Origin of the sequence: Anaerococcus faecalis, assembly GCF_013371425.1 — a bacterium.
In the GTDB taxonomy this organism is placed as follows: Bacteria; Bacillota; Clostridia; order Tissierellales; family Peptoniphilaceae; genus Anaerococcus; species Anaerococcus porci.
In genome coordinates, this window is record NZ_JABVBA010000002.1 from 112,885 (window position 1) to 170,555 (window position 57,671).

Here is a 57,671-nt window from a genome sequence, read left to right on the forward strand (position 1 = left end):
ATTTAGCTTTCTTTTTTCTGTTGCAATTTTAAGACTGTCATCTCCATGGCAACAATAGTCAATATCTTTTTTGTTGAAATAATCTATACTTTGTGGTAATTTTTTTACTATATCATTTAATCTATCATCTAATTTTATTTCATTCATAATACTTCCTTTCTTTTTCTATATATAGAATAATATAAATATAAAAAAATTTCTGTAACTAAAGTTACAGAAATAGATTGTAGAAAGATTAGATAAACATCTTAGTTTTATTTAATTTTTTTGTTTCACTTTAGTGAGTTAAGCGAGCACGAGTGAAACAAAAAACCACCTGCTATGCAGGTGGGGGAATTAAGCTTTAGCTTCAAGCAACAAAAAAACTACAAAAACTATAATTGTTATATTCTAAACTGACCTTCCAAATTGTTTTTTTATGTCCGACTTTTGGGGCTAAGTTCATTGTCCAGTAAAGAGGGTAAATATCAAAATTTGGATATTGTTGCCAGTATTCATATTTTATAGGTTATTCAAACTACCAGCTAAGCTGATAGTTTTGTTTATTTATTTTCTTTAATATATGATATTACATCTTTAATTAAATCTTCTTTTTTATGATAAATTCTTGGTTTTTCAAATATATTTCCCTTCTTGTCAGCATAGGAAAGTCCTGTAACAAGTTTATTTATATATAAGAAATCATTCTGAAATATATCATTTTTCATTTCATTAAATTTATCATCTTTTTCATTTCCTTCAAGTCTAATATCAGTATAAAGTTGAAAAATAGCCATACCTCTCTCAAAGGCTATGCCCATTTCTGCTGCAAGACCCAAATCTTTGGTATCCATAAGGCCTATTAATATATCAGATTTTTTAAGTCTATCATAATCTGCTAAAAGTATCTCATAATTTGCAGCGAATCCTTTTGATTTATCATTTATATCCTCATTATCTGCAGGATTGTATAAATCAATTTCTGGAAATTCTTTTTCTATTTTTTCTTGTAATTCTTTAGCTTGCCATCTTTGACCTTCTGTGAAAAGATCACATCCTAAATATACTTTCATTTACTTATCCTCCTTATAATCATATACTAATTATATTATATCAAAAAAATTTTTAAAATTTACTATCATTAACAATCAAAGTATAATGTTATAAAAATAAATATTATAAAGGTGGGATTCAATGAATAAAATTGATTTTCTTAAAAGAATTGGACTATTTATTTTAGGTCTTTTTATTATGAGTGTTGGAATTGCAATGATAAAGTTTGCAGAACTTGGAGTTACTCCAATATCATCAATACCTAATGTTTTTAGTATAAAAACGACAGATATTAGCCTTGGAAAATTCATTATTATATGGAACATATTATTAATTATAGGTCAAATTTTGATTCTTAGAAAGAATTTTAAAATATATCAACTTATACAAGTTCCAATTTCGTTTTTATTTGGATACTTTACAGATTTAGGACTCTATTTTATATCTAATTTCAGAATTGACTCTTACCTACAATCTCTAATTTTTCTAATTATAGGTATTCTTATCCTAAGTCTTGGTATAAGTATAACTGTTGTAGCAGATGTTATCTTAAATTCTGGAGAGGCTTTTGTCAAAGTTATATCTGAGAAAAAAGATTTAGATTTTGGTAAGGTTAAGATTGGATTTGATACATCATGTGTAATACTTTCAGTTATTTTGTCACTAATATTTTTTGGAAGTATAGAGGGAACAAGAGAGGGGACAATTCTATCGGCCCTACTTACAGGTTCCATAGTAAATATTATCTTAAAACATATAAATGATCCTTTGCTTTCAATACTAAATATAAAAAAATAAGGGAGGTATCCCTTATTTAAAACTTATATTTATTTTATACTCTTCAAGATTCGCATCTACATTAAGTATCTCTTCAATTGCTTTCTTGCATTTTTTATTGGCTTCATCAAGTAAGCCTTTATCTATAGCTTTTTTTTCTACGACTTTCTTTTGAGTTTTAGAAAAATCATTATAATCTTCTACCTTAATTGGATTAAAAATAGAAGTTTTTTGATCAAAAACTTTCAAAGAATCTTCATAAATTTCATGGGAAAGAACCTTTGAATCAGGAAGACTTATATCAATATTCTTTCCTCTAATACTTATGTCCATATCATCTAAGTCGACTCCAAAATTAATAAGACCATCATATGCTACTATAAATTTCTTTTGGGTAAAGGGTATATCAAATCCATTAAATTTATTTGAATTTTCAAATTGAGCCATATTTGTATAAGAATATTTAAGTGTAGTTAATTCTTTAACTCCTTCAATTTTACTTGTGATTATTTTATCATCTATTCTAGTTTTTTGATTTTCCTTATAATATTTAAATCCAAGAAATATAAGAGCTAATAATAAAAGTATTGTTAATATATTTTTGATTTTTTTACTTAATGAATTTCTCATAACTCCTCCTCCAATTATTTATCACTATACCCTTATCTTAAAATTTTCAACTTGAGAATTTTAAGATGTTTTAAAAAGTTTGAAATTGTTCTTGACTTTTAATTTTTACCTTGGTATTATGAACATGAACTAAGGATAAGCTCAAGAAAATTGGGCGAAAGTGTACCTAGGGATCTGTTAATTCAAGACCAAGCGGTACGATATTTTTTTGAAAGTATTACACCAGAGGGATAAAAGCCCAGGAGGATAGGTTTCTTAGCCTATCCTTCTGGGTTTATTTTGTGCACTTTAGTGAGTTGAGTGAGCGAATGCGAGCGAAATAATAAACCACCTGCTATGCAGATGGAGGAATTAAGCTTTAGCTTCAAGCACCAAAAAATCCTCCAAAAAGTATAATTGTGATAGTCACATGCACAATTAAATAAAGGAGGATAAGTTGGACAAAAACACTTTATCACATACCAAATGGAGATGCAAATATCATATAGTTTTTGCACCGAAATATAGAAGACAAGTAATATACAAACAATTAAGAAAAGATATAGGAAGTATACTCAGAGAACTATGTACAAGAAAAGGAATAAATATAATTGAAGCAGAGCTTTGCCCAGATCATGTGCATATGCTATTGGAAATCACACCAAAATATTCGATATCACAAATAATGGGATATTTAAAAGGCAAAAGTTCACTGATAATCTTTGATCGTTATGCTAACTTAAAATATAAATAAGGAAATAGACACTTCTGGTGCAGAGGATATTATGTAGATACAGAAGGAAGAAATGAAAAGAAAATAAAAGAATATATACAAAATCAATTAAAAGAAGATTACTATGCAGACCAAATAAGTATAAAAGAGTACTATGACCCGTTCACGGGAGAGTCAGTAAATAAAAAAAATAAAAAAACTGCTTAAGCAGTAGTTGGGATAGTGTTGCATGTGACAGAATACTCGACAGCCCCAATAGGGGCGTGCCTATATTCGCGCCTTATAGGAGCTGTGCAAACTACCAGCTAAGCTGGTAGTTTTGATTTATATATAATCAAAATCTTATTAGAAAAAATAAATGACAAATTAATTGCAATATGATATAATACAATATATTAATATATTTAGAAAGGAAAAACTATGAGAATAAATACAATATGGATAACAGGTGCTCATGGTAGATTAGGCTCTACCTTAGTTAGATACCTAGATCCACTGGAAGCTGAAATTATAGCTACAGATAAAGAAGAAGTAGATATTACAAATCAAAATGAAGTTAATTTATTTATAGATAGAAATAGACCAAAAATTATAATTAACTGCTCTGGACTTTCTAAAAGACAAGAATGTGAGGATAATCCAGATAAGGCATATTTATTAAATGCGTTGGGAGCAAAACATATTGCCATATCATCCAATAGAGTAAGGGCAAAATTAGTTCACTTATCGACAGCCGATGTATTTGATGGAGAAACAATTCATCCATATAAGGAAATTGATACACCAAAGCCAAAAACAGTTTATGGAAAAAGTAAATATTTGGGTGAAGAGTTTGTAAAAACATTTGCTAATAGTTATTTCATAGTTAGAGTATCAAGACTTTATTCTAGAGAAAATAACTTAGTTGAAAAAATTATTGAACAAGCCAAAAGTGGTCTTGTTAAAGTTCCTAAATCAAGATATGGATCACCAACTTCCACTTACGAACTTACGAAATTTTTATTATCCATAATGGGTACAAATGCTTATGGAATATATCACGCTTCATGTGGAGGAACTTGTTCTTTTAAAACTTTTGCCCAAAAAATAATAGATTTTACAAAGATAGAAGCAGAAATTGAAGAAATTAGGGATAGTGATAGGGTAGAATTTGAACCTGCTTTTAGGGGGATGGATAATTACTTACTAGACTTACTAGGTAAAAATACTTTTAAATCTTGGGAAGATGCCCTAGAAGACTATCTAAGAAAGGAGTACGGCTATGGAGCGTAAAGTAAATAAAAAAACAGGTCTTACTTCAAAAATATTTATAGCACTTATATCTGGTATGATACTAGGAATTATAATGCACTACTTTGTACCAGCAGGACATATCAAAGATGACATCCTAATTGAAGGGGTCTTTTATGTGATTGGACAAATGTTTATAAGGGCTATGCAAATGCTTGTTGTCCCTCTAGTATTTTTCTCAATCGCAGATGGTTGTAGAAATATGGGAGATACGAAGACTTTAGGTAAGGTTGGTATAAGAATAGTATCATTTTATCTATTAACCACAGCTTTGGCTATAGTTATTGCATTAATTATAGCATCAATAATTGGACCTGGTAAGGGAATGAATATGAGTCTTGGATCAAATGAATTTGCAATGGAGACAGCTGAGAAAACTTCAATGAAAGATACAATTCTTAATATGATTCCAACCAATCCAATAGAAGCCTTAGCAAAGGGAAACATGCTACAAATAATAATATTTGCAGTTATAGTCGGACTTTTGATAGCTGGAATGGAAGATAGGATGGAAACTTTAGGAAATATTATAACTGAAATGAATGATCTTATGATGAGCATGACCATGGCAGTTATGAAAATTGCTCCAATAGGCGTATTTTTCCTTATTGCAAGAACTTTTGCAAATTTAGGATATGATGTAATCTTATCCATGTTATCCTATATGGCGTCAGTTATATTAGGTTTAGGATTCCAGCTTTTTGTAGTCTATTTATTATTACTTACCGTTTTTGTAAGAATAAATCCTTTTGTTTTCTTGAAAAGGTACTTTCCAGTAATGACCTTTGCTTTTTCTACAGCTTCATCTAATGCAACTGTACCAATAAATATACAAACCTTAGAAGACATAGGTGTAGATAAAAAAATATCATCATTTACTATCCCATTAGGAGCTACAGTAAATATGGATGGTACAGCAATAATGCAAGGTGTAGCTGTTGTATTTATAGCAAATGCTTATGGAATTAACTTAAGTTTAAATGACTTTTTAACAGTAATATTAACAGCAACTATAGCATCAGTTGGTACAGCTGGTATACCATCAGTTGGTCTAGTAACACTTTCAATGGTACTTACTTCAGTAGGACTTCCAGTTGAAGGTATAGCAATGATTATGGGTATAGATAGAATTCTTGATATGGCAAGGACAGCTATTAATATCACAGGAGATGCTGCAGGTACAATAATAGTTGCAAATACTGTAGGAAATTTCGATAAAGAGAAATTTAATAAAAGAACATAAAAATAGGTTTTTAATGCTTTCATAGTATAGATAAATTTATAATGAGTTAGAAGTGAAATTCTAGGAGACTGTGTAAAATTTTGTGTATATAGACCTCCTGATTGGGATAAAGAAAAGCTAATCAGGAGGAATTTTTATGCCAAGAAAAAGACCATAAACAAGAGTAAGTAAAATAGCGAAAATATTAATTTAAGAATATCAATCCCAAAATATACAAGATATTCAACAAGAACCTAAAGAACTTTTAGATAGCACAATGGAAGGAAATATTAAAGTCCTAACTTGATGAGCATATATACTATAAATACCGTCAAAAAACACTAAGTATAAAAACAAGAAATGGTTCCAGCAAGAAAAGAGTTAGGTCATCATATGGCAACATAGATATATCTATTCCACGAGATAGAGAAGGAAGTTTTAAACCATAGACTTTAAGGAAATATGAAAAAGATATTTTCAACATAGAAAATCAAATAGTATCAATGTATGCAAAACACATGGAACATAGTCAAAAAAGTAGACAAATAAATAGAACTGTAGGTCATTTGTCTAGACAAATGATGCGAAATATTTTATTGTATTGTTAGGAGGTCTTTTAGGACTATTAAACGTTATGATGAAGATTTTAAAATGTCCATTGTTTCTCTTCATGAGAATGGTCGCTCCATTAATTCTCTCGCTAGAGAGTATGGTGTTTCAGTTTCTACCGTTGCTAAATGTACTAAGCTGTATGCTAGTGTTTCTACTGAGACTGGCGAGGTTTTTACTGCTAAGCAAATTAAAGTATTGCAAAAAAGAAATGCTATCTTAGAGAAAAAAATTTAATTTTAAAAAAAGCCATTGCCATATTCAAAGAACGATTAAATGCTATTCACACTCTTAGGTTTGAGCATAAATTATCTACTCTTTGTAGGGTTTTAAATGTTAATGGGTCTACTTATTACAAGCATTTTTATGCTCCTGAGTCTAATAGAAGGGTTAGTGTAAATGATAGTGCTTCTAGATAAAATTTAGTTAAACAAGATTTTTCTTCCAGTATGCCTAATTGTGTTTGGGTTTTAGATATTACCTATCTTAAAGTTAATGGAAGGCATGCTTATCTTTGTGTTATTATTGACTTGTTTTCTAGGAGTGTAGTTTCCTAGAAGCTTGATTTTTCTATAAAATCAAGTCTTGTTTGTGATACTCTTAAGTCTGCCTTTATAAGAAGTGGTAATCCTGAAAATCTTATCTTTCATTCTGACCAAGGTAGCCAATATACGGGCATGATTTTAAAAATTTACTTGATGAATTAAGCATTACAGCTTCTTTTTCTAAAAAGGGATATCATTATGATAATACTGTTTTGTGAGTCTTTCTTTAAGTTTTTGAAGAAGGAATGTACAAATAGAAGGTCATATGAGTCTTTGGATGAGTTAAGAACTGATTTATTTGACAAAAAATTATACTGAGTGGGTCTGTAAATAGTTTTGTGTATCAATAGATGTTCATTCCTATAGGAATGGAGCCTATCTTAATTTTATATGAACTTAACAAACTGTCAAATTTTCATGAAAATTTGCAGCTGATTTTATAGTTTTTTTACCTGTTTTTAAAACCTCCCTTCAAAAAATATTGATAATTGGGATAAGATTTGATCCCAGCCACAAATTCTACTTGCCCATTTGCTTGAGGCATCTACCATTGCAAGGTACAAGCTTTTTTGTAGTGCGCAGTCATTTGGAAATATTGTTTTATTTTTAGTTACTTTTCTTAGTTGTCTATTGAAGTTTTCCTTTGTCTTTGTTGTATGTATTAATTTTCTTATTCCTTCTGGGTATTTGAAGTAGGTTAGAAGTTTAAGTCCAATTGTTTTGCCATGAATTTACACACATAGGATACTTTTTACATCACTTATCTTCAAATATGTCTAGGTTTGTTAAGACTAGTTCTTCTGTTGGTGCTTTACACAATCTCTTTGTCGACAATCTGAGGCCATCTGGCCTAATTTTTTTTGAGCTTTTTTTGGCAATCAGGACATATTCCTGTAAATTCAAAATTGTGTCCTTTTATCAAAAAGCCTGTTTCTGATTCTATTTCGTCTTCTATATTATGTATAGGACAATTATCTAAAATAAACCTCCTATTACAACTTATGCAAGTTATGAAGTGTTTATGGTTAATATCATTTAATTGAAAATATGATATACCGTCTGAATTTGTATTTTTTAATAGAAGATTTTCATCAGCCATTGTATTTAGATTTCTATAAATAGTTGATAGATCTAGATTTTTATTCTTTTTTTTACATATATCAAAAATTTCTTCAGCAGAAACAGGTTCTTCATTTGCAATAATAATTTCTAAAATTAATATTCTTTTTTTGGTAACTCTCAACTTCTTGTCTCTTAGTATTTCTTCTATATTCACCATTTTCACCTCTATTTTAATAATATACCATATTGACAAAAAATAAAATAATAATATAATATTCACTGCAAATGATTTGCAAGAAGGAGGTTATATGAAAAGAAAATTACTAGGTATCTTGTTAGTGCTTTGTGTATTTATAACAGGGTGTGCAAAAAATGAAACGAAAGATAAAATAAATTCAAATGAAGTAAATAAAAGTGAAAACAAAGAAACTATTTATGCATCTTTTTATCCTATATATAATTTAACAAAACAAATTGCAGGGGATAAGTATAATGTAGAATCTTTTACTAATCTTAATACAGAAGTTCATGATTTTGAACCATCAGCAAAAGAAATGGCAAAACTTTCAGGTGCAAAGCTTCTTATCTTAAACGGAGCAGGTTTGGAATCATGGGCAGATAGTGTGAGAAATTCAGTAGATGTAGAAATTTTAGACTCATCAAAAGGTGTTGATTTAATAAAATCAGAAGAAGATGACCATCACCATGAAGATAAACACGATAATCATGAAGATGAGGATAAACATGATCACCATGAAGAAGGGGATCATCATGAGCATGGTTTATACGATCCACACATTTGGTTGTCTCCTAAGAATGTAATAATTCAAGCTAATAATATAGCTAATAAATTAGGAGAAATAGATTCAACTAACAAAGAATATTACCAAGAAAACTTTGAAAAAATAAAAAAAGAACTTGAAGAAATTGACAGTAAGTATAGTGACTTATTAAAAAATAAGAAGAATAGAAAGATTTTAGTTGACCATGAAGCTTTCTCATACCTTGCAAGAGATTATAATCTCGAACAAATTGCCTTAACTTCAATTACATCTACTAATGAAACAGATGCTAATACTATGAAAAAAGCTATAGACTACATTAAGGATAATAATATAAGTGTTGTATTTTATGAAAAAGGTGGTTCTGATAAAAATGTAAAAACTCTTGCCGATGAATTATCTATTGATATAAAGCCTATAAACACTATAGAATATGCTAATGATGAAGATTTGAAAGAAAATAAAACTCTTCAAGAATTACTTAAAGAAAATCTCGAATTAATAGAAAGCAGTCTAGAATAAATGAAAGAGGTAGAAGTTAAAGACTTATATTTTTCCTATAATAAGGAAGATATCCTTAAAGGGTTAAGTTTTGACCTTTATCAGGGAGATTTTTTGACGATTCAAGGTGAAAATGGATCGGGAAAATCTACTTTAATAAAATTGCTATTAAATGATTTAAAAAAGAAATCTGGAGAGATTAAGTTGTTTGGAGAAGCTATAGAAGACTTTAATGACTATACAAAAATTGGTTATGTACCCCAAATCAATGATTCCAGTAAATTGTCCTTTCCCATAACTAGCAGGGAATATGTAGTATTAAACTTATATAATAAGTTCAATATTTTTAATAGACCAAGTAAAAAGTGCTTTGAAAAGGTAGATGATATTTTCGATATTTTAAATATAGGGAATTTGATAGATGAGCCCTTTAACAAGCTTTCAGGAGGACAGGCTCAAAAAGTTATGATAGCTAGAGCTATGGTCAATGATCCAAAAGTACTTCTTTTAGATGAGCCTACAGTTGGGGTTGATGAAAAATCTAAAAGAAAATTTTTAAAGCTTCTAACACACTTAAATGACAAACACAATATCACAATTCTTATGATAAGTCATGAGATGGATATTGTAAGAGATTTTTCAAAAAGAGAAATTAGACTTAAGAATGGAAGGATAGTAGATGCTTAGTTATGCATTTATGCAAAGAGCCCTACTTGTAGGACTAATGCTTTCTATAATAATACCTATGATTGGTATTGTGATGATAAATAGAAGGACATCAATGATAGGTGATGCTCTTTCTCACTCATCACTTGCAGGGGTTGCCCTAGGACTTATAATTGGTATAAATCCTATATTTACATCTGTATTAATATGTATTATAGCAAGTTTTGCAATTGAGTTAATAAGGAAAAAATTTAATAGTTTTGGAGATATGGCAACAGCAATTATAATGAGTCTTGGTATAGGACTTGCAGCTATTATGTCGGATTTTACACCTGGTGGAACGAGTTTTGAATCATTTTTATTTGGTTCAATAACAAGTGTATCTAAGGAAGATTTAATTATAGTAAGCGTGATTTTTTTACTAGTATTATTATTTAGTCTTTACCTTTATTATCCACTTCTTTATAATTCTATTAGTCCTTTAATGGCGAGACTTTCTGGAGTTAATTCAAAACTGGTATCATCTATATTTACATTTTTAACTGCAATAACGGTTGCTATTTCAGCAAAAACAGTAGGAGCTTTGATGATATCATCTTTAATGGTTTTACCTGTTGCAAGTTCACTTATGATATCAAAATCATATAAGGAAACTTTTATAAAGTCTATAATTATAGCAATAATTTATATGATGTTAGGTATATCAGCAAGTTTTTATCTAGGAATAAAGCCAGGAGGGGCTATAGTTGTTATAGCAGTAATTGGAATGGTACTTTCTTTAATAATCCAAAAATTCAAAAAGATGGGTTGATGCAAATTGAATTAATCTTTGCAAAATCAATTACAAGTCTCTCTAAGATAGTTTGATCTTAATGAGAAAGTAAGTTTGTTAGCAAATTATCTAAGAGAAACGTGTAATATTGCAAAGATAGAAATTTACAATATGCATTGACTCTTTTTTTGTGCTTATTTTTCTATGTTATAATTATTAAAAGAGATAAATAGAAAGGTTAGATATGAAGATTATAATTTCACCTGCAAAAAGGTTTATACAATATGATAGAGAAAAAACAGAAGATTTAATATTTGAAAGAGAGACAAGAGAGCTTGTAGAAATGATGAGACAATATAGTATTTCGGATCTTGCCAATATGTTTTCTTGCAACGATGAGCTTGCTATAAAGGCATATTATGACTATAAGGAGTTTGATTTTGATAATTTAAAAAATCCAGCTCTTTTTTCCTATGATGGTTTAGTTTTTAAGCAATTTAATAAAGAAGATTTTAATGATCTAGATTATTTAAATAATCACGTTTATATAATATCAGCACTTTATGGTTTATGCAGACCCTTTACAGGTATAAGTGATTATAGGCTCTACATGGATTCTAAAAAATTAGATATGCATGGATTTTGGGCTGATAAGATTTATAAAAAAGTATATGAAGATGAAGACTATATAATTAATCTTGCCAGCAAAGAATATTCCTCTCTATTAAGAAAATATCTAAAAAAAGGGCAAATCCTTCTGACCTTAACATTTAAAGAGAATAGAAATGGCAAGATAAGGTCAATAGTATCTTATACAAAGCAAATGCGTGGAAAGATGTTGAAATATCTTATTAATGAAAAAATAAGTGATATTGAAGATATTAAAAAGATTCAGATAGATGACTATATTTATGATCAATATAACTCAACAAAAGATGAACTTATTTTTGTGAGGGAAAATTAATGAGAATTCTTCACTTATCAGATCTTCATATAGGTAAAATGATTGGAAATTACTCTCTACTTGAGGAGCAAAAGTATGGATTGGATCAGATTCTTGATATTGTTAAAAGAGAAAATGTAGATTTAATTATCATTGCAGGAGATATTTTTGATACATCCATTCCAAAAAATGAAGCTATGAAAGTTTATGATGACTTTATAAATAGTCTTGTTTTCAAATTTAAAAAGAAAGTAATTGCTATAGCAGGCAATCATGATTCAGGAAAAAGGTTAGAAATTTCTAAGAGTTTTTTTGAAAAATCAAATTATTTTGTTTATGGAGACAGTTTTTTTAACAAAATTAGTTTTGAAGATTCATTTGGTACTATTAATTTCTATCCTATACCATTTATATCCCTTGCTCGTGCAAGAAGTGAAATAGATCCAAATATAGAAAGTTTTAATGACTTATATAAGATACTACTTAAAGATATTGATTATGAGGATAGAAATGTTCTTATAAGCCATTGTTATGCTAATGAAAGTGCAAATGAAGATACATTAGAAATACAAGAGGGAGAAAAACCCTTAAGCATTGGTGGAAATGATGCAATGGATGCTCATTTATTTATGAAATTTGACTATGTAGCATTAGGACACCTCCATAGAAAGCACTTTGTTCTAGATGAAAAAATAAGATATTCTGGAAGTTTTATGAAGTATTCTTTTTCAGAAGTAAATCAAAGAAAAACTGTGAGTATAATAGACTTAAATGATAATCTAAAGATAAAAGAAATAGAGATTAAAGCTTTAAATGATTTTAGAGTAATAGATAATTATTTTGAGAAAATCTTAAAAATGAAAGATTCAAATGATTATATACAATTTATCTTAAAGGATAAAAACCCAATTGATTCACCGATGGCAAAGTTAAAGCTTAAATTTCCAAATGCTGTTAGTATAAAATATCAATATGATCAAAACCTAGATATAAGTGACAAAATTGATATAGATATCAAAAATTTATCAACTCTTGAAATAATTAAGAAATTTTATGAATTTAAAATGGATGAGAAAATGCCGGAAAATGAAGAAAGTATACTAAAAAGGGTGCTAGAATGAAGCCTATAAGTTTAGAAATGTATGGTTTTATGACATACAAGAATAAAACTTCTATAGATTTTACAAAGCTATATGATTCAAAGATATTTCTAATATCAGGAGATACTGGTAGTGGAAAAACTTCAATTTTTGATGCTATTAGTTTTGCCTTATTTGGAGAAATTCAAAGAGAAGGTTTTGATAAAAAAGATATAAGAAGTGATTTTTTAAGTGGCAATGATAAAGAAACTTATGTAGATTTGAAATTTGAAATAGATAGAAAACTTTATAGGGTAAAAAGAATTCCAAATCAAATAGCCAAAAAGACAAGACATAATGTAAGTGTAAAACATAGTGCACAATTGTATGAATATAAAGATAGTAAGGAAATACTATTAGCTGATAAGATAAATGATGTTGATAGGCTTATAAAAGAAATTATTGGCCTTGATAACAATCAATTAAATAGGGTCATGATTCTTGCCCAAGGAGAATTCTCAAAGTTTTTAAAATCCTCATCTGATGATAAGGCGGAACTTTTATCAAAAATATTTAGAACTAATATCTATAAAGATATAGAAGAATTATTAAAGAAAAAAAGTAGGGACTCTAAAAAAAACCTTGATAACATATCAAAAAGTTTGAAAATAGAAATAAGAAAAAATGAATTTCTTGATGATATAATTACTGATGAGCAAATAGAGCTTAAAGACTTTAAGATAATCTATGATATTATAGATAATTATAGTAAAAAAGCAAGAGAAAAATTATCTAAAATAGAAATTGAAAAAAATAAGGTAAATATTAATCTTGAAGATAAAAACAAAGAATATAGTTTATACAAAAATCAAAATGATCAAATTAAAAATCTTAATAACTTAAAAAATGATAAAAGTAAACTATTAATAAAAAAAGAAGATTTCTTAGAAAGAAAAGAAAAATTGTACTTAAGTCAAAAAGCAGATATGCTTTATCCTTACTACAAAAACTTGTGTGAAAGTAAGAAAAATATTAAAACATATGATGAGAAAAAATCTCAAAATAGAAAAAAATTAGAGTATTTAAAAATATCAAAAGAGTCTTTGGATAATGAAAAAGATGAGATAGATAAAGTAAAATCATCACTTGGTAAAAAAAGAGAAAATATTTTAAAGGCTAATGAGATATTAAAAGACTTTGATGAATTAAAAATATTAGCAGATGAAGTAAATAAATTTAAAAAAGACTTTGAAAAATCGAAAGAATTAAAATCCTTGATAGAAAAAAAAGATGAAGAAAGAAATTTACTTAAAGATAAAATCAATGAAAAATCAGATATTATAATTAAGCTTAATGATAAAATTCAAGAATTAAATGATAAGGGACTTAAAGCAAATAAGATAAATCATGAAAATAAAAATTTATATAATCTTTCTGTAGAAAATGATAAAAAAATTGAAGAATTTAATATATCTAAAAAAAATATTGTAGACTTATCTAAAGACTTAGAAAAGTCTAAAAGCTTACTTAAAAAAGCTAAAAACATAAGAAGAAACAAAATAATTAATACTTTTAGAAAAGAGATTGATGAAAGGGGAGTCTGCCCAGTCTGTGGAAGTATCCACTATGAAAAGATTACCTTTCTAGATATAGAAGATTTAGACTTTGATAAGATAAATGAGGAATATATAAGTATTAGAAACAATATAGAATATGAAAAAAATAGAAAGTTTTCTATAAATTATGACCTAAAAGAATCTAACTTTTATAAAGGAAGACAAATAGAATTAGATAAAAATCTAGACAAATTAAAAGATGAAATAAAGGAAGCAAGAGAGAAGTCAAAAGCTATAAGTGATGAGAAAGAAATCTTAGATAAAAAATTAAATGACTTAAATGAAGAAATAGATTCTTATAAAAAAGAGCTTTTAAGATTTAAAAATTTTGATGATATTGAAAAACTTGAGCAAAAATATGATATAAAAAAAGAGGAATTAGGGATTTATAATAATGATGAGATTTTAGAAAAATCAAAAAAAGAAAAATATTTACTAGAGCAAGATGAAAAAATGATTAAAGATTATGAGGAAAAACTTTATGCAATAGATAAAGAATATGAATCATTAATCTCTTTAGATAAAACATATGATAGTTTTATAGAGGAAAATAAAAAAAGAAGAGACTTACAAGAGGGGGAATTTAAGGAGAAATTGAATAAACACTTTGAAAGTAAGAAGGAGTTTTTATTAGTACTTAGTAAGGCTAAAGAATATTTATCTAAAAAAGATGAAATTGAGGAATACTTTAATAAGCTTAAAACTATTGAAATAAAAATTGAAAGTTTGGAGCAATATAAAGATAAGGAACCAATTGATTTAAATATTGTTTTAGATAGGATAAGTTTATTAAAAAGTAATGTTAAAAAAATAGATGATAAAATATTTGACTTAAAACTAAGATTATCTAAATTATCTAATACTAAAGATCAAATAGAAAGTATAGATAGAAACCTAAATGAACTTCATAAAGAAGATGCAATTTTGTATAAGTTATCAAAGATATGCGATGGTTCATTGTCTAAGAAAAAAGGTGTAGAAAAACTTAATCTTGAAACATTTGTCCTTACTAATTATTTTAGAAAAATTTTACATTATGCAAATATTAGGCTTAAAGATATGACTGATGGACAATTCATTATGAAAAGAAAAACTGAAAGTTCTGACAAAAGAAAAAACTTTGGTCTTGATATAGAAATATTAGATGCCAATACTGGAAAACTTAGGAGCGAAGCTTCACTTTCTGGTGGAGAAAGTTTTATTGCATCACTTTGCTTAGCCCTTGGTCTATCAGATGCTATTAGTCAAGAAAATGGTGGTATTAAAATAGATACTTTATTTATAGATGAAGGTTTCGGAACATTGTCTGATGATTATTTAGATAAGACTATAAGAACTATAGAAAAACTATCTTATAACAATAAATTTATAGGTCTAATTTCCCATGTTAAGGAATTAAAAGATGCAATTGATGCAAAAATTGAAGTCACATACTCAAAAACTGATGGTTCAAGTTTGGAGGTCATTGTATGATTAATATAATTATGAGTAAATTTCCAGAAGAAAATTCACTTTATATATATAAGGAAATAGAAAATAAACTAGAAAATAAGGAAAAATCTTTTTTAATAGTTCCAGAACAATATACTCTTGAAAGTGATATGGATTTTATAAATAGCATAAAATTTAATGCTGTTATGGATGCTAAGGTTTTATCATTTAAGTCTTTAATTACTTACTTAAAACAAAGACTTACTATAAATAAAAAAGAGAGCTTGAGTAAAACATCTAAGACAATTATTATTACATCTATTTTATACAAATTAGATGATAAGCTAAAACTTTTTTCTAATAAAGCTGATGATGTAGATTTTGTAAATGAGTTATCTGAATTTTTTTCAAATATCAAGGAATACTATTTTGATGATGATTTTTTTAAATCAATAGAAGAAAATGACAATATAGACTCTATGACAAGACTTAAATTTAAGGAAATTAAGCTTATTTATGACAAATACTGTGAGAAGATTAAAAAAACTTATCTTGATAGTGAAGATGAGTTATCTTTTATAAAGGAAAATATTAAAAATTGTGAATTTTTAAAAAACACTAATTTTTATTTTGATAAGTTTGATTTATTATCTGATTTAAGACTTGATTTTATTAAGGAATTAATAAAAATAGGAGCAAAAATAAGTGTATCTATATCTGTAGATAAGGAATATTATGAAAATAATATGTCAAATGACTTGTCCATATTTGATCAAGGATTTAATTTCATAGAAAGATTAAAAGAACTTGATAAGATAAGGATTATACCAATAAATAAAAGAGATTCTTTTGAAGATATAAAACATCTTTATGAAAATTTTGAAAAATATAGGCCAAAAATTTATCCTAAAGAGCCTCAAAATATATATTTTCTCGAGTCTATTTCATCAACAAATGAAGTCGAAAATGCAGGTTTAATTATAGAAAAACTAATAAGAGAAGGAACTTCTTTTTCATCAATAGCCATAGTAATGGCAAATGCCAGTGAGTATGAAAATATTATAAAAAGAATTTTTGATAGGCTTAATATAGCTATATTTATAGACAAGTCTAAAAAAATGACAGAAAATTCTGTTCTCAAAACTTGGCTATCTTTACTTAGGATAATCGTCTTTAACTTTAGAAAAGAAGATTTAGAAAGCTTTATTAGAAGTGGTTTGCTAGATTTTGGAGAAAATTCCCTTCAAAGAGTAATTAGCTTTCAAAATTATATGAGTGAGAGAAAAATAAAAGGTTCTATGATTTTCGAAGACAAGTATTTTGAACTTGATGAAGAATATTATGAAGGGAAAAAAGAGCTTAAAGATGAGAAGCAAAAAGAACTTTTAGCTGTAAATTCTATTAGAAAATCAATAGTTGAGCTTATAAAACCACTTTATGAGTATAGGAAAGACATACATAAGGCAAGTGAACTTGTAAATCTTATATATTATACACTCGACAACAATCTTATAAAAAATGGATTTAGACATTATCAAGACAATATTAAAGAAAAAGATCTTTCTATATATGAAGAAAATAGTCAAATATGGAATAAGTTTATGACTATATTAGAGCAAGTTGTAGCTATTTTAGGTGAAGGTATGATTAGTTTAAATATGATATATAAGCTTATAGAAAAAGCTTGTGAAAATACTACAATATCAATCATTCCACCTGCCATAGATCAAGTATTAATTGGGGATTTTGATAAAGATAGAATCAATGATAGGGATATTAAAATCTTTATTGGTATGAATGACCTATATTTTCCAAATTCTAACAATTCATATACTTTAATTTCTGAAAAAGAAAAAAATCAACTAAAAAATGAAAATATAAATCTTAAAATATATGAAGACAATAAGGATGATAAGAAATTACTTAATTTATTGAGGATGATAACTACATCTAAGAAAATTTTCTTTTCTTATTCTCTCATAAATAAGTCAAATGAAGCTATGAATATTTCATCAAGTCTTGCTGATATCATACAGATTTTTCCAAAAGCAAGTATAAGAAAAATAACAGGCCAAAGATATGACCTATTGAAGTATTCAAAAGATAAGCTTGATGAGTTTTCTTATGCAAATCTGTGGAAGGTTAAAAGAAATGAAAAAATAAAGGATGATGAGAAAAATATAACAAGAACCTATCTAAAATTTAAAAAAGATTCAAAGGAAGATAAAATTTACAATGATGCCAAAACAAGATCTTATGGCTTATTTTTAAAGGGCTTTAATTATAGTAAAGATAAAAAGATCTTAAATAAAAATATAGCATTTAATTTATATAATAAAAATAAGTTCACTGTATCAGAAATAGAAGCATATGCCAAGTGTCCTTATAAGTATTTTGTAAATTATGGACTTAAAGCAAGAGACTTAGAAAGCTTAGATATTGACTATATGGAACTTGGTAACATAGTTCATTATAATATGGAGAAGATTTCTAGAAAACTTATAAATGAAGATATAGATAAGATAGATAAGGAAAGTTTAGATAAGCTTGTAGAAGATAACTTTAAGCAATCCATTAAGCTTTCACTTGATAAGGTTAGGGCAAGTGATAATAAAAACAAATTTATTCTATCAAATATATATGAATCTAGTAAGAATTCATCTAAAAAAATACTAGAACAAATTAAACAAGGTGAATTTAAGATAGATACTGTTGAAGAAAAGTATGGAAAAAATCAAGCCTACCCAGAAGTCTATGTAGATGGTAAAAATTATCTTGAAGGAAGAATAGACAGAATAGATAAGTATGGCGACTATATAAGAATAATAGACTACAAAACTGGTTCAAAAGATATAAAAATTGAAAATATCCTTAATGGAATTGAACTTCAATTGTTTGTATATATGATTTCTGTAAAGGGAAAAATTTCAGAGAAAAGTAAAGATTATTTAAAACCTGTAGCAAGCTTTTATCTTCCTCTAAAAGATGAGGTCAAAAGTCTTAAGTCAAGTTATGATAAAGAAAATATAGAAAAAATTTATAATGATAAACTTAAAATGAATGGACTTATAATTAAGATAAATGAAGAAGTTTTAAAACTTCTTGATACAGATTATGATGGGAAAAATTCAGATATATTTAAAATTCAAAGAGGAGCAAAAAATATATTTACTGTAGAGGAAGAAGAAGTTCTTGAAAGGTTTATTAAAAAACTTATTTCAAATTATATAATAGAAATTAAAAGTGGAAATATAGCCCTAAATCCTATAAGGATAAATGAATCTACTTATGAATGTCAGATTTGTCCATATAGATCTATTTGTAAATTCGACTATAGTATAGATCAAGACAAATTTAAGGATATAGATAAGAACTTAAGTATTAAAGATATAAAAAAGGAGCTCGATAATGAGTAAGTTCAATCCTACAAAAGATCAAGCCTTAGCCATTAATGAAAGAGGTAAAAATATAATTGTTTCGGCTGCTGCAGGAAGTGGTAAAACGAGAGTTTTAGTTGATAGGGTAGTAGGACTTATGCTTGAAGAAAAAATCTCAATTAAGGAGATGATTATAGTTACCTTTACCAACAAGGCTTCAGTTGAGATGAAAGATAGGATAAGACTTAAATTAAATGAACTTTTAAATAAAGAAAATTTTGATAGGTCTTTTATAAAAGAGCAGATTAGATCATTAAATGATGCTTATATAAAAACTCTTCATGCTTTTTGTGCTGATATGTTAAGGGAGAATTTTTATCTAGTAGATAAACTATCTCCTAGCTTTAAGATAGCAAGCGATTCACAAGAAGCTATATTAAGAAAAGATGCAGTAGATGAATTATTTGAAGAAAATTATGCCAAAGATTATGATTCATTTAGGCAATATTTACATAATTTTGCTAAAAGTCGTAATGATGAAGATGCTAAATATGTAATAGAAAAAGTCTATGATTTTAGCCAAAGTCAAATTAATCCAGAAAATTGGCTTGATGAAAAGCTAAATATAGATAATGATTTTAATAAATTTACTGAATTCATAGAGAAAAAGGTAAAAGATTTACTTAAAAAAGCCATAGTCCTTGAGACTTATATAATAGATAGGGCTATGAGAGATAAGTATATTTCAATGATTGAAGAAGATAGGAAATTATTTGAAAAAATATTAACTCATATAAATGATGGCAATTGGGATAGAGTGGTTAATTTATTTGATAATTCGCTAGCACGTATGGTAACAAAGTCAAAAGCAGATGATCCTTATAATAACTCCTATATAAAGCAAAAAAAGAATTCATATAAGGATGATTATAATGCTTTAAAGGAAATGATTAAAAATACAGATTCTATTACAAGGTCATTTTTTAATCCTTTAGAAGAGAGATTACTAAAAGAGATAAATAGACTAGTAAAAGATTTTTCGAAGATATACAAAAGAAAAAAAAGAGAGAAAAATTATTTGGATTTTTCTGATATGGAGCATGAATTTATAAATTTATTAGAAAATGAAGGTTTAAGAAATAAACTTAAATCTGAGTTTAAATATATATTCTTTGATGAGTACCAAGATTCAAATGATATACAAAATTATATAGTTGATAAAATTAAAGGAGATAACAATTTGTTTTTTGTAGGAGATGTTAAGCAGTCAATTTATGGCTTTAGAAATGCAAGACCAGAATTGTTCTTAGAAAAACTTGACTTATATGAGAAAGATTCAAAATCTACAAGGATAAACTTATCTAAAAACTTTAGAACTGATAAGGATATAATCGATTTTAATAACTATATATTTGATAGGCTAATGACAAAAGATTTATCAAATATAGCCTACAAAGATGATAATCATAGGTTAAATCCTCACAATAAATTTGACGATCCATATCCTAAGGTTTCTATAAGAGCATTAAATAAAAATATAAAAGAAGAAACATATATAGTAAATGAGATAGAAAATCTTATAAAATCTGGAATCGAATATAGAGATATAGCAATCTTACTTAGGTCATCATCAAAGTCCTATCTAATTGAAAATGAGCTAAAAAAAGCGTCTATACCTTTTGTATCTGATATATCTAAAATATCATTTAACACAATAGAAGTTGATTTCTTTATTAATATATTAAAATATATAGCAAACCCAAAGGATGATATAACCCTTTTAGCTATACTTAGAAGTGAGATATTTAACTTTAGTGAAGATGATTTATCTCTTATAAGGCTAAAAGGTGAGGGAAGAGAATTTTATAAGGCTTTTGAATCCTATCATGAAATGTTTGATGATGAAATTGCCTTAAAGATTTCGGATTTTTTAACAATCTTTACAGACTTTACCTATATATTATCTTTATCAAACCTTTTTGATTTTGCTAATACTATTTTTGAAAAATCAGGACTATATGATTTTCTTAAGGCAAGAGATAGGGGTGATGAAAGGGTAAAAAATATAGAGGCTTTTATAGAACTAATGGATGATTATGATAAGACTAATGATAATTCATTATTTGGATTTTTATCATATGTAGATAATCTTAAAGGACAAAATAAAGGAAATCTTCAAAGTTCAAGAGATTTATCAGATGAAGAAGATCTTGTAAGAATTATGACAATACACAAGTCAAAGGGTCTTGAGTTTAAGGTTGTAATTCTTGCAGATTCAGCTAAAAGATTTAATACCCAAAATAGCAAAGAAGATTTACTATTAGATAAGGATTTAGGAATAGGAATAAATGTAGCTGATTGGACTAATAAGGTTAAAATCTCATCAATAAGAAGAGATTTAATACTTGAAAAGTCGAAGCTTTCTGATAAAAGAGAAGAAATGAGAGTGTTATATGTAGCCCTAACTCGTTGTGAAAGAAAACTTATAATAGTTGGTAAAAAAGATTTGGATGAAGACAGCCTATTAAAACTTGATAGTAAAGATTCTCTTCTAGATTTGAATTCCTATATGGATTGGATTATAAAAATTCTTATGGAAGATAAGATTATGGGTGAGTTTATTGATAAGGATTTTACAACAGATTGCTTTTCAGGAGGTTCTTTAGAAATTTCTTATATAAACGAAGAGATTAAGGGTATAGAAAAAGAATACTTGTCTGTAGATGATTTCATAGATTCAAAATCAATTGATGAAAATATTTATAAGGATCTTAAAAAAATCCACGATTTTACTTATCCTAAACTTGATGAAACTAATAGATCTTTGAAAAAATCAGTAACAGAAATTGCTAAAGATTTTGATAAATCTAGTGAAGGGTATGAAAAATCATCTTTTGATATAAAGGAGATTGAATTGGATTTTAGAAAACCATCTTTTATTGATGATAAGATTAAACTAACTCCAACAGATAAGGGATCTTTAATTCATAAAGTTTTTCAAGAACTAGAAGTGAAAGTTTACAGTGAGAATGAAGTTAAAGAACAGCTAAATAAGTTGGTAAATTTGGGAAAAATCAAAAAAGATTATTTAGCTTATATAGAAATTGATAAGATTTTGGCTTTTTACAATTCAAAAATAATAAAAGATCTTATAAAGAAAGATATAAATATAAAGAAAGAAGAATCTTTTCTTATGAAATATTTTGACTTTTATGTAAATGGTCAGATAGATATGATGTTTGAAAAGGACGACGTTATACTTATAGATTTTAAAACTGACACTATAAAAAGAGAAGGCTTTTATGATAGACAACTTCAAATATATAAAGAAGCTATCGAAAAAGCCTTATCTAAAAAAGTTTCAAAGTTATATATATACTGGTATAACTTTAAAGAATTTGAGGAAATTAATAAAATCCACCATTAATATCAAAAATAGAGCCAGTAATATAAGCTCCTTTATCTGATATTAAAAATTCTATAAGATTTGCAACTTCTTCTGAATTTGCAAATCTTTTTTGGATTAAATCTTCTTTAAGATATAATATATCCTCATATGTAAGGTCATTTTTTGTCATGTCTGTATCAACTATACCAGGAGCTATGGCGTTTACCCTTATATTTGATGGTATAAGTTCTTTTGAAAGAGCTTTAGTAAAAGCATTTATACCTCCCTTCGACGCTGAATAAGCAACTTCCATACTTGATCCGAACTCACCCCATATAGATGAAATATTGATAATGACCCCATCTTTATTTTTGATCATATTTGGAATAGCTCTTTTTGAAGTAAGGAATATAGAAGAGAGATTTGTATCTATAAGTTCCCTCCATTTTTCATATTTCATATCTTGTATTAGTCCAAAGTATGAAATTCCAGCATTGTTAATGAGTATATCAACATTGTTGAAGTTTTTTTCAGCTAAATCAAATAGTCTATTTATGTCTTCTTTCTTTTTTACATCACATTTAACAGCTATAACAAAAGGATTGTCCTGTCTAAGTTCTTCCATAAGCTTAATAGCTTTTTCTTCACTTTTATTATAAGTTAAGACCAATTTATAAGATTTATTTAATTTTCTTGCTATAGCTTCACCAATTCCTCTTGACGAACCTGTAATAATTACTGTTTTCATACTTTGATTATAACATAAGAATAAGGGTAATATATAAAAATAGGAGGTTTATATGAAGTATATTAAGTTAAATGATAATAAAAAGATACCTCAAATAGGTTTAGGAACTTACAAAATAACAGAAAGAAAAGTGATGGCAAATGTTATAGAAGCTGCCTTTGAGTCTGGCTATGAATATATAGATACAGCCAAATTTTATGATAATGAAGATATAATAGGGGCTGAGCTTAAAAACTCCAATAAGAAAAGAGAAGAATATCAACTTGTAACAAAGGTTTGGCCAACATATTTTGGAGAAGACTTAACAAAAAAATCTATAGATGAATCACTTGAAAATTTGCAGACAGATTATATAGATATTATTTTATTACATTGGTATGGTAAGGATTATGATAAGGCTTGGAAGGTTTTTGAAGAATATAAAAGGCAAGGTATTGTAAAATCTATTGGAGTATGTAATTTTGAAATAAAGCAACTAAAAGAGCTTTTAAAAATAGGAGAAGCTCCAGTTCTTGATCAACTAGAATCAAGCCCTCATTTTCAAAACTCTAAAACGCTTGAGTTTTTAAAAGAAAATAAAATTGTCCACCAGGCATGGTCACCTCTTGCTAGGGGAAGATCTAATCTTTTGGAAGAAGATGTAATAAAGAATCTTTCTAATAAATATAATAAAACACCTGCCCAAATAGTTTTGCGTTGGCATATAGAAAGAGGAACCATGGTTATACCAAAATCATCTCATCCTGCAAGGATAAAAGAAAATATAGATATATTTGATTTTGAACTTAGTGATGATGATATAAAGGCTATTAAATCATTGGATATCCAAAAAAGATATTCTAATGATCCTGAAGATGAAATTTGGCTTAAAGAGCTACTAACTAAATAAGTTGATAAATTGTTTAAATTCACTTGTTTTAGTTGAATATTTATTAATTAAAAGTTTTTAAAAAAAGGTTATTTGGATCTGTAAACAATTCACAGATCCTTTTTTAACCTCAAAAACACTTTAAGTTTATAATAGCAGTAGTTTTCGGATTATTTATGATTTAAATTTATCTCATTTCATAGATTTCTTTTATTTCATTTTCATTTATTCCAACCATGGCTTCTCCCAAATCTTTTGAAATCTCAAGAATTATCTCGGGATTATCATAGTTTTCTACAGCTTTTACTATAGCTTTTGCTCTCTTTTCTGGATTTCCAGATTTAAAAATACCACTTCCTACAAAAACGCCATATGCACCTAATTGCATCATGAGGGCAGCATCAGCAGGTGTTGCAACTCCACCAGCAGAAAGATTTGCTACAGGAAGTTCTTTATGTTCTCTTACATATCTTAATAGATTAACATCTACTGCCAAGTCTTTTGCATAAGAATAGATTTCATCATCATTAAGAACTGAGATTCTTTCAATTTCTCTATTTATTTCTCTCAAGTGTCTTACAGCTTGAACTATATTACCAGTTCCTGCTTCTCCTTTTGTTCTAATCATAGAAGCACCTTCTGAAATTCTCCTTAAGGCTTCTGATATGTTTCTTGCTCCACAAACAAAAGGAGTTTTGAACTTTGTTTTATCAATATGGTTATAGTCATCTGCTACTGTTAAAACTTCTGACTCATCTATATAGTCAACTCCTAGAGCTTCAAGAATTTGAGCTTCAACAAAGTGCCCAATTCTTACTTTCGCCATAACTGGAATTTTGACAGCTTTCATAATTTCTTCAATCATCTTAGGATCACTCATCCTAGATACACCACCAGCTACACGTATATCTGCAGGAACTCTTTCAAGAGCCATTACAGCACTTGCACCTGAATTTTCTGCAATTTTTGCTTGTTCAACATTCATTACGTCCATTATTACTCTTTTTTTATATCTTTCATTTAAATTTTTACTAGTCATAATTTTCTCCTTTCTTTAATTACCTATAATTATATGTTAAACTGTAACTAATAAAAGCAACAATATATAGAAAATAAAGAGGTACAGATGTATTTAAATTTAAAAAATGATGAATCTTTCCTATATGAGAAGATATATAAAGCTTTAAAAGAGAAGATTATTAATGGGGATATTATGGCATATGACAAGCTTCCTTCTATTAGAAATTTATCAAAGGACATAAATGTTTCTGTTAATACAATAAAAAAAGCTTATTATAAATTAGAAGAAGAAGGTTATGTTGAAGCAGAGGATAAGAGTGGCTTTTATGTAAAAAAAATTGATGATTTAATTGTCTTAGATAAGAGAGAAAATTTTAAAGAAAGTGATTATATAAAAGTTTATAAGTATGATTTTGGTATAAGTGGGGTAGATTATGAAAACTTTCCTTATAAGATTATGCAAAAATACATGAAAGAAGCTATCGATAAAAAAGATATTAAAATTTTAGATAAGGGATCTTTTAAGGGATATAAACCTTTAAGGGCTGCTATATCAACTTATCTTAAAAGTGCAAGGAATATAGATATATCTTATTCAAATATCATTATATCATCATCAACAGAACACTTATTTACCCTAGTGAAAATGCTTTTAAATGACCAAAGTCTTTATGCCTTTGAAAATCCAGGTTATGCTTTTGGTAATAAGTTTTTCACCTTTGATTTAGAAAATCCAATTCCTCTTGATATGGATAAGGATGGGGTAAGGATAGATAAGATATCAGACTTTAAGTCAATTTGCGTTTTTGTAACCCCATTTCATCAATTTCCTATGGGTACAGTTATGTCTATTCAAAGAAGAGTGGAGTTACTTAATTGGGCTTCAAAGTCTGAAAATAGATATATAATTGAAGATGACTATGATTGTGAGTTTAAATTTAGAGGTTTTCCTATAGAAAGTTTAAAGTCTATGGACAAAAACTCTGATGTTATATACTTTGGATCTTTTTCAAAGCTTCTAGCCCCATCTTTAAGAATTTCTTATATGGTTTTACCTGATAAGTTACTTAAAAAATATGAAGAAAATTTTAAAGATTTATCAAATACAGTTTCCAACTTTTTACAAAAGGCCCTAGCATCATTTATAGAAAGTGGTGAATTTGAAAAACATATAAATAGGATGAAAAATATTTACTATAAGAAATTCGAATTAATAGTAAGAAAAATTGGAGAAATTAATGAAATTAAATTTATTTCAAAACCAAATTCACTTATACTTCCCATTGAAATAGACGAGTCTGTCGATATTGGTAAATTTATGTCCTTACTAGAAAAAAATTCCATAAGGATAATACCTTTAAGTAGGTTTTTATTTAATAAAAAATTTAGCCTAGATTGTTTTTTTATATTAGGTTTTGCCAATTTGAGCGAAAAAGAAATTATGGAAGGATTTGAAATTATAAAAGATATAATTTCAAAATCAAAAAAGAATAGGACCTAAACCTATTCTTTTAAATTATTTATTCTCTTTGTTTTTGATGTATTTATCAATATTTTCAGCAGCTTTTTTACCAGCTCCCATAGCAAGGATTACTGTTGCAGCACCACTTACTGCATCTCCTCCTGCAAATACACCATCTTTTGTTGTCATTGTTGAATCATCTATTATAATTCCACCCCAAGATTCGGTTTCTATATCATCATTGGTTTGTTTGATAAGTGGGTTAGGGGATTGACCTATTGAAATTATTACAGAATCGAAGTCTACTTCTTCATATTTTCCAGTAGGTATTGGTCTTCTTCTTCCAGACTTATCTTCTTCTCCTAATTCCATTATTTCAAGTTTAACTTTCTTAACCCAACCATTTTCTCCTTCTATTTCGACAGGATTGTGAAGGTTCATAAAGTTTATTCCTTCTTCTTTGGCGTGGTGACTTTCTTCAGCTCTTGCAGGCATCTCTTCAAATGATCTTCTGTAAACAACAGTTACATCAGCACCCATTCTTTTAGCACTTCTTGCAGCATCCATTGCTACGTTACCACCACCTACAACACATACTTTCTTACCTATGTGAACTGGTGTGTCATATTCTGGGAATTTATATGCCTTCATTAGGTTCATCCTAGTTAAAAACTCATTTGCAGAGTAAACTCCATTTAAGTTTTCACCCTCAATTCCTAAAAATTTTGGAAGTCCTGCACCTGTTGATATATAAACTGCCTCATATCCTTCTTCAAAAAGTTCATTTATCTCTTTTGTTCTTCCTATTATAGTATTTCTTTGAAGCTTAACTCCAAGACCAATTACATTTTTAAGTTCTTTTTGAACAAGGGTTTTTGGTAGCCTAAATTCAGGTATACCATACATTAATACTCCACCAGCAGTGTGAAAAGCTTCAAATAAAGTAACCTTATATCCAAGTTTAGCAAGATCTGCTGCACAAGAAAGTCCTGAAGGACCACTTCCTACTACAGCGACTTTTTTATTTTGTCCTGTAACTTCAACAGGTTTATTATAATCTTTATTCATATGATAATCTGCTACAAATCTTTCGAGTCTACCTATTGCTACCGCTTCTCCGTTTTTAGCCCTAGTACAAACACCTTCACATTGATTTTCTTGAGGACATACTCTTCCACATATGGCAGGAAGGTTATTTGTACTTGCTATTATTTCATAAGCCTTATCAAGATTACCTTCAACAACTTGATGGATAAATTCTGGTATTCTTACAGATACTGGACAACCACCTACACAAGGTTTGTTTTTACATTGAACACATCTTTGAGCTTCTTCTTGAGCCATTTCTAAATCATAACCTAAGGCTACTTCCTCAAAGTTTTTATTTCTAACACTTGGATTTTGTTCAGGCATAGGAACCTTAGTTTTACTCATATTAAATTTTGCCATTTCTTATATCTCCTGTTAGTCTACAAATGTGTTCTCTTTCTTCTTGTTGGTAATTACGACCCCTATTCATAGCTTCATCAAAGTCCACTTCAAAGGCATTAAAATCAGGTCCATCTACACAAGCAAATTTCATTTGACCACCTACAGTTACCCTACAGCATCCACACATACCAGTACCATCAACCATAATTGAGTTTAAAGATACTATAGTTGGTATATCATATTCTTTTGTTACAAGAGCTGTATTTTTCATCATAATCATTGGACCTATTGCCAAGACTAAATCATATTTTTTTCCATTTTCTATATTTTCTTTTAAAACTTCTGTAACAAATCCTTGTTTTCCATAAGAACCATCATCTGTTGTAATATATAGATTATCAGAAGATTTTTTTAGTTCATCTTCAAGTATAATTATGTCTTTGTTTTTAAAGCCCATTATTACATCAGTATGGGCACCTATTCTATGTAAGTATTTTGTTTGAGGATAAGCTATAGCTGTTCCAAGTCCTCCACCGACTACACACACGTTTTTACCCTTATATTGATCAAGTTCAGTTGGTTTTCCTAAAGGACCTACAAAATCTAAGAATCCATCTCCTGCCTTTAATTCATTCATCCTAATGGTAGTTCCACCAACAATTTGAACGATAATTGTAACATTTTCATCATCGGTTTCAGAAATAGTAAAGGGAACTCTCTCACCCTTTTCATCTATTCTTAAAATTATAAATTGACCAGGTTTTGCTCTTTTAGCAATATCTGGAGAATTTACAACAAACTTAATGGTTGAATTATTAAGGTTTGTTTTTTCAATTATCCTTGCCATGTTTCCTCCTATATGTTTCTCATTAATATTTTAACAATATATCAAAAAAAATCAAGTGAATTACTTAATATTATATAGTAAAATAGTATAATATCTATGATAAGGAGGAGAAATGGAAAATAGAACATATTCTGATAAAGAATTAATCAAAAAGTTTATTCCTTATTATAAAAACTATAAGGATATACTTGCTAAAGATTTGTTTTCTGCATTTTTGACAACTGTATGTGAACTTTTGCTTCCTATACTTTTATCAATATTGACAGACAATGCATCAAACTCTAGTTTAACTTTTGATATTATTATAAAATTAACATTACTTTATATTTTGACAAAATTAGTTGAAGTAGCAGGTAGGTATTTTATGCAATCATATGGACATATTATGGGAGCTCATATAGAAAAGGACATGAGGGCTGATATATTTAAACATTTTATGACTATGTCAACAGCCTTTTTTAATGAAACAAAGATAGGTCAGCTAATGAGTAGGATGACTACAGACCTATTTGATATAACTGAATTTTCTCACCACTGTCCAGAGGAATTTTTTATAGGTTTTATAAAATTAAGTATATCATTTATTGTTTTAATGACTATAAACATACAACTTACACTTTTGATATATATAATAATTCCGATTATGGTTTATGCAGCGAGGATTAAAAGAAGAGCCTTTTCAAAATCTGTAAAAAGTGAGAAAAAACAAATAGGCGAAATTAATGCTTCGATTGAGGATACTCTTTTAGGAATTGATGTTGTAAAATCTTTTGCTAATGAAGAACTTGAAAAGAAGAAATTTAAAAAAGGAAATGATAAGTTTGTAGATATTAAAAAGGTAAAATACTACAACATGGCAAGCTATAATTTGATTAATCAATTATTTGCAGGACTTATGTATGGAGTTTTGATCGTAGTCGGGGGATATTTTGTTATCAAAAAAAGCATGAGCCCAGGTGACTTGGTTGCATTTGTTTTATACCTTAATACTATTATTGCTACAGTAAATAGACTTGTGGAGTTTACTGATCAATACCAAAAAGGTATAACTGGTATAGAAAGATTTAATGAGGTTATGAATCTTAGAAGTGATATTTTTGATAGAGAAGATGCGAAAGAGCTTAAAAATGTTAAAGGTAGCATTGTATTTGATAAGGTGTTTTTTAAGTATCCAGATCAAGCTGAAGATGATCCTTGGATATTAGATAATATATCCTTTAATATAAATGTAGGAGAAAATATTGCCTTAGTAGGTCCATCTGGTGCTGGTAAGTCAACAATAACTAAGCTTATACCAAGATTTTATGAAGTAAATAAAGGTGAAATTAGAGTAGATGGAATAAACATTAATAATTTAACTTTAGAATCTTTAAGAAATAATATCGGTATAGTTCAACAAGATGTTTACCTATTTGGGGGAACCATAAGAGAAAACATTGAATATGGTAAGGAAAACACCACAGATGAAGAAATAATTGAAGCTAGTAAGCTAGCAGGAGCCTACGACTTTATTATGGATCTTCCATATGGTTTTGATACCTATATTGGTGAAAGAGGAGTCAAGCTTTCAGGAGGTCAAAAACAAAGGATATCAATAGCAAGGGTATTTTTGAAAAATCCGCCAATATTAATCCTAGATGAGGCTACATCATCGCTTGATAACACAAGCGAGGCAATAGTTCAAGAATCTCTTGAAAAGCTAACCAAGGGAAGGACTACTCTTACAATAGCTCATAGACTTTCCACAATTATTAACGCAGATTCAATTATTGTATTAACAGAAGATGGTATAGCTGAAAGAGGAAGCCACCATGAACTCTTAGATAAAAAAGGTGTATATTATAAGCTTTATAATTCTAATAACGAAGATTTATTTGGTTAGACATTGAAATTATAACTTGGTATAATCAAATAATAGGAGAGAAAAAATTGAAAATTATATTTGGAAAATTCATCCATAGTATAGCTTGTGCATTAAATTCAATATTTAATTTATTAATTAATATATTAAATGCTATAGTTATGATTTTTGAAGGATTAGGCCAAGTTCTTATGCTAATAGGTTGTTCGGTTATTTTTATATTTCCGATATTTTTCATAGCCTTGCCATCTGAGCTTGTGTTTTTAATCTTACTTATAGCAGTAGTTCCCTTTTTAGGAAAGTCCTTTATTTCACTTTTAAGGTATGGAAACTATACCCTAATAGAGTGGATGTATGATAAGGCGGATAGCCTTATTACTGGAGATAAAAAGGGTTTTGATAATATATCTGATTATGCTAATAAGTATAGGATGGAAAAAGAAAGAGAAAGAAGAAGAAAAGCTGAAGAAGAAAGACAAAGACAACAAGAAGAATTCAATAAAAGATTTGAAGAATTTTTCAAAGGATTTAGCTTTACAGGCTATGATTCTAATGAAGGCTACAGTGGATATAGGAATAATAATGGATATAAGGGTGCCTTTGTAAATGATTTAGGCTTTAAGGAAAAGTATGAAAATTATTGTTCTATTTTAGGGGTTAATCCTAATGCAGATCAGTATGAAATAAAACTCGCCTATAGAAAGCTTGCAAAAAAATACCACCCAGATGTAAGTGATGATCCAAATGCCACAGAAAAGTTTCAAAAAATTAATGAAGCTTATAATTTCTTATCTCAAGAAAATATTAAAAAGTATAAAAATATGTAGGACTATATCTAAAACTTTCCTTATTTTTTTGAGGAAAGTTTTTTATATTAGAAAAGGAAACTAATATGAAACATAATGAAGATGATATAAATAAACTTTTAGAAATTTCGTCAAGAGCAGGAGCTATGATGCTTAAAAATGGAGCGGAAATTTATAGGGTTGAGGATACTGTAGAAAGAATTATAAGATCTTTTTATGATGCAAGAGATATAGATGTATTCGCAACCTTCAATGCTATGATGTACTCATTTAATGTGGATGGTAAAACCTATGCAAATGTTAAGCGTGTAAAAAATAGGGGTAATAATCTTATCTTGGTTGATAAAGTTAATACTTTTTCTAGAAATTTTTGTAACCATGAATACAGTCTTGATCAAGCTCTATATGAATTAGATAAGATTAGGGATTCATCAAAAATTAAAAAATATATAAATATTATAGGAGCTGTTCTTGCATCAACGGCCTTCCCTATTTTAGTTAATAGCAAGAATCCTAATTTTATAGACTTACCTGTAACCTTTATAGTTTCTTTAATAACTTATATCCTCTTTATAGGAGTAGAAAAGAAAATGTTCGGTTATTTTATAGAAAATTTCATTGCAGGGCTTTTAGTTTCAATCTTAACTATTATAATAGGTAAGTTTGTTGTAGGATTTAATTCGGCAAATGTTATAGTATCTTCAATGATGCCTTATGTTCCTGGATTTACCTTAACTAATTCAATAAGAGATTTAATGAGTGGAGATTCTACAAGTGGACTTGTTGGAATAACTATGAGTTTATTTGTATCCTTAGCCTTGGCTATAGGTGTTGCAGTACCAATGACGATTTTTTAAGGGGGAAATATGCACTTATTTTTAGGATTTATCTTTTCTTATATTTCATCAGTAGGATTTGCTATGTTATTTTCATCCCCAAAAAGAGCTATTAAATTCTCAGCACTAGCTGGTGCAATAGGATTTTTAATCTATAACATAGCAGGAGATTTAATAGGAGGGGTTTTTCTTCCAATATTACTTGGAGCTTATGTTACAGGTATTCTTGGAGAGATATTTGCAAGAGTTTTTCACATGCCTGCTATATTATTTATAATTCCGGGCATAATAAACTTAGTTCCAGGAAAGGGAATATATAACACCTTATTTTATTTTGTAGATAACCAAAAGTCCTTAGCTTTCACAAATCTATTTGAAACACTTGTAACAGCAAGTGCAATTTCATTTGGGATTTTATTAGCGTCATCTATATCTAAGTCACTCATGGGTTTTAAATTTAGAAAACCAAGTAAAAAATATGATTGGAGAAAGAAAAAATGAAAAAAATAATATATTTAGCAGGTGGATGTTTTTGGGGAGTTGAAGCATATTTTAAGGACATTAAGGGAGTTAAAAATACTAAAGTAGGTTATGCTAATGGAAATACTGAAAAAACAAGTTATGAAGATTTAAAACAAACAGACCATGCTGAAACTGTAGCCGTTCAATTTGATGGAGATGAAAAAACACTTAAAAGAATACTTGACTATTTTTATTACATTATAGATCCATTTTCTATAAATAAACAAGGTAATGATGTAGGACGTCAATATAGGACAGGTATCTATGCTGATGATGAATTAAATTTATCATTTGCTAAGAAATTTTTAGAAGAAAAGCAAAAAAATGAAGATAGAAAAATAATGGTTGAAGTAGATAAACTTTTAAACTTTGTAGTAGCTGAAGACTATCACCAAGATTATTTAGAAAAAAATCCTAGAGGATATTGCCATATTGATTTATTAGATAAACCGGATCTAGACTAATCTAGGTCCTTTATTTTTTCCAAAGTTTGCTTAAAATAAATCTTTTGAAATTTTTATTAAATATCTTTCTAATACTTAATATATAATAATATACAAAGAAATTTTGCTTTTTAAAAACTTTACCATACAATGCTTGTACTAGAATATTTTTTGTGATATTATTCTAAAAAGAAAGGATAGTATGGATTATATCAATAGAAATAATTTAACTCAAAATCAAATAAAATTAATGGATTTAAAGGTTCGATTAGTTAAGGCGTTTTTTGAGCTTAACTTTTCAATTACAGGTTACAATAAACTTAGTCAAAAATCTTATGATTCCAAAAGTTCAAGCGATAGGATATTTATGGATTCTTATATTTACTTGTCTAAAGATAGGCTTTTTGATTTTGTTTATAAATTTGATAAAAATAAATTAGATAATTTTTCTTACAATCCAAATGACCCATCTATTGCAAGTTTCTTAAAAGAAATTGAAGATATTAAAAAGTTAGATGATGATGAAATTAAGATATTAAAAACTAAAATAGAAAGAAGAATTAAAAAAATAGAGGGGGCTGCAAATGATATTGAATATATGTTATTGGGTTCTCTTCCAAAAAATTACTATAAAAGTTAGGAGAAGATTATGGCAATTAAATATGATATAGTTGAAAATTTAGGTGTACTTTCCACAAATGCTAAGGGTTGGACAAAAGAATTAAACCTTGTTTCATGGAATGAAAGAGATCCAAAATATGATATTAGAGACTGGAATGAGGATCATACAAGGATGAGCAAGGGTATTACCTTAACAAAAGAAGAAGCTGAAGTGCTAAAAGAAGTATTAATTGATGAATTCAAGTAAAAAAGAGGCTGTTGCGAAATTATGAACTTCTATCATTTCATCATTACAAGCGACTAATAGACAGTTTGAAAATAGCCTGCCAGCTCATGGAGGCCAAATTGTCATTGTAATGATTTTGGAACTATTAATTCATTTTGCATCAGCCTCTAAATTTTTATTTTAAACTCGCTTTTATAAACCAAATTTCTTTATTATAAGCTTCAATGTGCTCTTCCATAGTATTAGTTATTTGAAAATCATCATTTTTATCTGCTTCTTTTCTTATTTCTAGAGCAAGTTCTTTAAATTTATTTAAATCTTCTAGATAAATTTCTAAAGCTTTTCTAATTTCTATATCTTCAGATTTTGAAATTTCATCAATTGTTGTAAGATTAAGATATGATTTTAGGTCTGCGTTTGGATAGTAACCTTGCATTTTTTGAATTTCTGCAATTTCATCATATCTTTCAAAAAATGCATTATATTGGCTTTCAAAGTATTCGTGTACTCTAACAAAACTTTTGCCTACTATATTCCAATGAAGATGGTGTAGTTTTATGTTTTCAACCATTATGTTTGCTAAATATATATCCAATTTTTTATTCATTATATACTCCTTTTTTAATTTGATTTTTAGAATCATTTTAATTATAGTATGATTATATTATAATAAAATATATTCAACAAGGAACAAATATGTTAGTTAAAAATAGGAGATTTATGAAAGAATATAGTAAAGGTTTAGAGCTTATTGAAGATTTATTTAGCAAAAGATGGGTGCCTGAAATAATTCATTCTATAGGAATAGGTAATAATAATTATAAAAAAAGTCTAGATTCTATATCTTATATTTCTCATACAGAGTTAAGTAGGAAGATAAAACTTTTATTAGACTATGGAGTCATAAAAAGAGACGATAAAGATAAGGCGTATAAGCTTACTCAATTTGGCTTTGATGTAGACCATGTTTTTGGTCATATTTATGACATATCTGACAAGTATTTAAAAAGGGATTAAGATTTAAATTAAGAGATTTTAAAGTATAATACAGCTTAGGTGATATTATGATTTATTTTGATTATGCTGCAACTTCAATAAAAAGAAATGAAATACTAGAATATATTTTAAAAAATAAGGAAAATTTTGATGGGAATCCAGATTCTCTTCATACATATGGAAGAAAAGCTAAAAAAATCCTAGAGGACTCAAGAAGAAAGATTGCAAAGTCTATCAAAGCAGATAGCAATGATATAATTTTTACATCTTCTGCTTCGGAGTCTAATAACACAATCTTATCTAATTTTAAAGATGATTTAATTATAACATCTAAGATAGAACACGATTCTATCTTAAATGCTGTTAATAAGGATAAGACTATTTATTTAGATGTGGATAAGGATGGATTTTTTACACTTGATGATTTAAAAGAAAAGATGACAAGCGATGTCAAGCTTGTATCTTTGATGTTTGTCAACAATGAAGTAGGCTCCATTGAGCCTGTTAAAGAAATAGGGAAGTATCTAAAAGAAAGAGATGTTTTCTTTCATATCGACTGTGTTCAAGCTTATGGACATATAGACATAGATGTTAATGAACTAGCTTGTAACTCTCTTTCTCTTTCAGGGCATAAGATAGGCGGTATCAACTCATTTGGAATACTTTATGCTAATAAAAGTATAAAACCTCTTATAAGAGGAGGAGAGCAAGAAAAGAATAGGCGTGCTGGAACAAGTTTTGTGATGGGAGCTTATTCTATGGCAGAATCTATAGAAAAAACCATAAAAGAAAGAGGGAAAATAAAAGAATTAAAGACTTATTTTGTAGAGAAATTAAAAGAATCTAACTTTATTTTCGAAATAAATGGAAGCCTAGATAATTCGTCAAATCACATACTAAACTTATATTTTCCTTATGTTAAAAATGAATTTTTGTTAACATTTTTAGATATGCATGGTGTATGTATATCAGTTGGTTCTGCTTGTAGAGCAGGAAGTATAGAAGCAAGCAATGTAATTAAGGCAATGTATAATGAAGATAGGGCCATGCATTCAGTAAGATTTTCTTTTGGTTTTACAAATACAAAAGAAGATATAGATTATACATTTGAAATTCTTAAAAAGGTTAGGGGTATAGATGGAGAAAACTGATAAGAAGGATATAAAGGTGGTAGTTGGCGTAAGTGGTGGTGTTGACTCATCAGTTGCAGCCTTACTTTTAAAGCAAGAAGGTTACGATGTAACTGGAATATTTATGAAAAATTGGGATGAAGAAGATGAAAATGGGGTTTGTACTGCAGAGGTTGACTATGAGGATGCAGTTAAGGTATGTAATCAGATAGGTATTCCATATTATTCTATAAATTTTGAAAAAGAATATTATGATAGAGTTTTTTCATATTTTCTAGATGAGTATAAAAAAGGAAGAACTCCTAACCCTGATATAATGTGTAATAAGGAAATTAAGTTTAGAGCCTTTCTTGATTATGCCAAAGATTTAGGAGCAGACTATCTTGCTACAGGTCACTATGCAAGAGTTGAAAGAGATGGAGAAGAAGTTAAAATGCTAAGGGGAGTTGATAAAAATAAAGACCAAACTTACTTTTTATCTCAACTATCCCAAGATCAAATAAAAGACGTTCTTTTTCCAATAGGAGAACTTGAAAAGAAAGAAGTAAGAAAAATAGCCAAGGAAAATAATCTTGCTACAGCAGATAAAAAGGATTCAACAGGAATTTGCTTTATAGGCGAGAGAAATTTTAATGAGTTTTTATCAAACTATCTTCCTGCTAAGAAAGGCAAAATTGTAGATATAGATGGAAATGTTATGGGAGAACATTATGGACTAATGTATCACACCATAGGTCAAAGAAGAGGTCTAGGCATAGGTGGTGAAGGAGAAGCGTGGTTTGTTTGTGGTAAGGACTTAGAAAAAAATGAACTTATAGTATGTCAAGGAAAGAATAATGAGAGATTGTTTTCAAATAGGCTAATCGGATCTTTACTTTCAAGTTTGTCATCTAAGGGCTTTGCTAAAGAATTTGATTGTACATGTAAGTTTAGGTATAGGCAAAAAGATATAAAATCTAGGGTAAAAATCTTAGAGGATGGTAGGGTTGAAATAAAATATGATAAGACAAAGGCTGTAACTCCAGGTCAAGCTGCTGTATTTTACGATAATGATATTTGTCTTGGTTCATGCATAATAGATGAAGTTTACAATGATGATAAAAGATTGAAAGTTTAAAAGAGTAAGTTTGCTTGCTCTTTTTTATTTATTTAAATATCTTAACTTTGGACAAAAAGTCTTAAAATGCTATAATTTATATATGAATATACTAGCAGATGAAAATATTAGAATAGACAAATACATATCAAATAAATTTGAAGAAATCCCAAGAGAAAAAGTAAAAGATTTTATAAAGGATAAGAAAATCCTGGTGGATGAGAAAAAAGTAAAGCCGAGTTATAAACTTGAACTTGGAGATATGATAAATATATCAGATGAATTATTTAAAAAGCCAGAAATAAGGCCGGAGAAGATGGACATAAAAATCATCTATGAAAATGAGGATTATGCAATTATTGATAAAGACGAGAATGTAATGGTCCATCCTGCAGGCTCTATAGTAACAGCAACCCTAGTTAATGGCTTATTAGAGAAGTTTGGTTATGACAATCTGTCTCATATTGGTGGAGATGATAGACCTGGTATAGTTCACAGACTTGATAAGGATACTACAGGTTTAATGCTTATAGCCAAAAATAATAAATCATATAAATATTTTAAAGACTTATTTGAAAAGAGGAAAGTAGATAAGGAATATTTTGCCATATGTCATGGGATTTTTGACAATAAAAAAGATACAATTGAAACCTTTATTGACAGGGACCCTAATAATAGGAGAAAAATGGCAGTTAGACCAAGTGGAAGAAAGGCTATAAGTAAGTATGAGGTTATAAAAGAAGCTAATGGTTTTTCTCTAGTTAAGGTAAAAATTCTAACAGGAAGGACTCATCAGATAAGAGTCCATATGACCTATATAAATCATCCTATTTTAGGAGATCCTGTTTATGGAAATGTGGGGCATAAGTTTAATTTAGAGCACCAATTATTACATTGCCATAAACTTGGTTTTGTTGATCAAAGCGGAGAATATAAAATCTTTGAAACAGAGGTTCATGACGATTTTAAGAAATATCAAAAAGTTTTAAAATTAGGAGATTAGCATGTATTCAAAAATTAATACTGTAAGTCTTCTTGGCCTTGAAGGTAAGGCTATAGAAGTAGAAAGCGATATCACATCAGGGTTACCTGCCTTCAATATCGTAGGTTTACCAGACTCATCTATAAAAGAATCTAAGGACAGAATAAGGGTAGCCTTAATTAACTCAGGTTATAAATTTCCCCAAGGTAGGATTACTATAAATTTATCTCCTGCAGATATAAAAAAAGAAGGTACCCAATTAGACCTTCCCATAGCAGTATCTCTTTTAAGAAGTATGGGAGTAATAAAAAAAGAGAGAAACGACTTTATCTTTATAGGGGAACTTTCTTTAGATGGAAGAATCCTTCCTATAAGAGGAGCACTTGCTATGCTTATATCTATGAGAGAAAAAGGATTTAAAAATTTTATTATTTCTGATGGAAATAAGGATGAATGTTCAATTATTAAAGATTGTAATACTTATCCATTTATTAATATAGAAAGTCTGGTTACTTATCTTAATGGTGAAGTAGAAAAAAATCCATATAAAGCTAGATTAAATGATAATATTGAAGAAGATAAGTATGACTATGATTTTTCAGATATAAAGGGGCAAGATTCTTTAAAAAGAGCTTTGCAAATATCAGCAGCTGGAGATCATAATTTATTGATGATAGGTGCTCCAGGAAGTGGAAAAACTTTCTCTGCAAAACATTTACCGTCAATATTACCTGATATGGACTTTGAAGAAAAAGTAGAAGTTACAAAAATATATTCTGTAATGGGACTATTGGATGAAGGAAAGCTTATAAATAAAAGACCTTTTAGGTCCCCTCATCACTCTGCAAGTGAAGTTTCTTTAATAGGTGGAGGGGCAAATATACCAAAGGCAGGAGAGATAACACTTGCTCACAAGGGAGTATTATTTTTAGATGAATTTCCAGAATTTTCAAAAAAAACTATTGAGGCCTTAAGAGAACCTTTAGAAAATAGAGAGATAAACATATCAAGGTCAATGGCTAGTATAAAATATCCTGCAGATTTTATTTTGATAGCAGCAATGAATCCATGTCCTTGTGGAAACTATGGAAATCCTTTAAAAGAATGTACATGTAGTCACAATGAAATTAGAAGATATTTATCAAAATTATCATCTCCAATCCTTGATAGGATTGATATACATATTGAAATTAAGCCTGTAAAATATGAAGAATTAAAAGATAATATGAAGACTAAATCATCAAAAGAGATGAAGTTTGAAGTCCAAAGGGCAAGATTAATTCAAGAAGAAAGGTATAAAAATGAGTCCATATCTACAAATGGAGCCTTAAATACTAGACTTATGAAAAAATATATAAAATTAGATGATAAATTAGAAAAAATAGGACAAATGGCCTTTAACAAATATAATTTTTCAGTAAGAAGCTATAATAAAATAATTAAGATGGCAAGGACAATTGCTGACCTTGAAAATTCTGACATGATTTTAGATAAGCACTTATTAGAAGCCATAAGGTATAGGTCACTTGATGGTAAGTATTGGAGTGTCTAATGGATAATAATTTAATAAATATTAATATTGACCTTTATATAAATGATCTTATAAAAAAAGCTCTTAAATATAATTCATCAGATATTCATATAGAACCTATGGATAAGACTTTTGCTAGAATTAGGTTTAGGGTAGATGGGAAGCTTATAAATATAACCGAGATGACATATGAAGAATATAAGAAGCTTATAACAAGAATAAAGCTTTCTTCAAAGCTTGATATAGCTGAAAAGAGAAGACCTCAAGATGGGTATTTAAAGCTTGATAGGTTTCCCCATATAGATTTTAGAATATCATCCTTAAATACTATAGTTGGTGAGAAATTAGTTTTAAGAATTCTTTCTCTAGATTATTTTAAAAAATCTTCCAACCTTTTAGGCTTTAGTGAAAATTCAAAAAATATATTACAAAAAGCCATAAAAAATAAGTCGGGTATGATTATTTTTACAGGTCCCACAGGTTCTGGTAAGTCAACTTCTTTATATTCACTTCTTAATCATTTAAATGATGATAGTGTAAATATAGTTACAATAGAAAATCCAGTCGAAATAAATGTTATGGGAATAAATCAAATATCTGTGAATAACAAGATAGATTTTAGCTTTGCAAATGCCCTAAGATCTATTTTAAGACAAGACCCAGACATAATAATGATAGGTGAGATAAGAGATCAAGAAACAGCGAAAATGGCTATAAGGGCGGCAATTACAGGTCATTTAGTGCTTTCAACTCTTCATACGACTGATGCCATATCATCGATAGCGAGGCTTAGAGACTTGGGAATTGAAGACTATCTTATAGGTCAATCTGTTTCAATCTTAGCAGGGCAAAGGCTCGTAAGGAAACTTTGTGATTGCAAGATAAAAAGAAAGATAACTATAAGTGAATATAATTTGTTAAAAAGATATTTTGATATTAAAAAAGATCAAGAAGTTTATGATGCATGCGGTTGCAATAAATGTAATGACGGATATTTAGGAAGGGAGGCAGTAGAAGAGGTATTGGTATTTGATGATGATTATAAGAAGCTTCTTTTAGAAAATAAAGACTATAGTAAAAATGAACTTGATAGGTTGTACAAGATTAAGGATTTCAAGTCTATGACTTACAATGGTCTTAGGAAAGTTCTGGATGGAGTTACAAGTTTCAGTGAAGTTTTTGATTCCATATATTATATTGATTAAAGAAAATTATATTAATCAAAAAGGGTGAAAATTATTATATAAGTTTTGATAGCATAATATTAAACTATATTAGTTAATATGGGTAAGGTTTGGTGAAATTATAAGAAGATTTTTATAATATAGTATTAATCTTATAGTAATAAATGTCTATTATAGTCATATTTGATATATTTTTATCTTTTGTAAAACGTAAGTTTCAATACTTGCGTTTTTTTAGTTTAAATTTAATATTTTCTAATTTTCATACTATATTAATATATCAACTATTATACTTTTAATTTGTAAAAGTTCTGAAATACATTGGAAATAGTAGTTTTCAGATGTTTTTTTAGAAAAAATGTAGCACTATTTACTATTTTTTATAAAGTTTGCAGTATTTACTCATGTATTTAACTTTAGGATGAAATAAAATAAGACTACAAGGTGGTGAAAATATGAAACCTGAAATAGTAGCAATGGGAAATGGTTCTAAGCTATGTTCGTTCTGTATGTTTATTTTTAGTACCAACTCTCATTGAATTTGATGGAATTGTTGAATTTGTAGCTTTCTTCTGATAAATAGAAGACTTTTATTTTACAAAAATTAGATTTAAAATCTTATTTATGTAGTCTCAGATATAAAGATATTAAAAAATTATTATAAGCTCTTATTAAAAACTATGAGAGATTTTAAAAAATTAAATAAAGTCATTACAAATATAAATAATAAGTATAATTTTTTATCAGATGAAAGACTGAGTTCCTAATGTTAAAAATTGTGGGTAGTTTAATAATAAATTAAATTATAAGTTTAGGAGACTATTTATATGAATATAATTGAAGTTAAAAATATGAGCAAAAATTTCAAAAGTAAAAAGTTATTTAATGATTTTTCTATAGAAATTGAGGCAAATACAGTCCATGCAATAGTAGGTCCTAATGGTTCTGGGAAAACTTCTCTTTTAAGAATACTAACTGGACTATATGACAAAGATGATGGAGAAGTTAAAGTTAAGGGAAATCATACAATGCTTCTTGAAAATGACTATTTGTATGAGGATAAGACAGGACTTGAAAATATTAAGATATATGGATTATATTTTGGATATGGTCTAGATAATTATCAAAAATATTCTGACTTGTTAGAAATTACAAATGATCTGGGTAGAAATGTTTCTACATATTCTAAAGGTATGAAGAGGAAATTGTCTTTACTAATTATTGTAATGATGAATAGAGAGATAATATTTTTAGATGAGGTTACTAGCGGAGTAGATCCAATATCAAGAGTTGAGATAAGAAAGCTCATAAAATTACTAAAGGATGAAGGTAAGACCATAGTAATTACTAGTCATGACCTGTCAGAAATTGAAAAAGTAGCAGATAAGGTTTCCATGATAAAATCAGGAGAGCTACTTTTTTCGAAGAATATAGACGAAATAAAGGGAGAAAGCTTAGAAGATTTATTTATAGAGGAAGGTAGAAAATGAAAAATAAGATGAATATTAATAGGGCTTGTCGCTACTATTTAAGTAAAGACAGGGATTTTATTTTAAATTTATTATTATTTACTTTGATTTCCCTTGGCTTTATTTTTTTACTATATAAGGGGATCTTTGATTCAAGAGGAAATGATTATATTATATTAATGCTATATGTACTAATGCTTGGAATTTCACTAATTATGTCTAATTCTATGGTTGTCAATTTAACAGTCAAGGATAAATTAAATAAACGTATAGAATTTATTCTAGCATCAGGAGTAGATATAAAAGATGTGATTAAAGCCTATGGGGTAGAAATGTGGAGACTATCTTCCATTGTTCCCTTTATGTTGTTTTTTCTAACTTATGTCCTAGTAGACTTTCAAATCGAATTTAAGTGGATTGTGGGTATATTTGTGACAATGATAGGAATGACATATTTTGAAATACTATTTTTTAATATTATAAGTTTATCCCAAAAAAACTTTAAGTTTTTCAAAAATATAGTTTTCTTTGGAACAACAATTTTAATTTACATGATAGGCACATTTTCAGAGAAGATTCTCTCTTTAATAGAAAAATATAATCTAAACCTTATCTATATAATATTAGGGATAAATCTAGGATTGGGATTAATTTTTGCAATCTCGTCCATGAAAGATTTAAGCAAGATAAACAATGAATCTGTAATTAATAAAGAAGGGTCATGGTCATGAAATTAGTTATTGATGATCTAGGAAAGCTTTTAGATAAAAATGCCGTATTAATGTCGATTATGGCACTTATCTGCTCCTTTATGGCTCTGTTTTTTACTGATGAAGGAAGCCAAGAAATAAACAATATTATAGATATAATTAAAATTGATGGGATTGTAATACTTTTCCTGATTTTTGGAATAGAACTCGCTAAAAATACCTTGGTAGCAGATAAAATTAGCAAAAAGCTTGAATTTTTACTTGCAAATGGATTTTCTATGAAAAAAATTCTAGCCAAATATTTGTTTAGTATCTATTTAGGAACATTAATTATAGTTCTTCCAAGCTTAATATTAAATTTACTAAAACTTGAGATTAGCTTAATTATTATTTTAAATTTGATTGTATCAAGTTTTCTTTACAGTCTAATAATCGTCTTGATAATACTTGGTACTATAAACATGAATAAAGTAAATTCTCTCCAAATTCGCTTGATAGGACTATCCTTAGTAGTCATGATATCTTCTGTCCTAGTATATAATTTTACAAATTCCTTGCTTTGCTACTTGATGACTAAGCTTTTGATTTTAGGATCAATAATAGTATTTTTGGGTATAAATATCAATAAAGAAAGGATTGTAGTTAGCTACTATTGAGATATGTATAAGAAATTAGAAAAAATTGTGATCAGCCATTTAATGATAATTTTATTTTGGGGTCTTCTTTTTAAAAACAAGATGTTAGTAAAAGAAGGCCCGATTTTGAATGCAGTTTCACTTATTTTAGTTTTTACTTTATATGGACTTATATACACAGAAATTTCAAATAAAAAAATACCTCAAAGATTTTCTGTTTTGGTAATTTTTTCGTCACTTTTGCCTTTGGGTTTGATTCTAATAAATGATTTACCTTATAAGCTTGCCTTTTTTCTTATAAGTCTTATCTCAACAAGCCTATTTATTAAAAGATACATAATTTTAGATAATGTAAAATATATAAATATCTTGCCTATATCTAGAAAATCCACCCAAATATTTACTATTGGACTTGTATTTTTTATTTTTGTGGTGATTTATTTATTTGATATAGATACGGTAATGATAAATATATTTATCCAAATAATTTTCCTTATTACAGAATTTTTCTTTATCTTATTTTTAAAGGAAAAAGAATTAGCTTTTGAGAAAACTTTCAAACTTTATTACCTGTCAGACTATATGGCGAGTGAAAGAGATGAATTTGCAATGATTATCCATGATGATATTATCCAAGATATATATGCAAGTAAAAATTATTTGTCTTCAAAAAATCCTGATATAGAATACACTAAAAACATTCTAAGAGAACTTGAGAAGAAAACAAGAAATATAATGAAGTTCTACCAGTCTTCTTTATTTGAAAAGGCAAATTTAGAAACATCTCTTTTAGCCATATTTGATAATGTAAGGTCCCTATATCCAGATAAAATTATTGGAATTACTAAACTTATCAATAGTGAAATAACAGAAGATAAAAGATTAATTAGGTTGATTTCAATAATATCAAAGGAACTTATAAATAATGTATATAAGCATTCCGATGCGAAATATTTATCTTATGAGCTCTATAAAAAAGAAAATTTTGTTTATATAGAGATGGAAAGTGATGGTGCAAGTCTTGTTGATTTTAATAAAATTAGGGAATCAAAAAGAGGAGTTTTGCTTCTTAATCTATTAATAGATTCAAATTCAGGAAATATTTCTTATGGATTAAATAAGGATATACTTACAACTAAAGTTTCCTTGGAGGTGGAAAGAGATGAAAATTATTTTGTTAGATGACCATAAAATATTTGGGGAGTCCCTTAAGATGCTTTTAGAAGAGCAAGATGTTATGTATCAAAAGCTCAAGAGTTTCTAAAAATGATAAAAAAAGAAACTTATGATATTTTCTTAATTGACATAAATCTAAAAGATGATAAGACTGGTCTTGATTTAATTAAAGATTTGCTAGCTGATAACCCCAAACAAAAGATAATAGTTTTAACATCTTATGATTTAGATAATTACAAGGATATGGCCTTTAAGTTAGGAGTAAAAGATTTTATAAATAAGTCTGTAGAAACCCACGAACTATTAGAAAGAATCAAAAATGTATATAAAGGAAACTATAAGATAATAGACAAATATATAGCTGATCCTCTAACAAAACGTGAGATTGAAGTATTAAAAGAGTTAATAAAAGGAGAAAGTAAAAAGGAGATTGCAAAGAAGTTATTCATAAGCGAGAGAACTCTTTATAATCATATAGCTAATATCTATGATAAGTTGAGAGCCAAGAATATAGTTGAAGCTTATAATAAAGCAATGGAAATTGGATACATTAATCCAGTTATGTAAAAATCATTTTACAATTAATTAAGAAGATATTAATACATAATTAAGTAATCAGTTGATAATAAAATTTTCAAGTCTATCTTAAGCAAAATCTTCAATCTATTAATGGAAAAAGAAGGAGATAAGTATTTAAATAATAAAGCATATCGAAAAAACTACTGGAAAATCGTATCTTAATTGATATCCTAAATTAGACTATATAATAATCAGCTATGAGATGGATTTTTAAGCTGTTAGTTTACTATATATCACCGTTAATTGTTATAAATGAGCAAGTTGGTAAGATCTTTTAGAATTTATATAAGGCTCTAATTTTAATAAACGATATTAGTTAATATGGTAATAGCTTATGGAATTATGGAAAGATTTTTATAATATAGTATCAATTTTTCTAGGAATAAATGTTTATCACAGTCATATTAGATATGCTTTTATCTTTTGTAAAAACGTAATTTCCAATAATTGCGTTTTTTTAAATTTAAATTTGACTTTCTCTGACCTTCATAGTATATTAATATTAGCAGTTGAGATGTATGACTGCTAAACAATATGGAAAAATAATTTGATGGAGGACAATATGGCAAATTTAAAGAAATATGACTATGGTTTTTTAGACAATAATTTTAATGACTTCTATAATATGATTGATTCATTCTTTAATGGAAATGATAGAAGATCATCTTTGGTAAATAATACTACTTTTAAGGTAGATATAAAAGAGGATGATGAATCATATAAAGTTATAGCTGAAATGCCAGGATTTACAAAAGATGATATAAACATTGAACTTGATGATGATAGGTTAACACTTAGTGCAGAGAAAACAGAAGAAAAAGATGATTCTAATAATGAGGAAAAATATATCCATAGGGAAAGAAGATCATCTAAGATGACAAGAACAATGCATTTTGAAAATATAGATTCTGAAAATATTGAAGCAAATCTTAGTGATGGACTTCTAGAAATTAAACTTCCTAAATTAAATAAAGACAAATCTAAAAAAACTATTGAAATAAAATAATTTATTTAATATTTTAATAATTTTAAACATACTCATAAAAGTGCAGGCTAATACCTGCATTTTTTTATGCCATTTTTTAGAATACATTTATGGTATAATTTAAAGTAAGAAATAAAAAAAGGGAAGAGGACTTGATGAAAGATAAGAAAAAACTTGAGCATTTGGCCATAATTCTTGATGGAAATGGAAGGTGGGCTGAAAAACGATCACTTTCAAGATCTTTAGGACATAAAGAAGGCTCAGAAAATGTTGTAGATATAGCACTTTATGCAAAAAAAAGGGGTATAAAATACCTCACCTTATATGCCTTTTCTACAGAAAATTGGAAAAGACCTAAAATTGAAGTTAATTATTTAATGAAATTATTAGCAAAATTTATAAAAGATAAAACAAATTTGCTAATGGAAAATGATGTAAAATTAAATATTATTGGAGATATATCTAAATTGCCAGATAAAACTATAAAGTCCTGTCTTGATGTGTGTAAACTCACAGAAAATAACAAAAGTCTTGTTTTAAATATGGCAATAAACTATGGTGGAAGAAGTGAACTAGTTAAGGCTTTTAAAGATATGGCTAAGGATGGTTTAGATTTTAATAATATAGATGAAAATACTATTTCATCTTATCTTTATACTAAAAACATGCCAGATCCTGATCTTTTAATAAGAACAGGTGGAGACTTAAGAATTTCAAATTTCTTAATATATCAGCTTGCCTATACAGAATTTTATTTTACAAAAACTCTATGGCCTGATTTTAAATACAAAGACTTAGATGAGGCTATTGATTCTTATTTAGGACGTGATAGGAGATTTGGAGGATTGAATGAACCTAGCTAAAAGACTTTTTGGAGGGGGGTTAATTTTAATTTGCTTAATTCTTATAACATATTTTGGAAGACCATACTTTGCTGTAGGCTTTACTATTTTTTCATCTATAGCAGTATATGAGCTTATACAAGCATTAAGAAATATAGACTATAATGTTCCAAAAAGATTTGCTCTAATAATTAATGCATTTTTTATGGTAAACGCCTATTTTGGAGATCCTAATATATTTATAGTAGGTATTATTGCCATTCTTATATCTATATTTGTATTTATGATATTTAACAAAAAGTTTAAGATGCAAGATTTTTTTGCCCTTCTTTTTGTAGTTACCTATATATCTATATTTATGTCAAATGCAATTCGTATAAGGGATGTTAGATATCTATATATGCTATATGTTATAGCTTGGGGTTCTGATACTTTTGCCTTTATTTTTGGAGTAAGTATTGGAAAAACTAAAATTAAGGCAATTGAGAAAATATCTCCTAATAAGACTTTAGAAGGTTTTATTGGTGGAGTATTTGGAGCTATTTTATTGAATTTAATTTATATAAAAATAATAGGCTTCGAACAAAGTCTTTTATTGGTCGTTTTATTTACCATAATTTCAGCAATCCTTTCTGAGACAGGTGACTTGGTAGCTTCATTTATAAAAAGAAAATGTGGGATAAAGGATTATGGTAACTTAATTCCTGGACATGGGGGCATACTCGATAGATTTGACTCTATTTTATTTATAAGCCCTTGTATGTTCTTATTTACCCTTATATAGGAGAGAAGATGAAATCAATAATTATATCTATAATAATGTTCTTATTTTTGATATTAATTCATGAATTTGGACATTTTATTGTTGCTAAGAAAAGTGGGATAAAGGTAAATGAATTTGCCATAGGTATGGGACCTAAAATTTTTTCTAAACAAAAGGGAGAAACCTTATATTCTATAAATTTATTACCTATAGGTGGTTATTGTGCTATGGAAGGTGAAGATGATACTAGTGATGATGAGAGGTCGTTTGATAAGGCACCAGCTTATAAAAGATTTTTAACTATTCTTGCAGGTCCTCTTATTAATCTGATATTTGCAGCTTTTATTTTTACTTTTGTAGTTTTTAATACTGGTATAGCTTCAAATTCAATTGGTGGATTTACAGAAAATTCACCGGCAAAAGAAAGTCTTGAAATCAATGATGAGATTATAGGGATAGCAGGGATAAAAGTAAATGAATTTTCAGATATATCAGAAATATTAACTACTTATTATAAGACAAATTCTAAGGATAAGGAAGTGTCAGTTAGGGTTAAAAGAGACGGTGATATTATAGAAAAGAAAATCAATCCAAAATTTGAAAATGATATGCCTTTATTAGGTATCACACCAAAACCGAGAGATGTATCTTTAATAGAAGCTATTGGTCTTGGTATAAAACAAGTTTTTCAAATGATAGGGATGCTTTTTTCAATACTTAAAAATCTTTTTACAGGTAAACTTTCTTTTAATGCCCTTTCAGGTCCGGTTGGAGTTGTTAAGGAAATGGGAAGGCAAGTTAATTTAGGTTTAATGAATATATTATTTTTTCTTGCCTATATATCAGTAAATTTAGGATTTTTTAATCTTTTACCTATTCCAGCTCTTGATGGCTCAAAGTTATTTACATCTCTATATGAAATGATAACAAAGAAAAAAATCAATAAAAAACTTGAAGAAAGAGTAACAATAGTTGGATTTGTCCTTCTTTTATCTTTAATTTTAATAGTAACAATAAAAGACATTATAAACTTATTTTAAAGGAGTAAAAATTGAAAAAAACAAGAAAAGTGTATGTAGGAGATGTTGCCATAGGCGGAGGATCTCCTATTTCTATTCAATCAATGACAACAAAAAAAACTAAGAATATTGATGAGATTGTAGAACAAATCAATGCGTTTGAAAAAGCAGGATGTGATATATCAAGATCTGCTGTAAATTCTATAGAAGATGCTAAGGCGATAGGTGAGATTAAAAAAAGAACTAACCTACCTTTCGTAGCAGATATTCAATTTGATTATAAACTTGCTATAGCTGCAGTTGAAAATGGATGTGATTGTCTTAGGATTAATCCTGGGAATATAGGTGGCTCTGACAAAGTTAAAATCCTTGTAGAAAAGTGTAAGGATAAAAATATACCAATAAGAATAGGTGTAAATTCAGGGTCTGTTCATAAGGATATGATTGAAAAATACCATGGTGTAAATGTTGACTCATTAGTATATTCTGCACTTGAAGAAATTAAAACATTAGAAGATTTAGACTTTTACGATATTGTTATTTCAATAAAATCATCCGATGTAAATACAATGATTGATGTTAATAGAAAAATATCAAAACTTTGTGACTATCCGCTTCATCTTGGAGTTACAGAAGCAGGACCACTTTACCAAGCCCTAGTTAAATCATCTGTAGGAATAGGTTCTTTATTAAAAGATGGAATAGGAGATACTATAAGAGTGTCTATAACAGGTGATCCTTTAGAAGAATTAAAGGCCGCCAAAACTATACTTAAATCTTTAGGTTTAAGGCGTGATGGAGTAGATCTTGTATCCTGTCCTACATGTTCAAGAACCACAGTAGATTTAGACACTATAGTAAAAGAAGCTGAACAAAGATTAGAAAGTCTTAAACTTAATCTTAAGGTGGCTATAATGGGATGTCCTGTAAATGGGCCTGGAGAGTCAAAAGAAGCTGATTATGGTATTGCTTGTGCAAATGGATATGGTTTTTTATTTAAAAAGGGAATAACACTTAAAAAAGTGAAGCAAGAAGAAATAGTAGATACACTTATAGAAGAAATATTGAAAGATAATAAAGATGAAAATTAGCCTAAATTCTTTAATACAAAGTAAGACTGACCATTATATAGAAAAAGCTACTTATTCTAAAAAATTAAATAAGCTTAAGCTTACTATTGTTGGTGCAAGTGATGAAAATATAAAAGAAAAACTTGAAAATTATTTTTCTTATACTAATCTTTCTTTAAACTTTGTAGAAACTAAAGCTAAAAAAGACATAAGTGAATCTATAGATGAATTTTATGAAAACCAACCCCTACCAGCTTATATTGATAATGGTTTAGATGATGATATCTATGATATGGAAAGATTTGATGAAAAAAACCAGGATAATAAAAATAAAGATTCAAAAGAACTTTCAATAAAAGTTGAACCTAAAAAGGATGAAAGCTCTGAAACGAGTTTAAGAGATAGAAAAAAAATAGAACTCGAGTATATGATTCAAAATGCAAGGGCTCAAAGGACAGAAAAAAAGGAAGAGAAAAATTCATTCGATAAACTAAAATATGGCAGAAATATAAAATCTGAATTATTTAAGATCGAAGACATATATGATAAAAAAGGAATTAATCTTTCTTTAAAGGGAGAAGTGTATGACATAGACATTTTTGAATCAAAAAGAGGCAATTTTATCTATTCATTTGACCTTGAAGATGAAAGTGATGCAATAGCTTGTAAAATGTTTGTAAATCCAAAAAATAAGGCAAAACTTGATAAGCTAAAGGATAGTGTTTACGTTCAAGTTGAAGGCGTACTAAACTATGACAACTACGCTCATGAAGATGTTTTTACTGTAAATTCTATGATTGAAGATACTAAAAAACTAAGACTTGATACTTATCCTAAAAAAAGAGTAGAGCTAGAAATTCATACAAAAATGACAAACTTAGATGGTTTTGTAGATATGGATCAGCTAGCTTCAAGACTTAAATCTTGGGGGCATGAGGCTTGTGGTATAACTGATACTGAAACCCTCCAAGCTTTGCCAGATATGTATGGTAAACTTAAGAAAAATAATATTAAAATGCTTGCAGGAAGCGAGCTATTACTCGTAGATAGAGATTTAAGAATTCTTACAAACAATCACAAAAAGGATATTTCCAATATTTTTGATATAAAAGATGCTGATTTTGTAGTGTTTGACCTTGAAACTACAGGACTATTTAGGTATTCTGATAAGATTACAGAAATAGGTGCTGTGAGAATTTCTAATGGAGAGATTGTAGAAGTTTTCAATGAGCTAGTTAATCCGGAAAGAATTATTCCTGATAAGGTAGTAGAGCTTACAGGTATAAAAAATGAAATGGTAATGGACAAGCCAAAAATTGATGAGGTTCTACCGAAATTTTTGGAATTTTCTAAAGATGCAATTCTTGTTGGGCAAAATGCTGATTTTGATATAGGTTTTATAAGAGAATCTTGTGAAAATTTAGGCTATGAATTTAAGCCTGTATATATGGATACTCTTCCTATGGCAAGGGCAGTATTTCCTGATATGGGAAGATTCTCCCTTGATAAGCTTGCTAAAAAGCTAGGACTTAGTGCCTTCAACCATCATAGGGCAAGTGATGATGCTTTAGCAACAGCCAAAGTCTTCATTAAACTTTTTAAAAAAATGAAAGACCTTGATCCAGAAATTAAAATTTTTAATATAAATAAATTTAAAACAGACTGGTTAATTGCAAGACATGAGGATTTTTCTTCTATAATTTTTGCAAAAAATTATACTGGACTTAAAAATTTATATAAGATAATTTCTGAATCTAGGATGAAGTATTTTTATAGGGAGGCAAAGACACCCTTTGATATTGTAAAAGAAAATAGAGAGGGTCTAATTCTTGGTTCTGGAGGAAAGGATGGTCTCTTATTTAAGGCTATAAGAGATAATTATGATGAAGAAATAATTGATGAAATTTGTGAGTTTTTCGACTTCTTCCAAATTGAAGCTATGGGAGTTTTTGCTGATGATTTAGAAAAAGGAGAAATAAGAAATAAAGAGCAGATTATAGATATTAATAAAAAGATAATTATGCTTGGTGAAAAACATAATAAGCTTGTAGTTGCAACAGGTTCTGTAAGGTATATGGATAAGAAAGATTATGTACTTAGAAATATTCTTCATAAGGGTCAATTTTTTCATTATGAGGAGAAAAATCCACTTTACTATCTTAAAACAACTGATGAAATGTTGGATGAGTTCTCATATCTTGATGATAAAATAAGGTCTGAGGTTGTAATTGACAATACTATAAAAATATCAGAATTAATTGATGATATAATGCCAATTCCTCATGAAACTTTTCCTCCAAAAATAGAAGGATCTGATAAAAAGCTGAGAGATACTACTTATCAGAAAGCTTACTCTATATATGGAAATCCACTTCCTGAAATTGTGAAAACAAGGCTTGATAAGGAACTAGATTCGATAATTTCAAATGGATATGCAGTTTTATATATAATTGCAAAAGAGCTTGTGGAAAAGTCTAATAAAGATGGGTATTTAGTAGGATCTAGGGGTTCTGTAGGTTCATCATTTGCAGCTACCATGGCAAATATTACTGAAGTAAATCCATTAGCACCACATTATATTTGTCCAAAATGCAAGCACTCTGAGTTTATAACAGATGGATCTATTGGAGCTGGAATTGACCTTCCAGATAAAAAATGCCCAGAGTGTGGTGCAGATATGTTAAAAGATGGCCATGATATACCGTTTGAAGTTTTCTTAGGTTTTGAAGGGGATAAGGAACCTGATATAGACTTAAACTTCGCTGGAGAATATCAACCAACTATTCACAAATACACTGAAGAACTCTTTGGAGAAGGTAAGGTATTTAGGGCTGGGACTATAGGTACCATAAAAGATAACACAGCCTTTGGTTATATTAAAAAACATATGGAAGATAAGAATATCAGTCTTTCAAATGCACAAATAAGAAAATATCAAAGAGGACTTTTTGATGTAAAAAGAACAACAGGTCAACATCCAGGTGGACTTATGATAGTTCCAAATGACAAGGACATATATGACTTTTCACCTGTTCAATATCCGGCTGATGATGGAAGTGATGATATAAAAACAACTCATTTCACATATAATATGATGCATGGAGTTATATTAAAGCTTGACCTATTAGGTCATGATGTACCAACAATTATTAGAAGTCTTCAAGACTTAACAAATACAGATCCACTAAAAATTAAGATGGATGATGAAAATGTAATGAACATCTTCTCGTCAACAAAACCTTTAAATATAGTCCATGATTTTTCAAACAATGAAATTGGAACATTGGGTATACCTGAATTTGGCACAGGTTTTGTAAGAAGCATGCTTAAAGATACTTTTCCAACCAAATTCTCAGAAATGACAAGAATATCAGGTTTATCCCATGGTACAGATGTATGGCTAAATAATGCTCAAGATTTGGTTAAGTCAAATAAAGCTGATTTTAGTCAAATCATTTCAACCCGTGATGACATCATGAATTCACTAATTAATTTAGGACTTGATAAGAAAAAATCATTTCAAATAATGGAAAAAGTTAGAAAAGGGAAACCATTAAGTGATGAAATCTTAGCATATATGAGAGATAATAATGTTCCAGAATGGTATATTGAGTCTTGCCTTAAGATAAAGTATCTATTTCCTAAGGCCCATGCAGTAGCATATTGTTTGATGAGTTATAGGATTGCCTACTATAAGGTATATTATCCAAAAGCCTTTTATGCAACTTATTTTACTACTAAACTTAATGACTTCCAATATTCAGTAATAATAAAAGGACTTAAGTCAATTCAATATGCTCTTAATGAAATAAATGAGCTTGAAAAACCAACACAAAGGGAGAAGAATCTAAGGAGCTTATTAGAGGTTGCAGAGGAGATGGCTGCAAGAGATATAAAAATAAAAAAAGCAGACCTATATAAGTCTGAAGCTTGTAAATTTATCTTGGATGAAGATGGAGAAATTCTACCACCACTTTCTGCGATTGATGATGTATCAGAGGCAATGGCCAAAGATATAGTAGAAGAAAGAGATAAATCTAAGTTTATTTCAATAGAGGATTTAAATAAAAGAACCTCTCTAAATAAAAATGCCTTAAATTCACTTAAAAATCTAGATATAGTTGACGGAATCCAAGAAGAAAATCAAATGTCTTTATTTGATTTATAATAAAATGGAGAATACCTAAAAGGTATCTCCATTTTTCCTTTGGATTTTTTTAATAGTCTTTTTAATTAATATAGATGCTTTTGTACTTAGCATAGATGGTGATTCCAAAATAGCAAAGTCATTAAAAAAGATATCTTTGGCATTTTTAATAAAGTTAACATTATTTTTTTGCCTAAATGATATTAGAGATGTCCTATAACCACGAGTCCTTAATTCGTTTATTTCTTTCTTTACAAGTTTTAAAGCTTCATCTTTCTCATAAGAAATATTTCTTCTTAGTCCCTTTTTATATATAGGTTTTAAATCAGATGGGTTTAAATCGCTCATAAAAATACTTATTCTATTTGAAACTTTCTTATCCATAGATCTGTAAGCCTTAAAGGCTGTACTATCCCTATTAAATCCTCTTCCGTGATAGGAAAATACCTTATTACTATCTAAAGACTCATCAAAATCTTTAAGAATGTTTATTATAGTATAATAATCATAGGAAAGATATGAAATAATTCTTATTTTTATATTTGATAATTCTAGACTTTTAGCGAGTATATAAGCTGATATAGCTATATCATTTTCCATGCCAATCATTGATGCTGAAGAATCAAGAATAAGATCAACTGAAAGAGAGTTTATTCTTTTATAGTCTTTTCTTTCAAAGATATCTCCATTATTTAAAATTGCTCTATAATAAAGCTTTGGATTAAGCCTACCAATTTTTGATATATAACTATCATCATATCTTATATTATTGTTTATTTTTCTAAAGCTCTTACTTAATTTTCTTATTTCAAAATCATATTGGGATTTTTTAGAATAGTATTTTTCCTTATTTTTGGCTATTGCCTTCTCTAACATATTCCTACTTTCTTTATCTTTAATCTCTTCTTTAACGGACTTAGTAAACCGCAATCTTTCAAGTTTATCTTCATCTTTACAAATATCTTGCTCAAGAATACTTAGTTTTTTATAATCTATAATTGACTTGCCAAATAATTTTTCAATTTCATCTTTCTTTTTTTCTCTTTTTTTAAATTTATAAAATGATAAGGGATTTTTAATATTATAATCCAGATTGACATATGAAGGATTAATTGCCCTTTCAAAAGAATGAGGAGTTTTATAATTGAAATGCTCTCTAAAGAATCCAAGTCTAATCTTTTTTGCCTTAATATCATTATCAAAATCAAAGTATTTTTCATATATACTTTTAAATTGATTTTTTAAAGATTCTTCATCATTAATACTATAAAGATCTTCTAAAAGGTTAAGCTCACTTTTTTTAAGTCCCTTAAATTCTTTATTCAAAATATTGGCCATATGCTTTGATGTAAGTAGATAGACTTTTATATTCCTATATGAAAGAGTTCTTCTATTAAGATCGTTCTTATTAGAAAAAAAATCTCTAGCATAGTTATTTCTTAAGTTTTGAATGTTTATTCTTTTAGTATGGTTAAAAATATAATTTTCAAGACCAAGCCAGCTTAAACTATCATATCTATCTTGATACTTTGATTCTTTCCATGTGTTAAATAACTGCTCTATATTGTCTTTTCCAAATACCTTATAGGATAGACCAATAATCATATTAAAATAAAAACTTGGATTAGAACTTATATCATTGCCTACAAATATAGGATCAATAGAATAGTCCTCTGCCATATCCCATATAAGATTATAAATTCTTTTCCTATTAGCGTTTTTAAAGTCATTCATTAAAAACATCCTTATAGTATGTTCTATCCTTAAATCTTGTCATAATTAGATCCTCTATAAGTTTTTTTTCAAATTCATCAAAACTTTTATTAACTACGGTGAGTTTAAGTGCATTTTTAAGGTTCAAGCCTTCTTTTATTAGGTCAAAACTATCAAATAATGATCTCAAGTCAGGACTTACAGTTAAAAGCTCCCCATTTTCAACTTTAAGCCTTAGGTCAAAGAAAAAGGATGTAAAGTTATCTATATATTCATCTTTCATATTTTTATATTGACTTTTAATTAATAATTTCAAGTCATCTTTTTTTATTATAGGCATTTGAATTATGACAAATCTAGATAAAAGAGCTTCATTTAAATCTCTAGTTCCCTCATAATCGTAGTTCATTGTAGCTATAAATCTTGTGGCAGGATGAAGCTTGAGATTTTCATATCCAGGAATCTCTAGCATTCTCCTGTAGTCAAGAATTTCATGAAGAACGGCGATTGCTTCATTTTTTGCCATATTTATCTCATCTAAAACACCGAATCCTCCATATTTAGCAGCTTTATAAATCGGACCAGGTCTAAATATGATTTTTCCATTTTTTAGAGTATCACCACCAATAAGGTCATATGCATCAATATTTATATGAAAGGAAGAAGTCCATAAGGGTCTATTAAAAAGATAAGCTAAGTTTTCAGCAAGTACATTTTTGCCTGTTGACTTATCTCCAACTAATAGGAGGTTTTTCCCGGCAAGAATTGAACTTATAGCTTCTTTATAAACTTCTTCACATACATAAGGAAATTTTGCTTTCTTAATTAGGTCTTTGACACTAGGGTCTATATCGTAACTATCTCTAAATATTTCAATTTTATTTTCTAATTCTTCATTAATCATTTCTACCACCTAAGGATATTATACTTAAATAGATTAACATTTAAATTGAAAATGTTATGCTTAGTAGTATAATAAAAATAGAAAAAGAGTGGACAAATCCACTCTTTTAATATGTAAAGGGGAAGGTTATGGATTTAATAAGTAGATTAAAAGAAAATTTAGAAACAGATATTAATAATCTTGGCTATGAGCTTGTAGATTGTGAGTTTGTTAGTGAAGGTAAAAACAAAATATTAAGATTTTTCATATATAAGGAAGGCGGAGTTACAATTGATGATTGTGAGAAAGTATCTAACTTCTTAAATGAAAAATTAGACGAATTAGACCTTATAAAATCCTTCTATTATCTAGAAGTATCTTCTCCTGATCTTTCAAGACCCCTAAAGACTGATAGAGACCTTGAAAGAAATAAAGATGAGCTTTTAAATCTTAAGCTTAAAAATGGGGATGTTATTCTTTGCCATATCAAAGAAATCAAGGATGATTATTTGTTATTAGACAAAGAAGGAGAAGATTTTAAAATTGCTAAAAGTGATATCAAAACTATCAAAATAGAGATAGTATTCTAGGGGGAAAGATGAATAAAGAATTTATATTAGCCTTAGAGGAAATAAA

Annotated in this window: 54 protein-coding genes and 2 pseudogenes (2 of these 56 only partly in view); 44 read left to right on the plus strand and 12 right to left on the minus strand. The window is 28.1% G+C overall.

The features are described 5' to 3' along the window. Window positions 1-147: the beginning of a DUF542 domain-containing protein gene (locus tag HV819_RS02685; RefSeq protein ID WP_154539293.1), read on the minus strand. The gene continues 549 nt to the left of window position 1, outside the view; the window shows 147 of its 696 coding nt (coding positions 1-147); it begins with the start codon at window positions 145-147; its stop codon lies beyond the left edge, outside the window. 395 nt (window positions 148-542) lie between these two features. Next, window positions 543-1,052, minus strand: a complete 510-nt coding sequence (locus HV819_RS02690) for a nucleoside 2-deoxyribosyltransferase (RefSeq protein ID WP_176269443.1) — start codon at window positions 1,050-1,052, stop codon at window positions 543-545. A 121-nt stretch (window positions 1,053-1,173) separates the two neighbouring features. Between HV819_RS02690 and HV819_RS02695 the strand changes: the two genes are divergently transcribed. Then, entirely contained in the window at window positions 1,174-1,830 is a 657-nt protein-coding gene (locus HV819_RS02695) for a YczE/YyaS/YitT family protein (RefSeq protein WP_154539289.1), read from the plus strand. A 12-nt stretch (window positions 1,831-1,842) separates the two neighbouring features. Here the strand turns inward: HV819_RS02695 and HV819_RS02700 are convergent, their stop codons facing one another. Further along, the gene (locus tag HV819_RS02700) at window positions 1,843-2,439 is read right to left on the minus strand and encodes a DUF4230 domain-containing protein (RefSeq protein WP_154539287.1); all 597 of its coding nucleotides are present in this window, start codon (window positions 2,437-2,439) and stop codon (window positions 1,843-1,845) included. Between the two features lie 436 nt (window positions 2,440-2,875). On the opposite strand from HV819_RS02700, the pseudogene tnpA reads away from it, so the two are divergent. From tnpA to HV819_RS11845, 7 genes and pseudogenes are all read left to right on the plus strand, one after another. Next, a pseudogene (tnpA, locus tag HV819_RS02705) lies at window positions 2,876-3,358 on the plus strand (IS200/IS605 family transposase). A gap of 213 nt (window positions 3,359-3,571) precedes the next feature. Continuing rightward, window positions 3,572-4,423, plus strand: coding sequence for an SDR family oxidoreductase (locus HV819_RS02710; RefSeq protein WP_176269444.1), 852 nt, complete (start codon window positions 3,572-3,574; stop codon window positions 4,421-4,423). Then, window positions 4,413-5,684 carry a dicarboxylate/amino acid:cation symporter gene (locus HV819_RS02715; RefSeq protein WP_154539283.1) on the plus strand — a complete coding sequence of 424 codons (1,272 nt, stop codon included), beginning with the start codon at window positions 4,413-4,415 and terminating at the stop codon, window positions 5,682-5,684. Before HV819_RS02710 ends, HV819_RS02715 begins: the two co-directional genes overlap by 11 nt. A gap of 326 nt (window positions 5,685-6,010) precedes the next feature. After that, on the plus strand, window positions 6,011-6,112 hold the full coding sequence (locus HV819_RS11540) for a transposase (protein WP_320595544.1): 102 nt from the start codon (window positions 6,011-6,013) through the stop codon (window positions 6,110-6,112). Window positions 6,113-6,287: 175 nt separating this feature from the next. Beyond that, a complete protein-coding gene (locus tag HV819_RS11835; RefSeq protein ID WP_407654227.1) occupies window positions 6,288-6,509 on the plus strand; it encodes a transposase in 222 nt (73 codons plus the stop codon). 212 nt (window positions 6,510-6,721) lie between these two features. Next, window positions 6,722-6,829: a DDE-type integrase/transposase/recombinase gene (locus tag HV819_RS11840; RefSeq protein ID WP_407654226.1), complete on the plus strand. Its 108-nt coding sequence runs from the start codon at window positions 6,722-6,724 to the stop codon at window positions 6,827-6,829. A 186-nt stretch (window positions 6,830-7,015) separates the two neighbouring features. Further along, window positions 7,016-7,135, plus strand: coding sequence for an IS3 family transposase (locus HV819_RS11845; RefSeq protein WP_154539279.1), 120 nt, complete (start codon window positions 7,016-7,018; stop codon window positions 7,133-7,135). 140 nt (window positions 7,136-7,275) lie between these two features. Here HV819_RS11845 and HV819_RS11545 read toward each other — a convergent pair whose 3' ends face one another. After that, window positions 7,276-7,548 carry a transposase gene (locus tag HV819_RS11545; RefSeq protein WP_328700337.1) on the minus strand — a complete coding sequence of 91 codons (273 nt, stop codon included), beginning with the start codon at window positions 7,546-7,548 and terminating at the stop codon, window positions 7,276-7,278. 119 nt (window positions 7,549-7,667) lie between these two features. Then, complete coding sequence (locus HV819_RS02740; RefSeq protein WP_154539277.1) at window positions 7,668-8,096, minus strand: Fur family transcriptional regulator; 429 nt, start codon at window positions 8,094-8,096, stop codon at window positions 7,668-7,670. 91 nt (window positions 8,097-8,187) lie between these two features. Here HV819_RS02740 and HV819_RS02745 point away from each other — a divergent pair, with 91 nt between their 5' ends. From HV819_RS02745 to HV819_RS02780, 8 genes are all read left to right on the plus strand, one after another. Next, entirely contained in the window at window positions 8,188-9,183 is a 996-nt protein-coding gene (locus HV819_RS02745; RefSeq protein WP_154539275.1) for a metal ABC transporter substrate-binding protein, read from the plus strand. Continuing rightward, window positions 9,184-9,849: a metal ABC transporter ATP-binding protein gene (locus HV819_RS02750; protein WP_154539273.1), complete on the plus strand. Its 666-nt coding sequence runs from the start codon at window positions 9,184-9,186 to the stop codon at window positions 9,847-9,849. It abuts the gene before it with no gap. Beyond that, window positions 9,842-10,639: a metal ABC transporter permease gene (locus tag HV819_RS02755; RefSeq protein ID WP_154539271.1), complete on the plus strand. Its 798-nt coding sequence runs from the start codon at window positions 9,842-9,844 to the stop codon at window positions 10,637-10,639. The genes HV819_RS02750 and HV819_RS02755 overlap by 8 nt, the downstream gene beginning before the upstream one ends. A 205-nt stretch (window positions 10,640-10,844) precedes the next feature. Then, window positions 10,845-11,564, plus strand: a complete 720-nt coding sequence (locus HV819_RS02760; protein ID WP_154539269.1) for a YaaA family protein — start codon at window positions 10,845-10,847, stop codon at window positions 11,562-11,564. Continuing rightward, the gene (locus HV819_RS02765) at window positions 11,564-12,664 is read left to right on the plus strand and encodes a metallophosphoesterase family protein (RefSeq protein ID WP_154539267.1); all 1,101 of its coding nucleotides are present in this window, start codon (window positions 11,564-11,566) and stop codon (window positions 12,662-12,664) included. The genes HV819_RS02760 and HV819_RS02765 overlap by 1 nt, the downstream gene beginning before the upstream one ends. Next, window positions 12,661-15,711, plus strand: a complete 3,051-nt coding sequence (locus tag HV819_RS02770; protein ID WP_176269445.1) for an AAA family ATPase — start codon at window positions 12,661-12,663, stop codon at window positions 15,709-15,711. The genes HV819_RS02765 and HV819_RS02770 overlap by 4 nt, the downstream gene beginning before the upstream one ends. Further along, window positions 15,708-19,085: a PD-(D/E)XK nuclease family protein gene (locus HV819_RS02775; protein ID WP_154539263.1), complete on the plus strand. Its 3,378-nt coding sequence runs from the start codon at window positions 15,708-15,710 to the stop codon at window positions 19,083-19,085. Before HV819_RS02770 ends, HV819_RS02775 begins: the two co-directional genes overlap by 4 nt. Beyond that, a complete protein-coding gene (locus tag HV819_RS02780; protein ID WP_154539261.1) occupies window positions 19,078-22,473 on the plus strand; it encodes a UvrD-helicase domain-containing protein in 3,396 nt (1,131 codons plus the stop codon). Before HV819_RS02775 ends, HV819_RS02780 begins: the two co-directional genes overlap by 8 nt. Here the strand turns inward: HV819_RS02780 and ymfI are convergent. Continuing rightward, window positions 22,454-23,182: an elongation factor P 5-aminopentanone reductase gene (ymfI, locus tag HV819_RS02785; protein WP_154539259.1), complete on the minus strand. Its 729-nt coding sequence runs from the start codon at window positions 23,180-23,182 to the stop codon at window positions 22,454-22,456. The genes HV819_RS02780 and ymfI overlap by 20 nt on opposite strands. Before the next feature lie 52 nt (window positions 23,183-23,234). On the opposite strand from ymfI, the gene HV819_RS02790 reads away from it, so the two are divergent. Then, window positions 23,235-24,071 (plus strand): aldo/keto reductase, encoded by an 837-nt coding sequence (locus HV819_RS02790; RefSeq protein WP_154539257.1) that lies wholly within the window; start codon window positions 23,235-23,237, stop codon window positions 24,069-24,071. Between the two features lie 166 nt (window positions 24,072-24,237). On the opposite strand, the gene pdxS is transcribed toward HV819_RS02790, so the two are convergent. Further along, the gene (pdxS, locus tag HV819_RS02795) at window positions 24,238-25,089 is read right to left on the minus strand and encodes a pyridoxal 5'-phosphate synthase lyase subunit PdxS (RefSeq protein WP_154539255.1); all 852 of its coding nucleotides are present in this window, start codon (window positions 25,087-25,089) and stop codon (window positions 24,238-24,240) included. Between the two features lie 87 nt (window positions 25,090-25,176). Between pdxS and pdxR the strand changes: the two genes are divergently transcribed. Next, entirely contained in the window at window positions 25,177-26,571 is a 1,395-nt protein-coding gene (gene pdxR / locus HV819_RS02800; protein WP_154539253.1) for a MocR-like pyridoxine biosynthesis transcription factor PdxR, read from the plus strand. A 15-nt stretch (window positions 26,572-26,586) separates the two neighbouring features. Here pdxR and gltA read toward each other — a convergent pair whose 3' ends face one another. Next, window positions 26,587-27,981: an NADPH-dependent glutamate synthase gene (gene gltA / locus HV819_RS02805; protein WP_154539251.1), complete on the minus strand. Its 1,395-nt coding sequence runs from the start codon at window positions 27,979-27,981 to the stop codon at window positions 26,587-26,589. Continuing rightward, the gene (locus tag HV819_RS02810) at window positions 27,968-28,810 is read right to left on the minus strand and encodes a sulfide/dihydroorotate dehydrogenase-like FAD/NAD-binding protein (protein ID WP_154539249.1); all 843 of its coding nucleotides are present in this window, start codon (window positions 28,808-28,810) and stop codon (window positions 27,968-27,970) included. The genes gltA and HV819_RS02810 overlap by 14 nt, the downstream gene beginning before the upstream one ends. 112 nt (window positions 28,811-28,922) lie before the next feature. Here HV819_RS02810 and HV819_RS02815 point away from each other — a divergent pair, with 112 nt between their 5' ends. The 7 genes from HV819_RS02815 (at window position 28,923) to HV819_RS02845 (ending at window position 34,146) form a co-directional block, all read left to right on the plus strand. Continuing rightward, a complete protein-coding gene (locus HV819_RS02815; protein ID WP_176269446.1) occupies window positions 28,923-30,692 on the plus strand; it encodes an ABC transporter ATP-binding protein in 1,770 nt (589 codons plus the stop codon). Between the two features lie 47 nt (window positions 30,693-30,739). Then, window positions 30,740-31,498 carry a J domain-containing protein gene (locus tag HV819_RS02820; RefSeq protein WP_154539245.1) on the plus strand — a complete coding sequence of 253 codons (759 nt, stop codon included), beginning with the start codon at window positions 30,740-30,742 and terminating at the stop codon, window positions 31,496-31,498. Between the two features lie 65 nt (window positions 31,499-31,563). Next, a complete protein-coding gene (locus HV819_RS02825; protein WP_154539243.1) occupies window positions 31,564-32,334 on the plus strand; it encodes a threonine/serine exporter family protein in 771 nt (256 codons plus the stop codon). Window positions 32,335-32,343: 9 nt separating this feature from the next. Continuing rightward, on the plus strand, window positions 32,344-32,814 hold the full coding sequence (locus HV819_RS02830; protein WP_154539241.1) for a threonine/serine exporter family protein: 471 nt from the start codon (window positions 32,344-32,346) through the stop codon (window positions 32,812-32,814). After that, window positions 32,811-33,299: a peptide-methionine (S)-S-oxide reductase MsrA gene (gene msrA / locus HV819_RS02835; protein WP_154539239.1), complete on the plus strand. Its 489-nt coding sequence runs from the start codon at window positions 32,811-32,813 to the stop codon at window positions 33,297-33,299. The genes HV819_RS02830 and msrA overlap by 4 nt, the downstream gene beginning before the upstream one ends. 181 nt (window positions 33,300-33,480) lie before the next feature. Next, on the plus strand, window positions 33,481-33,918 hold the full coding sequence (locus tag HV819_RS02840) for a hypothetical protein (protein ID WP_154539237.1): 438 nt from the start codon (window positions 33,481-33,483) through the stop codon (window positions 33,916-33,918). A 9-nt stretch (window positions 33,919-33,927) separates the two neighbouring features. Beyond that, the gene (locus HV819_RS02845; protein WP_154539235.1) at window positions 33,928-34,146 is read left to right on the plus strand and encodes a YdbC family protein; all 219 of its coding nucleotides are present in this window, start codon (window positions 33,928-33,930) and stop codon (window positions 34,144-34,146) included. A 154-nt stretch (window positions 34,147-34,300) separates the two neighbouring features. On the opposite strand, the gene HV819_RS02850 is transcribed toward HV819_RS02845, so the two are convergent. Then, on the minus strand, window positions 34,301-34,732 hold the full coding sequence (locus tag HV819_RS02850) for a Dps family protein (protein ID WP_154539233.1): 432 nt from the start codon (window positions 34,730-34,732) through the stop codon (window positions 34,301-34,303). 113 nt (window positions 34,733-34,845) lie between these two features. Between HV819_RS02850 and HV819_RS02855 the strand changes: the two genes are divergently transcribed. From HV819_RS02855 to HV819_RS02935, 17 genes and pseudogenes are all read left to right on the plus strand, one after another. Next, complete coding sequence (locus HV819_RS02855) at window positions 34,846-35,142, plus strand: winged helix-turn-helix transcriptional regulator (RefSeq protein WP_176269447.1); 297 nt, start codon at window positions 34,846-34,848, stop codon at window positions 35,140-35,142. Between the two features lie 47 nt (window positions 35,143-35,189). Next, window positions 35,190-36,272 (plus strand): cysteine desulfurase family protein, encoded by a 1,083-nt coding sequence (locus HV819_RS02860; protein WP_154539229.1) that lies wholly within the window; start codon window positions 35,190-35,192, stop codon window positions 36,270-36,272. Continuing rightward, window positions 36,259-37,368 carry a tRNA 2-thiouridine(34) synthase MnmA gene (mnmA, locus tag HV819_RS02865; protein WP_154539227.1) on the plus strand — a complete coding sequence of 370 codons (1,110 nt, stop codon included), beginning with the start codon at window positions 36,259-36,261 and terminating at the stop codon, window positions 37,366-37,368. The genes HV819_RS02860 and mnmA overlap by 14 nt, the downstream gene beginning before the upstream one ends. A gap of 82 nt (window positions 37,369-37,450) precedes the next feature. Further along, entirely contained in the window at window positions 37,451-38,350 is a 900-nt protein-coding gene (locus HV819_RS02870; RefSeq protein ID WP_154539225.1) for an RluA family pseudouridine synthase, read from the plus strand. Between the two features lies 1 nt (window position 38,351). Further along, window positions 38,352-39,881: a YifB family Mg chelatase-like AAA ATPase gene (locus HV819_RS02875; protein ID WP_154539223.1), complete on the plus strand. Its 1,530-nt coding sequence runs from the start codon at window positions 38,352-38,354 to the stop codon at window positions 39,879-39,881. After that, window positions 39,881-41,065 carry a GspE/PulE family protein gene (locus tag HV819_RS02880; RefSeq protein ID WP_154539221.1) on the plus strand — a complete coding sequence of 395 codons (1,185 nt, stop codon included), beginning with the start codon at window positions 39,881-39,883 and terminating at the stop codon, window positions 41,063-41,065. Before HV819_RS02875 ends, HV819_RS02880 begins: the two co-directional genes overlap by 1 nt. 806 nt (window positions 41,066-41,871) lie before the next feature. Next, window positions 41,872-42,534 (plus strand): ABC transporter ATP-binding protein, encoded by a 663-nt coding sequence (locus HV819_RS02885; protein ID WP_154539219.1) that lies wholly within the window; start codon window positions 41,872-41,874, stop codon window positions 42,532-42,534. Beyond that, on the plus strand, window positions 42,531-43,244 hold the full coding sequence (locus HV819_RS02890) for a beta-carotene 15,15'-monooxygenase (RefSeq protein WP_154539217.1): 714 nt from the start codon (window positions 42,531-42,533) through the stop codon (window positions 43,242-43,244). The genes HV819_RS02885 and HV819_RS02890 overlap by 4 nt, the downstream gene beginning before the upstream one ends. Next, the gene (locus tag HV819_RS02895) at window positions 43,241-43,879 is read left to right on the plus strand and encodes a hypothetical protein (RefSeq protein ID WP_154539215.1); all 639 of its coding nucleotides are present in this window, start codon (window positions 43,241-43,243) and stop codon (window positions 43,877-43,879) included. The genes HV819_RS02890 and HV819_RS02895 overlap by 4 nt, the downstream gene beginning before the upstream one ends. 105 nt (window positions 43,880-43,984) lie before the next feature. After that, window positions 43,985-45,043 carry a histidine kinase gene (locus HV819_RS02900; RefSeq protein ID WP_235942755.1) on the plus strand — a complete coding sequence of 353 codons (1,059 nt, stop codon included), beginning with the start codon at window positions 43,985-43,987 and terminating at the stop codon, window positions 45,041-45,043. An 81-nt stretch (window positions 45,044-45,124) separates the two neighbouring features. Beyond that, entirely contained in the window at window positions 45,125-45,601 is a 477-nt protein-coding gene (locus HV819_RS02905) for a response regulator transcription factor (RefSeq protein ID WP_235942756.1), read from the plus strand. Window positions 45,602-46,175: 574 nt separating this feature from the next. Beyond that, window positions 46,176-46,619 carry an Hsp20/alpha crystallin family protein gene (locus tag HV819_RS02910; protein ID WP_176269449.1) on the plus strand — a complete coding sequence of 148 codons (444 nt, stop codon included), beginning with the start codon at window positions 46,176-46,178 and terminating at the stop codon, window positions 46,617-46,619. A gap of 104 nt (window positions 46,620-46,723) precedes the next feature. After that, a pseudogene (locus HV819_RS02915) lies at window positions 46,724-47,461 on the plus strand (isoprenyl transferase); the annotation flags it as partial. After that, window positions 47,448-48,224 carry a phosphatidate cytidylyltransferase gene (locus tag HV819_RS02920; protein ID WP_176269451.1) on the plus strand — a complete coding sequence of 259 codons (777 nt, stop codon included), beginning with the start codon at window positions 47,448-47,450 and terminating at the stop codon, window positions 48,222-48,224. The pseudogene HV819_RS02915 and the gene HV819_RS02920, both read left to right, overlap by 14 nt. Before the next feature lie 8 nt (window positions 48,225-48,232). Further along, window positions 48,233-49,243 (plus strand): M50 family metallopeptidase, encoded by a 1,011-nt coding sequence (locus HV819_RS02925; RefSeq protein ID WP_176269452.1) that lies wholly within the window; start codon window positions 48,233-48,235, stop codon window positions 49,241-49,243. A gap of 11 nt (window positions 49,244-49,254) precedes the next feature. Continuing rightward, window positions 49,255-50,313, plus strand: coding sequence for a flavodoxin-dependent (E)-4-hydroxy-3-methylbut-2-enyl-diphosphate synthase (gene ispG / locus HV819_RS02930; protein WP_176269453.1), 1,059 nt, complete (start codon window positions 49,255-49,257; stop codon window positions 50,311-50,313). Next, a complete protein-coding gene (locus HV819_RS02935; RefSeq protein WP_176269454.1) occupies window positions 50,303-54,460 on the plus strand; it encodes a PolC-type DNA polymerase III in 4,158 nt (1,385 codons plus the stop codon). The genes ispG and HV819_RS02935 overlap by 11 nt, the downstream gene beginning before the upstream one ends. A gap of 15 nt (window positions 54,461-54,475) precedes the next feature. Here the strand turns inward: HV819_RS02935 and HV819_RS02940 are convergent, their stop codons facing one another. Beyond that, window positions 54,476-56,173, minus strand: a complete 1,698-nt coding sequence (locus HV819_RS02940; RefSeq protein ID WP_176269455.1) for a hypothetical protein — start codon at window positions 56,171-56,173, stop codon at window positions 54,476-54,478. Beyond that, window positions 56,166-57,056 (minus strand): ATP-binding protein, encoded by an 891-nt coding sequence (locus HV819_RS02945; RefSeq protein ID WP_176269456.1) that lies wholly within the window; start codon window positions 57,054-57,056, stop codon window positions 56,166-56,168. Before HV819_RS02945 ends, HV819_RS02940 begins: the two co-directional genes overlap by 8 nt. A gap of 128 nt (window positions 57,057-57,184) precedes the next feature. Between HV819_RS02945 and HV819_RS02950 the strand changes: the two genes are divergently transcribed. Beyond that, window positions 57,185-57,625, plus strand: a complete 441-nt coding sequence (locus HV819_RS02950) for a ribosome maturation factor RimP (protein ID WP_176269457.1) — start codon at window positions 57,185-57,187, stop codon at window positions 57,623-57,625. Window positions 57,626-57,633: 8 nt separating this feature from the next. Next, window positions 57,634-57,671, plus strand: the start of a protein-coding gene (nusA, locus tag HV819_RS02955) for a transcription termination factor NusA (RefSeq protein ID WP_176269458.1). 1,303 nt of this gene lie beyond the right edge of the window; only the first 38 of its 1,341 coding nucleotides appear in the window; its start codon is at window positions 57,634-57,636; its stop codon lies beyond the right edge, outside the window.

What these genes read in the sequence shown, in the direction of transcription:
- HV819_RS02690 (WP_176269443.1), bottom strand. Translation starts at nt 1,052, where the DNA reads ATGAAAGTATATTTAGGATGTGATCTTTTCACAGAAGGTCAAAGATGG.
- HV819_RS02695 (WP_154539289.1), top strand. Translation starts at nt 1,174, where the DNA reads ATGAATAAAATTGATTTTCTTAAAAGAATTGGACTATTTATTTTAGGT.
- HV819_RS02700 (WP_154539287.1), bottom strand. Translation starts at nt 2,439, where the DNA reads ATGAGAAATTCATTAAGTAAAAAAATCAAAAATATATTAACAATACTT.
- HV819_RS02710 (WP_176269444.1), top strand. Translation starts at nt 3,572, where the DNA reads ATGAGAATAAATACAATATGGATAACAGGTGCTCATGGTAGATTAGGC.
- HV819_RS02715 (WP_154539283.1), top strand. Translation starts at nt 4,413, where the DNA reads ATGGAGCGTAAAGTAAATAAAAAAACAGGTCTTACTTCAAAAATATTT.
- HV819_RS11840 (WP_407654226.1), top strand. Translation starts at nt 6,722, where the DNA reads ATGCCTAATTGTGTTTGGGTTTTAGATATTACCTATCTTAAAGTTAAT.
- HV819_RS11845 (WP_154539279.1), top strand. Translation starts at nt 7,016, where the DNA reads ATGATAATACTGTTTTGTGAGTCTTTCTTTAAGTTTTTGAAGAAGGAA.
- HV819_RS02740 (WP_154539277.1), bottom strand. Translation starts at nt 8,096, where the DNA reads ATGGTGAATATAGAAGAAATACTAAGAGACAAGAAGTTGAGAGTTACC.
- HV819_RS02745 (WP_154539275.1), top strand. Translation starts at nt 8,188, where the DNA reads ATGAAAAGAAAATTACTAGGTATCTTGTTAGTGCTTTGTGTATTTATA.
- HV819_RS02750 (WP_154539273.1), top strand. Translation starts at nt 9,184, where the DNA reads ATGAAAGAGGTAGAAGTTAAAGACTTATATTTTTCCTATAATAAGGAA.
- HV819_RS02755 (WP_154539271.1), top strand. Translation starts at nt 9,842, where the DNA reads ATGCTTAGTTATGCATTTATGCAAAGAGCCCTACTTGTAGGACTAATG.
- HV819_RS02760 (WP_154539269.1), top strand. Translation starts at nt 10,845, where the DNA reads ATGAAGATTATAATTTCACCTGCAAAAAGGTTTATACAATATGATAGA.
- HV819_RS02765 (WP_154539267.1), top strand. Translation starts at nt 11,564, where the DNA reads ATGAGAATTCTTCACTTATCAGATCTTCATATAGGTAAAATGATTGGA.
- HV819_RS02770 (WP_176269445.1), top strand. Translation starts at nt 12,661, where the DNA reads ATGAAGCCTATAAGTTTAGAAATGTATGGTTTTATGACATACAAGAAT.
- HV819_RS02775 (WP_154539263.1), top strand. Translation starts at nt 15,708, where the DNA reads ATGATTAATATAATTATGAGTAAATTTCCAGAAGAAAATTCACTTTAT.
- HV819_RS02780 (WP_154539261.1), top strand. Translation starts at nt 19,078, where the DNA reads ATGAGTAAGTTCAATCCTACAAAAGATCAAGCCTTAGCCATTAATGAA.
- ymfI (WP_154539259.1), bottom strand. Translation starts at nt 23,182, where the DNA reads ATGAAAACAGTAATTATTACAGGTTCGTCAAGAGGAATTGGTGAAGCT.
- HV819_RS02790 (WP_154539257.1), top strand. Translation starts at nt 23,235, where the DNA reads ATGAAGTATATTAAGTTAAATGATAATAAAAAGATACCTCAAATAGGT.
- pdxS (WP_154539255.1), bottom strand. Translation starts at nt 25,089, where the DNA reads ATGACTAGTAAAAATTTAAATGAAAGATATAAAAAAAGAGTAATAATG.
- pdxR (WP_154539253.1), top strand. Translation starts at nt 25,177, where the DNA reads ATGTATTTAAATTTAAAAAATGATGAATCTTTCCTATATGAGAAGATA.
- gltA (WP_154539251.1), bottom strand. Translation starts at nt 27,981, where the DNA reads ATGGCAAAATTTAATATGAGTAAAACTAAGGTTCCTATGCCTGAACAA.
- HV819_RS02810 (WP_154539249.1), bottom strand. Translation starts at nt 28,810, where the DNA reads ATGGCAAGGATAATTGAAAAAACAAACCTTAATAATTCAACCATTAAG.
- HV819_RS02815 (WP_176269446.1), top strand. Translation starts at nt 28,923, where the DNA reads ATGGAAAATAGAACATATTCTGATAAAGAATTAATCAAAAAGTTTATT.
- HV819_RS02825 (WP_154539243.1), top strand. Translation starts at nt 31,564, where the DNA reads ATGAAACATAATGAAGATGATATAAATAAACTTTTAGAAATTTCGTCA.
- HV819_RS02830 (WP_154539241.1), top strand. Translation starts at nt 32,344, where the DNA reads ATGCACTTATTTTTAGGATTTATCTTTTCTTATATTTCATCAGTAGGA.
- msrA (WP_154539239.1), top strand. Translation starts at nt 32,811, where the DNA reads ATGAAAAAAATAATATATTTAGCAGGTGGATGTTTTTGGGGAGTTGAA.
- HV819_RS02840 (WP_154539237.1), top strand. Translation starts at nt 33,481, where the DNA reads ATGGATTATATCAATAGAAATAATTTAACTCAAAATCAAATAAAATTA.
- HV819_RS02845 (WP_154539235.1), top strand. Translation starts at nt 33,928, where the DNA reads ATGGCAATTAAATATGATATAGTTGAAAATTTAGGTGTACTTTCCACA.
- HV819_RS02850 (WP_154539233.1), bottom strand. Translation starts at nt 34,732, where the DNA reads ATGAATAAAAAATTGGATATATATTTAGCAAACATAATGGTTGAAAAC.
- HV819_RS02855 (WP_176269447.1), top strand. Translation starts at nt 34,846, where the DNA reads ATGAAAGAATATAGTAAAGGTTTAGAGCTTATTGAAGATTTATTTAGC.
- HV819_RS02860 (WP_154539229.1), top strand. Translation starts at nt 35,190, where the DNA reads ATGATTTATTTTGATTATGCTGCAACTTCAATAAAAAGAAATGAAATA.
- mnmA (WP_154539227.1), top strand. Translation starts at nt 36,259, where the DNA reads ATGGAGAAAACTGATAAGAAGGATATAAAGGTGGTAGTTGGCGTAAGT.
- HV819_RS02870 (WP_154539225.1), top strand. Translation starts at nt 37,451, where the DNA reads ATGAATATACTAGCAGATGAAAATATTAGAATAGACAAATACATATCA.
- HV819_RS02875 (WP_154539223.1), top strand. Translation starts at nt 38,352, where the DNA reads ATGTATTCAAAAATTAATACTGTAAGTCTTCTTGGCCTTGAAGGTAAG.
- HV819_RS02880 (WP_154539221.1), top strand. Translation starts at nt 39,881, where the DNA reads ATGGATAATAATTTAATAAATATTAATATTGACCTTTATATAAATGAT.
- HV819_RS02885 (WP_154539219.1), top strand. Translation starts at nt 41,872, where the DNA reads ATGAATATAATTGAAGTTAAAAATATGAGCAAAAATTTCAAAAGTAAA.
- HV819_RS02890 (WP_154539217.1), top strand. Translation starts at nt 42,531, where the DNA reads ATGAAAAATAAGATGAATATTAATAGGGCTTGTCGCTACTATTTAAGT.
- HV819_RS02895 (WP_154539215.1), top strand. Translation starts at nt 43,241, where the DNA reads ATGAAATTAGTTATTGATGATCTAGGAAAGCTTTTAGATAAAAATGCC.
- HV819_RS02905 (WP_235942756.1), top strand. Translation starts at nt 45,125, where the DNA reads ATGATAAAAAAAGAAACTTATGATATTTTCTTAATTGACATAAATCTA.
- HV819_RS02910 (WP_176269449.1), top strand. Translation starts at nt 46,176, where the DNA reads ATGGCAAATTTAAAGAAATATGACTATGGTTTTTTAGACAATAATTTT.
- HV819_RS02920 (WP_176269451.1), top strand. Translation starts at nt 47,448, where the DNA reads ATGAACCTAGCTAAAAGACTTTTTGGAGGGGGGTTAATTTTAATTTGC.
- HV819_RS02925 (WP_176269452.1), top strand. Translation starts at nt 48,233, where the DNA reads ATGAAATCAATAATTATATCTATAATAATGTTCTTATTTTTGATATTA.
- HV819_RS02935 (WP_176269454.1), top strand. Translation starts at nt 50,303, where the DNA reads ATGAAAATTAGCCTAAATTCTTTAATACAAAGTAAGACTGACCATTAT.
- HV819_RS02940 (WP_176269455.1), bottom strand. Translation starts at nt 56,173, where the DNA reads ATGAATGACTTTAAAAACGCTAATAGGAAAAGAATTTATAATCTTATA.
- HV819_RS02945 (WP_176269456.1), bottom strand. Translation starts at nt 57,056, where the DNA reads ATGATTAATGAAGAATTAGAAAATAAAATTGAAATATTTAGAGATAGT.
- HV819_RS02950 (WP_176269457.1), top strand. Translation starts at nt 57,185, where the DNA reads ATGGATTTAATAAGTAGATTAAAAGAAAATTTAGAAACAGATATTAAT.